Below are 57,671 nucleotides of genomic sequence, written 5' to 3'. Positions count from 1 at the left end.
CGGGCAGCGCCACCACGCCGCGCTCGCCGGGCAGCTGCTCGCCGCTGACGAGGTCGTGCACGGTGAGCTGGGCGACGGCGTGCTGGGTCCACGCGACGAGCAGCAGCGGCTGGTCCAGCTCGGGACCGTCGAGGACGGCGTAGTCCTCCAGCACGGCGTCCTCGCGCTCGCCGACGAGGTCGCGCCAGTGGTCCGGGCCCAGGCCGCCGGTCGACGCGGCGCCGGTGGGGTCGGCGACGGCGAGGCGCCCGCGGGGCGCGCCGAGGTCCGTGCCCACGTAGAGGCGGCCGTCGCGGCCGACGCCCGCGCTGGTGTGCGCGTCCAGGCCGACGGCCACCTCGCGCAGCTGCGGCACACCCGCTGCCAGACCGCCGTCGGCGGCCAGGTCGGCGAGGTAGCAGTCCGAGCGCGGGGAGGTGCCCACCGACGTCGTCACCGTCAGCCACCGGCCGTCCAGCGACGTGCCCACGCCGTAGTAGGTGGTGACGGGCTGGCCGGCGCCGAAGACCTCGACGTCGCCGCCGTCTCCGGGGTCGGCGTCGGGGTCGGAGCCGACGCGGTGCAGCCACACCCGGCGGTGGTACTTCTCCTCACCGGCCGGCAGGCCCTCGGGCGGCAGCCGGCGGACGTAGAAGAACCGCGCTGCGCCGTCGTCGGGGTCCTCGGACGCCGGCAGCCAGGAGACGGGGGTGTAGCGGACCCTGTCGATCGGACCGTCCACCACCTCGCCGGTGGCGACGTCGAGGACGCGCAGCACGCTCTCCTCGCTGCCGCCCTCGGACAGCTGGAAGGCGAGCAGGTGGCCCTCCCGCGAGGGCTGCCAGGAGTCGAGCGTGGTGCGGCCGGTGGGGTCCCAGACCAGCGGGTCGATGAGGACCCGCTCCGCGCCCCCCTCGGTGACCAGCAGCTGGGGGTGGTCGCGGCCCGGGTCGCGGCGGGCGCGGAAGCACCGGTCGCCGCGCCACACCGGCGGGCCCACCGCCCCGGCGCTGAGCAGCTGCGCGACGCGCGCAGCGACGGCGTCGCGGCCCGGCCAGGTCTGCCGCTGCGCGGCGAAGAGCGCGTCCTGCGCGGCGGACCAGGCGCGGGTGCGCTCGTCGCCCGAGTCCTCCAGCCAGCGGTAGGGGTCGGCGATTCGGTAGCGGGGAGCACCGGCCGGCAGCTCCTCGACCAGGTCGAGCCGCTCGGCGGGCGGGTACGCCACGGGGTGCGCGGGGGAGGAGGACGACGACGACACGGCTCCCGACCTTAGGCGCCGGGGCCGACGGCCGGGTCTGCTCGCGACACCGTCCTTCCGCCGGTGTCCTTCGAGCGGGCTCGGTCGCTCCGGCGCGCCCGCTCGCGCGGCGCGCCCCCGCCGGGCAGGCTGGCGACGTACTCTCCCCGACGCCAGACGACGCGCGCAGCCGCGCCCGCACCACCCCAGGAGCTCCGCGTGAGTGACAGCCCGCAGTCCGTGCTGGCCCGCAGCGAGGACGACGGGCGGGGCGGGGCCGTCACCACCTCCGGACCGGACCTGGAGGTCCGCACCTCCGTGCACCCCACCGACGCCCCCTCGATCGTCATCGACCCCTCCGAGGCGCCGTCCGCCCGGCTCATGGAGCTGGCCGCCGCGAACGGCGTGGCCACGGAGTACTGGGACTGGAAGGGCGGCCACATCACGGTCTCCCGCTCCACGATCGTCGCCGTGCTGTCCGCCATGGGCATCGCCTGCCTGACCGACGACGACGTCGAGGCCGCTCTGGCCGCGCACGAGCTGGCGCCGTGGCGCCGGGCGCTGCCGCCCGTCGTCGTCGTGAGGTCCGGCCGGGAGGCCACCGTGCCGGTGCACGTGCCGGCCGGCGCGCAGGTGCAGGTCTCGGTGGTGCTGGAGGACGGCGGGCAGCGCGAGCTGGAGCGCAGCGCCGCCGAGGGCGCCCCGGTCGCCCGCGAGGTGGACGGCGAGCGCCGCGAGGAGCTGGTCTTCGCCCTCCCCACCGACCTGCCGACGGGCTACCACGAGCTGCTCGTGACCACCGGGGGCGGCGAGGCCGCGGCAGCGGCCACCGCGTCGCTGGTGGTCACCCCCGACCACCTGGAGCTGCCCGAGGCCATCGCCGGCGGCGGTCACCGCTGGGGCTTCATGGCCCAGCTGTACTCGGTGCGCAGCCGCGCCTCGTGGGGCCTGGGTGACCTGGCCGACCTCGGGGAGCTGCTCGACTGGTCCGGGCGCGACCTGGGCGCCGACTTCCTGCTCATCAACCCGCTGCTGGCCGCCGAGCCGGTGGGCCACCAGCAGGACAGCCCCTACCTGCCCACCACCCGGCGCTTCACCAACCCGATCTACCTGCGGGTCGAGGACGTCCGGGAGTTCGCCTACCTGCCCGCCACCGACCACGCGCTGGTCGAGTGGCAGGCCGAGCCGCTCATGGCCCGCAACACCGACGCCGGCCAGCTGGACCGGGACGCGGTGTGGGCCGCCAAGCGCGCCGCGCTGAAGACCGTCTTCGACGCCGGCCGCAGCCAGGCCCGCCAGGCCGCCTTCGACGCCTTCCGCGTCCGCGAGGGGCGGGGCCTGGCCGACTACGCCCTGTGGGCGGCGATGATCGAGCACTTCGGCGAGGGCCAGCCGTGGCCGGCCGAGGCGGCACGGGTCGGGTCGCCGCTGGTGGAGCGCCTGCGCGAGGAGCTCTCCGGAGCCATCGAGTTCCACGAGTGGCTGCAGTGGCAGTGCGACGAGCAGCTCGCGCGCGCCCAGGCCACCGCCACCGAGGCCGGGATGGCGCTCGGCGTCATGCACGACCTCGCCGTGGGCGTGCACCCCTCCGGTGCCGACGCGTGGGCGCTGCGCGACGTGCTCGCCACCGGCGTCTCCGTGGGCGCCCCGCCGGACGCGTTCAACCAGCAGGGCCAGGACTGGTCACAGCCCCCGTGGCAGCCGGTGGCCCTCGCGGAGGCCGGGTACGCGCCGTGGCGCGACATGGTCCGCACGATCCTGCGCCACGCCGGCGGCGTGCGCGTGGACCACGTGCTCGGGCTGTTCCGCCTGTGGTGGGTGCCGAACGGCTCCGGCCCCGGCATGGGCACCTACGTCCGCTACGACCACGACGCGCTCGTCGGCATCCTCTGCCTGGAGGCCGCACGCTCCGGCGCCGTCGTCGTCGGGGAGGACCTGGGCCTGGTGGAGCCGTGGGTGCGCGGCTACCTCACCGAGCGCGGCGTGCTCGGCACGTCCGTGCTGTGGTTCGAGAAGGACGGCGAGGGGCGGCCCCTGCCCCCGCAGTCCTGGCGGGAGCTGTGCCTGGCCACCGTCAACACGCACGACCTGCCGCCGACCGCCGGGTACCTGGCGGGCGAGCACATCGAGCTGCGCGACCGGCTCGGCCTGCTCACCCGGTCCATCGAGGAGGAGCGCGCCGCCGACGAGGCGGACCGCGCCGCGGTGCTCGCGCAGCTGCGCGACCTCGGCCTGCTGGGGGAGCGGCCCACCGAGCGCGAGGTGGTGGAGGCGCTGCACGCGTTCCTGCTGGCCACGCCGGCCAAGCTGGTCGGGGTGGCGCTGACGGACGCCGTCGGGGACCGCCGCACGCAGAACCAGCCCGGCACGTCCGACGAGTACCCCAACTGGCGGGTGCCGCTGACGGACGGTGCCGGTGAGGTGGTGCTCGTGGAGCAGCTGCGCGAGCGCCCGCGGGTGCTGTCCCTGGCCGAGCTGGTCAGCAGCCGCGGCGACGACGACTGACGGCTGACTGCCCGCCCGGCCGCGACCCCTAGCGTGGGGGCGTGAACGGCGGGCAGCGGGTCGAGGTCAGGGCGGTCACCGAGGGCGAGCAGCTGGAGTGGGCCCGCGCCTCGCGGCGCACGTTCCTCAACCCCGGCAAGGTCACCGCCGAGCACGTCGAGCAGCGGCGGCCGGCGTGGCAGGGGCAGCGCCTGACCGGCGCCTTCGAGGGCGCGCGGGTGGTGGGCACCTACCGGTCCTGGGACTGGCCGCTGCCTGTGCCCGGTGGGCCGGGCCACCAGGTGCTCGCCGACCACGTGAGCACCGTGACGGTGGCGCCGACGCACCGCCGCCGCGGGCTGCTCACGCAGATGATCACCGCCGACCTGCGAGCGGCGCGCGAGCGCGGGGTGCCGCTGGCCTACCTCGTGGCCGGGGAGGCGCCCATCTACGGGCGCTACGGGTTCGGCCCCGCCGTCAGCGGGCAGACCCTGGAGGTGCGTGCCCCGGCGGCGCTGGCGCACCTGCCCGCCGGCGCCGAGGACGTGGGCGTCGAGCTGGTCCAGGACGCCGACCTGCGCGCCGACGCACCCGCGCTGCACGCCGCCGTGGCCGCCGGGCGCCCGGGGGCGGTGCGCCGCCCGGACCACTACTGGGACGACCTGCTGGGTCTCGCGCCCGGCCCCGACCACGACGCCAAGGCACTGCGGCCGGCGCTGCTGGCCCGCGACGCCGCCGGGGCGGCGGTGGGCGTCGCGCGGTACCGCACCCGCGAGCGGTGGGAGGGCATGCGGCACGACACCGTCCTGGAGGTGCACGACCTCTTCGCCGCCACCGGCGCCGCGCACGCCGCCCTGTGGCGGCACCTGCTCTCGGTGGACCTGGTCGACCGGGTGCGGGCCACCGAGCGTCCCGCCGACGACCCGCTGCCCCACCTCCTGCACGACCCCCGCCGGGCGATCGGCGGGGAGGGCAGCGACCAGTTCTGGGCGCGGCTGCTCGACGTGCCCGCCGCGCTCGGGGCTCGCGGCTGGCTCGGGCCGCCCGGGGCGTGCGTGCTGGAGGTCCACGACCCGCTCGGCCTGGCCGGCGGCCGGTGGCGCCTCGACCTCGAGGGCGGGCGCGTGGTGGCCGTCCCGACCGCGGCGGAGCCGGACGTCACCTGCGACGTCGGGGCGCTCTCCGCGGCCTACCTGGGGGAGACCCCGCTGGTGGCGCTGGCGGCGGCCGGGCGGGTGCGCGGCGAGGCGGCTGCCGTGGCGAGGCTCTCGGCGCAGCTGGCGTGGCAGCCCACCGCCTGGCCCACGCACACCGGCTTCTGAGCCCCCCCGGTGGCCGGGGCGGCGCGCACGACGCCCGTGATCACGGGGTGTCCGCCGTGGGGTGGGCGTGCGGCGTGTCGGAGGCGCTGCCCCAGGTGGCGGGCCTAAGGTCCGCGCCGTGCCCTTACGCCTCCTCCGCGGCTCCATCCCCGCCCGCGCGCTGCTCGCCGCCGGCTCCCTGACCTCGGTGCTGCTGCTCACCGCGTGCGGTGGCGGCTCCGCGGACGCGTCCGGCCCGCGCTCCACCGCGCCGCTGTCCACGGTCACCCCGGAGGCGTCCACGGCGGCCACCTCCGCTTCGGCCAGCGCCTCCTCGGCGTCGCCGTCGTCGTCCTCGTCCTCGGCCGCGGCGAGGGCGGTCACGGTGGTGGCGCCGCTCACCCCGGGACCCGTCAAGCACCTCCAGGGGACCAAGGGCGGCTTCACCTGGGACATCAGCGTGCCGACCTTCTCCGGTCCCTCCGCCGCCGTGGCCGAGGTGAACCGGCGCATCCAGGCCTCGGCGGGCAGCGCCATCACGGGGTCCGCCACCGAGAACGGCGACGACCCGGAGAGCAAGCACCAGCTGGCCGGTGAGGCGTCGCTGACCACCAACGACGGCCGCACCGTGCAGGTGGACATCCCCATGGCCGACTACTTCGAGGGCGCCGCCCACCCGACCGACGTGGACAACACCGTGGTGCTCGTCGCGGCCACCGGCGCGCCGGTGACGCTCGACCAGCTCTTCACCGACCAGAAGAAGGCGCTGCAGGCGTTCGCGCCGGTGGTCGTGCAGCAGGCGAAGGCCGACGGGTTCGACGTGTCCGGCTCCGACGGGCTGGCGCCGACCTCCGCCAACTGGTCGGCCTGGCAGACCGGCTCCCAGGGCATGACCTTCACCTTCCAGGACTACCAGCTGGGCCCCCACGGGATGCCGCAGTACACGGTCCCGTGGACCACGGTCACGCCCTACCTGACCCCGTACGCGAAGGCGCTGCTCGCCCCCGCCTCCTGAGGCCCCGCCCTCCCCGCCGCCCCTCTCGGCGGCGGGGAGCGGGGGGTCAGCGGTCCTTGCCGGAGCCGCTGCCGCGGCCGTGGGAGGCGCCGCCGTCGTCACCGCTGCGGAGCGCGGCGGAGGAGGACGACGACGAGGTGGGCGCTGCCCAGGGCCCGCCCGCCGTCGGCGCGGGGGCGCTGCTGGGAGCCGCGGTGGCACCGGAGCGCCCCTCGCGGCGGGCGTCGTTGCGGGCGTGGGCCGCGCCGCTGACCGCCTGGCCGTCCACACCACCGGAGCGCGCCTGGCTGCTCACCCACCCGCCCATGCCGCCGCTGGTCGGCGGGGCGACGGGCACCGACGTCGGGCTGGACGAGGGAGTCGAGCCGCCGTGGTCGCCGTCGTCCTCGGAGGGCTCAGCGGTGGTCGGCGCGTCCGAGGGGATCGACGCGGTGTCGGACGGGGCCTCGGAGGGGAGGTCCGTGCGCGCCGTGGTGGGAGCGCCGGTCGGCTCGCTGGTCGGCTCGCTGGTCGGCTCGCTGGTCGGCTCGCTGGTCGGTTCGGTGGTCGGTTCGGTGGTCGGGGTGTCTGAGGGGCCGCTGGTGCTGCCGCTGGTCGGTGGGTCCAGCGGCGTCACCGCGGAGACGGTGGCGGCGAAGCGGTCCTGCACCGGGCCCGGCAGCGCGCCGGCGGCACCCGCGCCGACCACGCTCACGACGAGCACGGCGCCGGCAGCGGCGGAGGCGCGCGCGGCGCCGGCGGCGGCCACGCGGCGGGCGGTGGCGGACAGGAGCTGGCGGGTCGCGGTCACGGGGTGCCTCCACGAGAGCACGGGTCGCACCGCGGACGGTGCGACGGGGTGTGCGCCACCGGCCCGGGCGGGCTCGGCGGCGGTGTCGTTGAGGTGACCCGTGGCCAGCAGGACGGCGAGGTCGGCGCTGGGGCGGTGCGGCTGGCGGGCCTCGGCGCGCACGTCGCGCGCGAAGGCCTCCAGCCGCGCCGCCGACAGCGCGTCACCGTCCGCGCGCAGCGCGCGGAGGTCCTCGTCGAAGGAGCGGGTGCTCGTTCCCGTGCGGTCTGCGGTCATCTCGTCTCCGTCATCGCCGCGGAGGCCCGCGGGGTCGCGCGGTCGTCTCCGCACTGAGCCGACAGGGTGAGCAGGCCCCGGTGCTGCAGGGCCTTCACGGACGCGGGCGTCTTCCCGAGCACGCGGGCGACCTCGGCCACGGAGAGGTCGCCGAGCACCCGCAGGAGGACGACGGCGCGCTGCTCGCGGGGCAGCCGCGCGCACAGGTCGTGCACGCGGGAGGTGCCGAGGGAGGCGAGGGCCTCCTCCTCGGCGTCACCCCCGGTGAGGGCCGCGGTCGCCGCGTGGTCGTGCACGTCGACGTCGGCCAGCGCGGGCCGGCGCGAGGCGCGGCGCCAGGAGTCGGCCAGGCGCCGGTGGGCGATGGTGAAGACCCACGCGCGGAAGCCGGCCTCGTCACCCACGAAGCCGCCGACGCCGGTGAGCACGCCGACGAAGACCTCGCTGGCGAGGTCGTCGGGCTCGGCGGCGCCGTGCAGGCGCAGGTACCCGGTGACGGGACCGGCGAGCTCGCGGTAGAGCGCCTCCAGCGCCCAGGGCGCTCCGGTGCGCGCCGCCTCCAGGACCTGGGGGAAGGCCGGCCCGATCACCAGGCGACCACCGTCGGGCCCCGGGGGGCCGCGAGCGGAGCGGGGTGGTGCACGCCGCAGCATCGGCGCCGCCGTCCGTCTCCTTGAGCACCCACCTCCCGTCCAGGACGCGTCCAGGTGCTGCTCGGGTGCCCTGGGTACCGTCCGCGACATGCCGCTACGCACCACCCGAGGCTCGGCAGAGGGCGGCGACGCGGGCAGGAGCGAGCGCCGGCGCAGGACCTCCCTGGGGCGCGCCGCGAGGCTGCTGGCGGGCTTCGTGGCCGCCAGCACCGGCGCCGGCGTGCTCACCGCCGGGCTCGCCGCCCCCGCTGTCATCGCCGTGGGCCAGGCCAGCAACGACACCGTCGCGGGGTTCGACGGGCTGCCGGCCTCGCTCGACCAGCCGGCCCTGAGCCAGCAGTCCCGGATCCTCTACGCCGACGGCTCGCTGATGGCCACGTTCTACTACGAGGACCGCATCGACGTGCCGCTCGCCCAGGTGGCACCGGTCATGCAGAAGGCCGTCGTCGACATCGAGGACGACCGCTTCTACGAGCACGGCGGGGTGGACCCGCGGGGCCTGGTGCGCGCCGTCGTGGACGACGCCAGGGGCGGCGACGTGCAGGGCGCCTCCACGCTCACCCAGCAGTGGATCAAGAACGTGCAGGTGGAGGAGGCGCTGGCGGCCCTGCCGCCCGACGCCTCGGCCGCTGACCGGCAGAAGGCCTTCGACGACGTCACGGTGCGCTCGGGCCTGGACGGCTACGTGCGCAAGCTGCGCGAGATGAGGCTGGCGATCGCCGCGGAGAAGGAGCTCTCCAAGGACCAGATCCTGGAGGACTACCTCAACATCGCGAACTTCGGCGGCGGCCAGTACGGCGTGGAGGCCGCCAGCGAGCACTGGTTCGGCAAGCCGGCCTCCCAGCTCGACCTGCCGCAGGCGGCTCTGCTGGCCGGCCTGGTGCAGGACCCGTCCGGGTACGACCCGGTGCAGCACCCGCAGGCCGCCCAGCAGCGGCGGGACACCGTCCTGGACCGCATGCTGCAGCTGGGCACCATCTCCCAGGCCGACCACGACGCCGCCGAGGCGCTGCCGGTCGCGCAGGAGCTCGACGTGCAGCCGACCCCCAACGGCTGCGCCCAGGCCGGGTCCGCCGCGTACTTCTGCGACGACGTCGTGACCCAGTTCCGCACCGACGACGCGTTCGGCGGCACGCAGGCGCAGCGCCTGCAGGAGCTCTACCGCGGTGGCCTGACCATCACCACCACCCTGGACCCCGCCAAGCAGAGGGCCGCGTCCGAGGAGGTGGACCGCGCCGTGCCCGCCGACAGCTCGACGGTGGCGGGCCAGCACGTCGGGGCGTCCATCGTCTCGGTGCAACCCGGCACCGGGAAGGTCGTGGCGATGGCGCAGGACCGCACGTACAGCACCTCCCCGGACGCACCCGCCACGGCCACCTCGGTCGACTTCAACACCGACAGGAGCAGCGGCGGCTCCTCCGGCTTCCAGCCCGGGTCCACCTTCAAGCCCTTCGTGCTGGCCACCTGGCTCGCCGCCGGCGGCTCCCTGTACGACACGGTGGACGGCAGCCAGCGCGCCTTCCCCGACAGCAGCTGGCAGTACGGCAGCTGCGAGCCGGCCGGCGCGCACTACACCGGCCCGCCGTGGGACCCGAAGAACGCCGGGGACGGTGAAGGCAGCTCCTCGATGACGGTGCTGCACGCCACCGCGGACTCCATCAACACCGGCTACGCCGCGATGGAGGACCAGCTGCCGCTGTGCGACGTCGCGGCCACCGCGCAGGCGCTGGGCATGCACAAGGCCCAGCCGGACAGCAGCAACCCGACCGGGACGCCGAGCACCGACCTCACCGTCACCCCGGCGATGACCCTCGGCATCGACAGCGTCTCACCGCTGACGGTCGCCGCGGCGTACGCGGGCTTCGCCGCGCAGGGCTCGTACTGCGCGCCGATGACCATCACCTCGATCACGGGCGCCGACGGCAAGGCCCTGCCGGTGCCCGGCCCGCAGTGCCACCAGGCGATCTCGCAGGACGTCGCCAACGGCGTCACGTACGCGCTGGAGCACGTGCTCACGGAGGGCACCGCGACCGGCGACGGCCTCGCGGACGGCCGGGTGGCCGCCGGCAAGACCGGCACCACCGACGGCTCCGTGGCCGCGTGGTTCACCGGCTACACGCCCCAGCTGGCGACCTCGGTGTGGATCGGGGTGCCCGGCAGCAGCACGTCGCTGAACGGCGCCCGGATCGCTGGCCGCTACTACCCGCAGATGTACGGCGGCACCCTGGCGGCGCCCCTGTGGAAGGCCTACATGGACCGGGCGCTGGCGGGCACCCCCCAGCAGGGCTTCACGGACCCGCCGCAGAGCGAGATCGGCACCCCGCCGCCGGTGTACGTGCCCGCTCCTGCACCTGCTCCTGCCTCCGGTGGCGGTGGCGGTGGCGGTCCCGCTGCCACCCCGGCTACCGGCGGCAGCCCGACCGCCCAGCCCGCCCAGCCCGGCCAGACAGCCCAGCCCGGCCAGACAGCCCAGCCCGGCCAGACCGCTCAGGGCGGTCAGAGCGGCCCGGGCGCGGCGCCCGCGCCCGGGGGCGGAGCCGCGGGCGACCAGCCCGCAGCCAGCGGCGCCGCCCAGGGCTGACCCGCCCTCACCCCCTCCGCACTCGCCGCGGAGAGTGCGGGAAGGGGAAGGACGTCAGGGCCCGCCCTCGCACGTGCGAGGACGGGCCCTGACGTCGGGTCGCGCCGATCAGCGCCGTCAGCGCTGGAGGTCGCGCTCCTGGGCGCGCAGGGCGCGGGCGACGCCGTCGCGCTGCTCGCTGACCAGGCGCTTGAGCGCCGGCAGGTCCTCCGGGGCCTGCGCGAGCCACGCGTCGGTGCGCTCGAGCAGTGCCGGCGAGGCGAGCAGCACCGGGTAGAGCCCGGTCACCACCTGCTGGGCGATCTCGTTGGTGCGCATCCGCCAGGTGCCCTCGATGGAGGCGAAGTACGGCTCGACGAACGGCTCCAGCAGCTCCGCGTCGTGCACGCGCGCGAACCCGCCGATGACGGCGGCGCGCTCGGCGTTGGCCAGGCCCGGCTCCGCCGAGGAGGCCACCAGCTGCGACCACGCCGCCTGCTTGGCGCCGGGGTCCGGGACCGCGGCCCGCGCGCCGGCGGCGGCGAGGCGTCCGGAGGCGGTGTCGTCGCGGGCGAGCTCCGCCGCGATCTCGGCCTCCCCAGCGCGCCCCTCGACGACGAGCGCGGTGAGCAGCTCCCAGCGCAGGTCGGTGTCGACCGTGAGCCCCTCCAGCGGTGCGTCGCCGGAGAGCCACCCGGCCACGGCGTCGAGCTGCTCCGGCGTCCGCGCCCAGCCCGCGGCCGCGGTGGCCAGCTGGAGCTGCGCGTCGCTGCCGGGCTCGGCGGCGCGCGCCAGGTCGAGCAGCGAGGCGGCCACACCGGCCACGACGTCGTAGCGGTGTCCCGGCGCGGTGTAGAGCCGCGCGGCGCTGGTCAGCTGCTGCAGCAGCGTGCGCAGCACCGACGACGTCGCCGGCGTCGACTCCACCGCGGCGTTGTCGAGCACGAGGTCCACGAAGTCGCGCGCGGCCATCTCCGCGTCACGGGCCATGTCCCAGGCCGCTGACCACACGAGCGTGCGCGGCAGCGCGTCCTCGATGGCCGACAGGTGCTCCACCGCGGTGGCCAGGGACGACGGGTCGAGCCGGACCTTCGCGTACGCGAGGTCGTCGTCGTTGAGGAGCAGCAGGTCAGGGGCGTCCCGCCCGGCCAGCTCGCCCAGCTGGGGAGCGATGTCGGTGCGCTCGCCGTCGAGGTCGACCTCCACCCGGCCCGTCCGGACCAGGCGCGGCGCGGCGCCAGCGGCCGGTGCGTCGCCCGCGTCGTCGTCGTCCTCAGCGGCCGTGTGGTCGCCCGAGCCCGGCACGTGGAGGTCGTAGAAGCCCACGGCCAGGCGGTGGGGGCGCTGCACCGGGTGCTCCGGCGGGGTGGTCTGCAGCACCACCAGCGAGGTGATGGAGCCGTCCTCCGCGGTGTGGACCTCCGGCCGCAGCGTGGTGACGCCGGCCTTCTCCAGCCACACGCCCGACCAGGAGGCCAGGTCGCGGCCCGAGGTCGCCTCGAGCTCGCGCAGCAGGTCGGCGAGGGTGGCGTTGGAGAAGGAGTGGGCGCGCAGGTAGCGGCGCACGCCCTCGAAGAACGCCTCGCGCCCCACGTAGGTGACCAGCTGCTTGAGCACGCTGGCGCCCTTGGCGTAGGTGATGCCGTCGAAGTTCACCTCGACCGCCTCGAGGTCGACCATGTCGGCGACGATCGGGTGGGTGGACGGGAGCTGGTCCTGCCGGTAGGCCCACGCCTTCTCCATGGAGGCGAAAGTGGTCCACGCGTCGGTCCACCGGGTGGCCTCGGCGGTGGCCAGCGTGGAGGCGTACTCCGCGAAGCTCTCGTTGAGCCACAGGTCGTCCCACCAGCGCATGGTGACGAGGTCGCCGAACCACATGTGCGCGAGCTCGTGGAGGATCGTCACCGCGCGGCGCTCCACCACCGCCTCGGTCGGCTTGGACCGGAAGACGTACCGCTCCAGGAACGTCACCGCGCCGGCGTTCTCCATGGCGCCGGCGTTGAACTCCGGCACGAAGAGCTGGTCGTACTTGGGGAACGGGTAGGGGATCTCGAACAGGCCCTCGTAGAAGGCGAAGCCCGCCCGCGTGATGTCCATGACCTCGTCGGCGTCGAGGTGCTCGGCCAGGCTCCTGCGGCAGAACACGCCCAGCGGCACGGTGCGGCCGTCGCTGCTGGTGAGCTCGCCGCGCTCGACGTGGTACGGCCCCGCGACGATCGCCGTGACGTAGCTGGACAGCACCGGCGTGGGGGCGAAGCGCCAGGTGGCGGCGCCCTCGTGGGCGGGCTCCGGCTCGGGGGTGGGGGAGACCGAGACGACCGTCCAGTGGTCGGGGGCGGTCACCGTGAAGGTGAAGACCGCCTTGAGGTCGGGCTGCTCGAACACCGCGAACACGCGGCGCGAGTCGGCCACCTCGAACTGCGAGTACAGGTAGACCTCGCCGTCCACCGGGTCGACGAAGCGGTGCAGGCCCTCACCCGTGTTCATGTAGGCGCAGTCGGCGACGACGACGACCTCGTTCTCCGCCGCGAGCCCGTGCAGCTGCACGCGCACCCCGTCGGCGACCTCGTGGGCGTCGAGCGCCTGCCCGTTCAGCACGACCTCGTGCACGTGGGGGGCCACGAGGTCCAGGAACGTCGAGGCGCCCTCGCGCGCGGTGAACCTCACCGTGGTGCGGGAGCGGAACGTCGTGGGGGCCCCGCCGCGGTCGGTCAGGTCCAGCTCGACGTCGTAGGAGCTGACCTCGACGAGCGCGGCGCGCTCGGCCGCCTCCGCCCGGGAGAGGTTCATGCCCTGCTGGTGGTCGGCCGGCTGCCCGGCCCCGTCCTCGTGGTGGCTGCTCAGCACCCGGGAGATGCTGCCACGCAGGCAGGCCGGGCAGACGAGCCGGTCCAGTGGTGTTATCGGTGGCATGACTGACGCAGCGCAGAGCGCCTCCAAGAGCCCCGTCGACTTCTGGTTCGACCCCATCTGCCCGTGGGCGTGGATGACCTCCCGCTGGATCCTCGAGGCCGCGAAGGTCCGCGACATCGACGTGACCTTCCGCGTGATGAGCCTCGCGGTGCTCAACGACGGGCGCGACCTGCCCGAGGAGTACGCCGAGATGATGAAGAAGGCGTGGGGCCCGGTGCGCGTGGTCACCGCCGCCAAGGAGCTGCACGGCCAGGAGGTCGTCGAGCCGCTCTACACCGCCATCGGCACCCGCATCCACCCCGGCGGCGAGAAGGACTTCCACGCCGCGGTGGTCGGTGGGCTCGCCGACGCGGGCCTGCCGGCGGACCTCGTCCGCTTCGCGGACAGCACCGAGTACGACGAGCAGCTCAAGGCCTCCCACCACGAGGCGATCAGCCGCGTCGGCGACGACGTCGGCACCCCGGTCATCGGCGTGGCCGGGAAGGACGGCGAGCAGGGGCCGGCCTTCTTCGGCCCCGTCATCACCCCCGCCCCGAAGGGCGAGGAGGCCGGGCGCCTCTGGGACGGCGTCACCGCGGTGGCCGCCTACCCGGGCTTCTACGAGCTGAAGCGCACCCGCACGCAGGGCCCGGTCTTCGACTGACCGACCACCCGTCCACGACCACGGGCGTCCGCCACCACCCGGGGTGGCGGACGCCCGTGATCGCGGACGGGGTGGGGCCGGTGGACGCGGCAGTGCCAGGATGAGCGCCGTGCGCGTCCACATCGCCAGCGACCACGCCGCCTTCGAGCTCAAGCAGCACCTCGTGGAGCACCTCACCGCGGAGGGCCACGAGGTCGTCGACCACGGGCCCGAGGCCTACGACGCGCTCGACGACTACCCCGACTTCTGCATCCCCTGCTCGGTGGCGGTCCGCTCTGACGTGCGCGCCGGTGTGGAGGCCCTCGGCATCGTCCTGGGCGGCTCGGGCAACGGCGAGCAGCTGGCCGCCAACCGCGTGCCCGGCATCCGCGCGGCGCTCGCGTGGAGCCTGGAGACCGCGCAGCTGGCGCGCCAGCACAACGACGCGCACATCGTCAGCGTGGGCGCGCGCATGCACTCCGTCGAGGACGCCACCGCCATCGTCGACGCGTTCCTCGCCACCCCGTTCAGCGGTGACGAGCGCCACCAGCGCCGCCTCGACCTCATGACCGCGTGGGAGACCGAGCACCTCACCGAGCGCTGATCGTCGCGAGGGGGCAGGCTCGACCCTCGTGCCTGAAGGTCACACCCTCCACCGCCTCGCCCGCTCCGTCCGCGACGCCTTCGGCGGCCGCGTCGTCGAGGCGAGCAGCCCCCAGGGCAGGTTCGCCGACGGCGCCGCCCTGCTCGACGGCCACCGGGTGGTCCGCTCCGATGCCGTGGGCAAGCACCTCCTCGTGGGGTTCTCCCCGGCCGCCGCGAGCACCCGCCGCGAGCCGCAGCGGTGGCTGCACGTGCACCTGGGCCTGTACGGCAAAGTCTTCTTCGGCACCTCCGACGCCTCCGTCGGCGAGGGCGAGCAGGACGACGACGGCGGCGGCCGCGCGCCGGCCGGGCCTCCGGCCCCCGTGGGCCAGGTCCGGCTGCGGCTGGTGACGCTGGACGCCGCCGAGGGCGCCGGCCCGCTGCGCTGGGCCGACCTGCGCGGCCCGACGGCGTGCGAGGTCATGGTCCGCCCCGAGGTCGACGAGCTGCGCCACCGGCTCGGCCCCGACCCGCTGCGTGCCGACGACGGCGCGGAGCGCTTCGTGGAGCGAGCGCGGCGCTCGCGGGTGACGATCGGCGCGCTGCTCATGCACCAGGACGTGCTGGCCGGCGCCGGGAACATCTACCGCGCCGAGGCGCTGTTCCGGGCCGGTATCGACCCGTTCGCCAGCGGGCGCGACGTCGAGCCCGAGCGCCTGGAGGGCGTCTACGCCGACCTGCGCGTGCTCATGAAGGCGGGCGTGAGGTCCGGGCGCATCGTCACCACGCGTCCGGTGGACCGCGGCAAGCGCGACGACGAGGCCGACGGCACGCCCGTGCGCCGGGGCCAGGCGGGCGCCCACTACGTCTACCGGCGCACCGGGCTGCCGTGCCGGATCTGCTCGACGCCGGTCTCCACCACCGTGGTGGAGGGCCGCAACCTCTTCTGGTGCCCCACCTGCCAGGCGCCGGGCACGCAGGTCTCGCCCTTCGACGCCTGACGTCCGCCACGAGGCTCGTGACGACCACGGGCCTCCGCGCCGCTCCTCCGTGACCTCCCAAGGCCGTCGAACCAGCACTCGGGTGCGCGAGTGCTGGTTCGGAGCCGGTAGAAGGCGCACTCGGGTGCGCGAGTGCGCTGGGGAAGGCGTGGGGGACGCGCGCGGGAGTCGGTGAACGCCGGATGGCCGGCTGGGCCCCGGCTAGGGTCGGGCCGTGCGCCTGCGCCTCCACCGCGCCGCGCGCTGGCTCGACCGGCGCCGCCGACGGGTCGTCCGCCGGCTGGGCGCTCGCTTCATGCCCCGCACCATGCCGCGCCAGGCCTGGCTGCTGCTGTGGCTGACCGCGCTCGCCGTCGTCGTCGCCGTCACCGGGGCGCTGGCGCCCCGGTGGGCGCCGACCAGCGCCATGGTGTTCGTGCTGCTCCTGGGCGGCTTCTTCCTGCGGATGCGCACGATGGTGCTGCTGTACCTCGTGGCCGCCGCCGGGGCCGCGCTGACCACGTCGGTGCCCGCGCTGGGCGGGATCGGGACGCGGCCGGGGGACCTGCTGCTGCTCGGGGCCACCGGTGTGCTCGTGGCCCTGTTCGTGCGCAGCCGGGAGCGGCTGGGCGTCCAGGGCACCCTGGGCGACGCGATGCTCGTGGACCTGCGGGACCGGCTGCGCAGCCAGGGGCGGGTGCCTGCGCTGCCGGGGCAGTGGCACGTGGAGACGGAGCTGCGGCCGGCCTTCGGCGACGCCTTCAGCGGCGACTTCGTGGTGGCCACCCGCACGCGCGGCCGGCAGGGGGACCTGCTCGAGGTGGTGCTGGTGGACGTGTCCGGCAAGGGGCAGGGCGCGGGGACGCGGGCGCTGCTGCTCTCGGGGGCGTTCGGGGGACTGCTGGGGGCGATGCCCGTCGAGGGCTTCCTGCCCGCGGCCAACGCCTACCTGCTGCGGCAGGACTGGCCGGAGGGGTTCGCCACGGCCGTGCACCTGGCGGTCGACCTGGTCTCGGGTGACTTCCGCGTGCGGTGCGCGGGGCACCCGGCGCCGGGGACGGGGGGCGCGGGCCAGCCGTGGCGCCTCCTCGACGACGAGGGTGGCCCGGCGCTGGGCCTGGTGCCCGACGTCGACTTCCCGGAGGTCACGGGCCGGCTGCTGCCGGGGCAGGCGCTGTACCTGTGCACCGACGGCATGGTGGAGGTGCCCGGAGAGGACCTGTCGGTGGGCACCGAGGCGCTGCGGGCGCTCGCCGAGGAGGCGGGCCGGTCGGGGTGGCGCGAGGGGGCGGCGGAGCGGCTGGTGGACGCCGCGGGGGTGGAGGAGTCCGACGACCGCGCCCTCGTGCTGGTGTGGCGCGACTGCTGACGGGCCTCAGGCGCTGGTGGCCGCTGACCCGTTCTGCGCGGTCTGCGCCGCCGCCCCGGGCCCGGGTTCCGGCTGGGGCTGCCAGCGCGCCAGCGCCAGCTCCGCGCCCATCGGCCGGCCCACCCAGTAGCCCTGCAGCTCGTCGCAGCCGAGGTCGCGCAGGCGGTCCGCCACAGCGCTGCTCTCGACGCCCTCGGCGATGACCTGCAGGCCCAGGCGGTGGCCCAGGTCGATGATGCTGGCCGCGATGGCCTCGTCCTCGGGACCGCCGAGCAGGTCGGTGACGAACTGCCGGTCCACCTTGAGCTGGTGCGCGGTGAGCTCGCGCAGCTGGCCCAGGCTGGTGTAGCCGGCGCCGAAGTCGTCCACGGAGATCCGGATGCCGCGGTCGGCCAGGGCGCGGACCACCTCGAGCGCCTCGCCGGCGTCGCTGGCCACGGCCGTCTCGGTGATCTCCAGCACCAGCTGCGAGGTGGGCCAGGAGCTGCGGGCGAGGGCCTCGTCGACGATGCCCAGCAGGCCGGGCTCCAGGACGGACGCCGAGACGTTGACGGCCACGGTGGTGTCGAGGCCGGCGCGGCGCCACGCGGCGGCCTGGCGCACGGCCGTGAGCACCACCCAGCGCGTCAGCGGGCGCACCAGGGTGGTGCGCTCGGCCAGCGGGAGGAACTCGGTGGGCATGAGCAGCCCGCGGGTGGGGTGGTCCCAGCGCAGCAGCGCCTCGAACGCGCGGAGCTCTCGCGTGCCGGCGTCGACGACGGGCTGGTAGAGCAGCCGCAGCTCGCCCTGGTCCATCGCCTGGCGCAGCAGCGCGAGGGTGGTGAGGCCGTCGCTGCTGTCCGGCGCCAGGTCAGGGGTGTACGGGAGCACGCCGGAGCGGGACCGCTTGGCCTCGTACATGGCCAGGTCGGCGTGCCGCAGCAGCTCTCCCACGGTGCGGCCGGCCGAGGGGGCCACGGCGGCGCCGATGCTGCTGGTGATGTCCAGGTCCACGCCGTCGGCGGTGAACCCTCCGGCGCCGAGCGCGGCGAGCAGCCGCTTGCCGTGCAGGACCGCCTGCGCGGTGGTGACGGGAGTGGTCAGCAGGACGGCGAACTCGTCACCGCCGAGGCGCGCGACCACGGCACCCGCCGGCGCGGCGCTGGACAGCCGGTGGGCGACCTGCACGAGGAGGGTGTCGCCGGCGGCGTGGCCGAGCGTGTCGTTGACGTCCTTGAAGCCGTCCAGGTCCAGCAGCAGCAGGCCGGGGCCGTGGCGGCCGTCGCCGTCGAGGTCGGGCAGCCCGGCCAGCACGCGCTCGCCGGCCTCGGCGAGCAGCACGCGGTTGCCCAGGCCGGTGAGCGGGTCCGTGCGCAGCAGAGCCGTCTGCCGGACCTGCTGCCGGCGCAGGAGGACGAGCAGCGCCACGAGCGCGGCGCAGGAGAGGGACGCGCCCGCCACGGCCCACAGCTCGCCCGCCGGCAGCCCCGTCAGCAGCCCCGTCAGCAGCCCCGGCAGGGGCGCCAGCGCAACGGTCCTCTCCACTGCCCGGCCTCCCTCCAGCGCGGCGCCCCGCATGGGCACCTCTACGGGCTTCGTCCACCACGGACCCCGTCTGGAGGCGGTGCCCGGCGGGCTCACCCGGTCGGCGGTGCCGGTGGCGGCACCTGCGGTCCGCGACGCCCCTCGTCGTCGTCGGGGGCGGTGAGGAGGGAGCGCGTGCGCGCGAGCAGGACCGCCAGCACCAGCGCCAGGAGCGCCGCCCCGCCCGCGAGCAGCACCACCGCGCCCCAGCCCCCGGCCGACCACGCCGCGCCACCGGCCGTGCCGCCCAGGGAGGAGCCGACGTAGTAGGCGAACAGGTAGGTGGACGCGGCCTGCGCCGTGGCCCGGCCGGCGGCGCCGGCGCGCGCTGCCACCCACCCGCTGGCCACGCCGTGCGCGGCGAAGAAGCCCGCGGTGAACAGGGCCATCCCCGCCACCACGGCCCACAGCGGCGGCGCGGCCGTCACGGCCAGCCCCGCGGCCATGACCACCACGGCGACCGGGACGACGACGCGCCGGCCGAGCGCGTCCGCGAGCCGGCCGCCCTGCGCCGAGCTCACCGACCCCAGCGCGTAGACGGTGAACACGAGCCCGGCGACGGCCGGCCCGAGGGAGTACGGGGGTGACTCCAGCCTGAAGCCGATGGCGTTCCAGACGGCCACGAAGGAGCCCATGAGCGCCAGCGACAGGCCGTACAGGCCCAGCAGCGCGGGGTCGCTGACGACGCCGCGGGTGCGCCGGCCCAGGGCCCGCAGCCCCGACGGGGCCGGGGCGAACCGGCGCGAGCGCGGCAGCAGCCACCACACCAGCGCTGCGCAGACCAGGCCCAGCGCGGCCACCCCGCCCTGCGCGGCCCGCCACCCGCCCAGCTCCGCCAGACCGGAGGAGAGGAGGCGGCCGAGCATGCCGCCGATGGCGTTGCCGCCCACGTAGAGCCCGGTCGCCCGGCCAGCGGCCAGCGGGTGCACCTCCTCGCGCAGGTAGGCGACGGCCACGGCGGGCAGCCCCGCCAGCGCCAGTCCCTGCACCGCCCGCACCGCCACGAGCCAGTCCCACGTGGGGGCGAGCAGCGCCAGCAGCCCCAGGGCGCTGGAGGCCACCAGGGAGGCGTGCACGAGGCGGGTGCGCCCGAGGCGCTCCGACAGCGGCCCCGCCACGAGCAGGCCGACGGCGAGGGCGGCGGTGGCGGCCGACACCGCGAGCGTGGCGCCGGCGGGGGTGACGGCGAAGTCGGCCGACAGCAGCGGCAGCAGCGGCTGCGGTGCGTAGAGCAGGGCGAAGACCGCCACCCCGGCGAGGAACAGCGCCCAGGAGGCGCGCCGGAGCCCCGCCGACCCGGGCAGGTAGCCCTCGGGGGCGGGACCGGTGACCACGACCCCACGGTAGGCAGCCCGCTGCGCGGGGGCCCCGCGACCCGTCGTGCGCGACCCGCGCCCCTCCCGCAGGATGGACGGCAACCCCATCCGAACCCCCAGCAGACGGAGGAGAACCGTGCCCACCACCGTTCACGCCCGCAGCACCGCCGGCCCCGGCCAGCCCTTCGAGGCGACCACCATCGAGCGCCGCGACCTCGGCCCGAAGGACGTCCTCATCGACATCGCCTACGCGGGCATCTGCCACTCCGACATCCACACCGGCCGCGGCGAGTGGGGCGAGACCCTCTTCCCCCTGACCCCCGGCCACGAGATCGCCGGCGTCGTCTCCGAGGTCGGCTCCGAGGTCACCAAGCACGCCGTGGGCGACCGCGTCGGCGTCGGCTGCATGGTCGACTCCTGCCGCGAGTGCTCCGAGTGCACCGCCGGCCGCGAGCAGAACTGCAAGAAGGGCAACGTCGGCACCTACAACGCCATCGGCAAGGACGGGCGCCCCACCGAGGGCGGGTACAGCGAGAAGATCGTCGTCGACGAGGACTTCGTGCTGCGCATCCCCGAGGGCATCGACCTCGACGTCGCCGCGCCGCTGCTGTGCGCCGGCATCACGCTGTACTCTCCGCTGAGCTTCTGGGGCGCGGGGCCCGGCAAGCAGGTCGGCATCGTCGGCATGGGCGGCCTGGGCCACATGGGCGTGAAGATCGCTCACGCCATGGGCGCCGAGGTGACCGTGCTGTCGCAGTCGCTCAAGAAGCAGGAGGACGGGCTGCGCCTGGGCGCCGACCACTACGTGGCCACCGGTGACGAGGGTGCGCTGGAGTCCCTCAAGGGCACCTTCGACCTCATCGTCACGACGATCTCGGCCGACGTCGACATCAAGCCCTACATCGCCGCGCTCAAGCCCGAGGGCGTGCTGTGCACCGTGGGCCTGCCGAGCAAGCCGTTCGAGGTGCCCGCCGGCGCCCTGATCATGGGCCGCAAGTCCCTCGCGGGCTCCAACATCGGCTCCATCAAGGAGACGCAGGAGATGCTCGACTTCTGCGCCGAGCACCACATCGGCGCCGAGGTCGAGGTCATCAGCGCCGACCAGGTGGACGAGGCGTGGGACCGGGTCGTGAACTCCGACGTCCGCTACCGCTTCGTCATCGACACCAAGACCCTGGCGCCCTCCGCCTGACTCCAGCCGGACCGCCAGGTGGCCGACTGCCCATGATCACGACGATCATGGGCAGTCGGCCACTGCCGTTCACTCTCAGGGGCGCAGCAGCTCCTCCTCCAGGCGCAGCACCTCGAGGTCCCGGCCGACCCCGGCCACGGCGGTGACGCGGCCCTCGCCGTCCCGGTAGCGGACCACGGCGTCGCCGTCGGCCAGGGAGCCGTCCACCTCGGCCGAGCCGCTGCCCTCGCCGCCGCTGAGGTCCGGGACCTCACCGGCCAGCCGGTACTGCTTGCTGAACTGCTTGGTCCAGAAGAACGCCGGCTCGGTCAGGCCGTCGTCGTCGCCGCGACCGAGGACGTCGAGGGCCGCCGCGGCGCCCTGCCGCTGCGCCTGCGCCCAGTGCTCCACCCGGCGCCGGCGCCCCGTGGTGGCGTCCGGCCACGCCGCCACGTCGCCCGCCGCCCACACGCCGTCCGCGGAGGTGCGCCCGCGGGCGTCGACCACCACGCCGCCCCCGGCGTCCTCGTCGGCCAGCTCCAGGTCCGCGCTGCGGGCCAGGTCCAGGCGGGGCTTCACGCCCGTGCCGACCACCAGCAGGTCCGCGCGGCCCTCCGCCGGGGCCCGCGACCCGTCCTCCAGCTCCAGCACCCCGTCGTTCCAGCGGGCGGCGCGCCCGGTGACGAAGGCGACCCCCTCGGACTCGTGGGCGGACCGGACCGCCCGGCCCACGTCCTCGCCCATCTGCCGGGCCAGCGGCACCTCGGAGGTCGACACCACGGTGACGTCCACGCCCTTCTCGCGCAGCACCGCGGCGGCCTCCAGGCCGATGAACCCGGCGCCCAGCACCACCGCGCGCCGGCCCTCGGGGGAGTCGCCGACGGTGGCGAGCAGCGCGTCGGCGTCGTCCAGGGTGCGCAGCACCCGCACGTCGTCGCGCCCGAAGCCCGGCAGGGGCGGCCGGACCGGCTCCGAGCCCGGTGCCAGCACGAGGGCGTCGTAGCCGAGCACCGTGGTGGCGTCGTCGGCGCCGCGCACCGTGAGGCGCTTCTGCGCGGTGTCGAGCACCGTCGCCTCGGTGCCCAGGCGCAGCTCCACGCCGTGCTCGGCGTACCAGTCCTCGCCCAGCAGCGGCAGCGCGTCCTTGGGCTTGGCCCCGGCCAGGTAGAACTTGCTCAGCTGGGTCCTGTCGATGGGGGCGTGCGGCTCCGCCGAGACCAGCATCAGCTCACCCTCGTAGCCCTCCCGGCGCAGCCGCTCCACGGCGGCGAACCCCGCGGCACCACCGCCGACGACGACGACGCGCTGCAGGGTCCCGCCCGCTGCGCTGGCGGCGGCGTCCGGGCCGGGCGCCGGCTCGTCGGCGGGCCCGGTGACGCGCACGACGGCGTCCTCACCGGTGCCGTCGACCTCGACCTCGTACCGGGTCAGCGGCGCGTAGGCCGGGGCCAGCAGCGCCTCGCCGGTGCGCAGGTCGAAGCACGCGTGGTGGAACGGGCAGCGCACGAGGTTCCCCGTGCGCAGGCCCTTGGCCAGCGGCGCACCGACGTGCGTGCAGGCGCCGGAGACCGCGGAGACGCGGGTCTCGCCGTCGTCGTCGGTGTACCGGGTCAGCAGCACCTGCTCGGCGTCCTCACCGGTGCCGAGGGCGCCCGCGAGCACGCCGTCGAGGGGGAGGTCGCGCAGCGGGACTCCGCGGGTGAGGTCGGGGGTCGTGTCGTCGTCAGCCACCTCGGAACATCTACCCGCTCGGAGCCGGTGCCGCCCGTCGAGGCAGGCTCAGAGCGGGTCGAGCAGGCGCCGCAGGAAGCGGCGGGTGCGCTCCTCACGCGGGTCCGCGATCACCTGCGCCGCCGGTCCGCGCTCCACCACGACGCCGCCGTCGAGGAACAGCACCTGGTCGGCGACCTGCTGGGCGAAGCGGATCTCGTGGGTGACCACCACCATCGTGGTGCCCTGCTCGGCGAGGTCCCGCATCACGGCGAGCACCTCGCCCACCAGCTCCGGGTCGAGCGCGGAGGTCGGCTCGTCGAAGAGCACCACCTGCGGGCGGATCGCGAGCGCCCGCGCGATGCCCACGCGCTGCTGCTGCCCGCCTGAGAGCTGCGACGGCAGGGCGTCCTCGCGGCCTGCGAGGCCCACCCGCTCCAGGAGGACCAGCGCCTCGGCCCGGGCCTCCTCCCGCGGGCGGCCCTGGACGACGACGGGCCCCTCGAGGAGGTTCTCCAGCGCCGTGCGGTGCGGGAAGAGGTGGTGGGCCTGGAAGACCATGCCGCTCTGGGCCCGCAGCCGCGCCTCGGCGCGCACGGCAGCGCGGCGTCCCTGCTGCGGCAGGGCGGAGAAGTCCACCGAGACGTCCCCGATGCGCACGACACCGGACTCGGGGCGCTCGAGGGCGTTGAGGCAGCGCAGCACGGTGGTCTTGCCCGACCCGGACGGACCGATGAGCACGCTCACGGTGCCGGCGGGCACGGCGAGGTCGACGCCGCGCAGCACGCGGGTCTGCCCGAAGGACTTCTGCAGGCCCGCGGCCTCCAGCAGGGGGTGCGCGCTCACTGGGTCACGTACCTGTTCAAGCGGACCTCCAGCCGGTCCTGCAGCGCCGCGAGGACCGCGCAGACCACCCAGTAGTAGACGGCGGCCAGGCCGTACAGCGTGAGGAACTGGAAGGTGGGCGCCGCGATCTGCTGCGCCACCCGGAACATCTCCGTCACCAGCACCACCGACACCAGCGAGGTGTCCTTGAGCAGCGAGATCAGCGTGTTGCTCAGCGGCGGCACCGCCAGGCGCGCGGCCTGCGGGGCCACCACGCGCCGCAGCGTGGTGCCGTAGCCCATGCCGACGGTGGCGGCCGCCTCCCACTGCCCGCGGGGCACCGAGAGGATCGCGCTGCGCACCACCTCCGCGGCGTACCCGCCCACGTTGAGGCTCAGGGCGAGGATCGCGCTCGGCCACGGCGCGATGGTCAGGCCGACCGCAGGCAGCGCGTAGAACACGATGAACAGCTGCACGAGCAGCGGCGTGCCGCGGATGGCCGAGACGTACACCCGCGCGGCGCCCGAGACCAGCGCCACGGGCGAGAGCCGCATGAGGGCGACGACGACGGCGATGGCCAGCCCGAACGCGAACGACAGCGCCGTCAGGGGGATGGTGCCCAGCACCAGCCCCTGCAGCAGCGGCCACGCCGAGCTGCGCACCAGGTCCCAGTCGACCACCGGTCTCCTCCGCGGCCTCGCCCCGACCCCGGCGTCAGCCCGAGACGTCCTCGCCGAAGTACTTCTTCGAGATCGTGGCCAGGGTGCCGTCCGCCTTGAGCTCGGCGAGCGCCTCGTCGACCTTCGGGGTCAGCGCCGAGCCCTTGGTCAGGGCGAAGGCCTGCTGACTGGTGTCCGTGGTCTTGGCGGCCACCTTCACCGAGGTGTCGCCGGTGGTCTTGAGGTAGTCCAGCACAGCGAGGTCGTCGTTGACGGTGGCGTCCACGCGGCCCTGCTTGAGCAGGGTGACGGCCTGGGTGAAGCCCTCCACGCCCTCGACGTTCGCGCCGGCGTCCTTGGCCACCTGGGCCCAGTTGCTGGTCAGAGACTGGGCGGTGGTCTTGCCCTTCAGGCCGGCCAGGGACGTGATGGAGGTGTCGTCGGCGCGGGTGATGATCGCGCCGGTGGACGTGGTGTACGGCGTGGAGAAGTCGTACAGGGCCTGGCGCTCGGGGTTGACGGTGACCTGGTTGGCGACCACGTCGTACCGGCCGGCCTGCAGCCCCGCGAAGATGGCGTCCCAGGTGACGTCGGTGAACTGCACCTGCATCCCCATCTTCTGGGCGACCGCGGTGATGACGTCGACGTCGTACCCGGTGAGCTTCCCGCCGTCCTTCTGGTCGTGGTACGTGAACGGTGCGTAGGTGCCCTCGGAGGCCACGCGCAGGACGCCGCCCGTGCCGGAGGGGGAGCCGGACGGCGCGGCGCTGGAGCTGGCGCCGCCGACGATGCTGTCGGCCGGGGACCCTCCGCCGCAGGCGGACAGGGCCAGCGCGGCGGCAGCGGCGAGCAGGACGAAGGGCGAGCGGCGGAGCACAGGTGACCTCCGGGGTCGTGGGTGGTGCGAGGACCCCGGGGGTGCCGGGGTGGGGGCGGTGCTGCGGTGCTGAGCACCGCCCCCGACTGCAACGCTGGATCAGGCGCGGATCTGCCGCCTGCTGGAGATGACGCCGGTGTCGAAGCCCGCGAGGTGCAGGCCGCCGTGGAAGCGGGCGTGCTCGATCTTGACGCAGCGGTCCATGACCACCGACAGGCCGGCGGCCTCGGCGCGGTGGGCGACCTCCTCGTGCCAGGAGCCCAGCTGCAGCCACAGCACGGACGGCGACGTGCCGCCGCCCTTCGACTCCCGCAGCTCCAGCACCTCGTCGAGCACGCTCGGCAGGTCGTCGTGGCGGCGGAACACGTCCACGACGTCGGGCACCACCGGCAGGTCGGCGAGGCTCGGGTACACCGGGCGCCCGAGGATCTCCGTGGCGCGCGGGTTGATGAAGTACACGTCGTACGGGGAGCTGGAGAGCAGGTACGTCGCCACGAAGAAGCTGGCGCGGGCCTGGTTCTCCGACGCGCCGACGATGGCGATGCTCTTCGCCTCGCGCAGCAGCGCGAGGCGCTCGGGGGCGGTCGGTCCCACCCAGGTGCGGGTGTTGTCCACGGTCAGCGTCATGCGTCAGCCCTCCTTGACGGCGGCGGTCAGGGCCTGGTCGAGGTCCCAGAGGATGTCGTCGAGGTCTTCCAGCCCGACGGAGATGCGGACCAGCTCCGGCTTCACGCCGCCGGCCTCGAGCTGCTCGGCGCTCAGCTGCTGGTGCGTGGTGGACGCGGGGTGGATGACGAGGGTGCGGGTGTCGCCCACGTTCGCCAGGTGGCTCGCGAGCTGCACCGCCTCGATGAAGCGGCGCCCGGCCTCCCGGTCACCCGCGACGCCGAAGGAGAACACCGAGCTCGGCCCCAGCGGCAGGTACTTCTTGGCCCGCTCGTGGTGCACGTGCGAGGGCAGCCCGGCCCAGTTGACCCACGCGACGCGGGGGTCGCCGTCCAGCCACTCGGCCACGCCGCGGGCGTTGCGCAGGTGCTCCTCCATGCGCGGGGCGAGCGTCTCGACGCCCTGCAGCAGCTGGAACGCCGACTGCGCGGACAGCGACGGGCCGGTGTCGCGCAGCTGCTCGGAGCGCAGCTTGGTGAGGAAGCCGTACTCGCCGAAGTTCTGCCACCAGCGGATGCCGTTGTAGCTGGGCACGGGCTCGGTCATCTGCGGGAAGCGGCCGCTGCCCCAGTCGAAGCGACCGCTCTCGACGACCACGCCGCCCAGCGTCGTCCCGTGGCCGCCGAGGAACTTGGTGGCGGAGTGGATGACGATGTCGGCGCCGTGCTCGATCGGGCGCACGAGGTACGGCGGGGTGAGCGTGGCGTCGACGACCAGCGGCACGTGCTCGGCGTGCGCGACGCGCGCCAGGCCCTCCAGGTCGGCCACCTGCCCCGAGGGGTTGGCCACGACCTCGGTGTAGACCGCCTTGGTGTTCGGGCGGATGGCGGCGGCGTAGTCGGCCGGGTCGGTGCCGGCCACGAACGTCGTGTCCACGCCGAAGCGGCGCAGCGTCACGTCGAGCAGCGTCACCGTGCCGCCGTACAGCTGCGAGCTGGCGACGACGTGGTCACCCGCCCCGGCCAGCGCGGCGAGGGTGATGAACTCCGCGCTCATGCCGCTGGCCGTGGCCACGGCGCCGATGCCGCCCTCCAGGGACGCGATGCGCTCCTCGAACGCCGCGACCGTGGGGTTGGCCAGGCGGGAGTAGATGTTCCCGTACTTCTGCAGGCTGAAGAGGTTGGCGGCGTCGGCGGTGTCCTCGAACACGAACGACGTCGACTGGTAGATCGGGACGGCGCGGGCGCCGGTCGCCGAGTCGGGGGTGCCGCCGGCGTGCAGCGAGCGGGTGCGGAAGCCCCACGTGCGCTCACCGCTGGGCCGCTCCGCGAGCGGGTCGGGGGAGACCGCTCCGGGCACGGTCTGCGGGGCGGCGTCCTCGGTGCCGACCTGGCCGGCGGTCTCCGGGTTCACGGCAGCGCCGCCGGGGGTGTCCTGGCTCATGCGTCCATCCTCTCTCTGCGTGTCAGGGGGGTCAGCGGGCTGCGGTGGTGGTCGTCCTGGCGCGGCGGGCGGCGATGCCGTCGCGGACGGCGTCGACGGCGCGCTCGTCGGACAGCGACGTCGTGTCGCCCGGCGGCCTGCCCTCGAGCAGGTCGCCGAGGATGCGCCGCATGATCTTGCCGCTGCGGGTCTTGGGCAGGTCGCGCACCACCACGACGTGCTTGGGCTTGGCCACCGGCCCGATGACGGTCGCGACCTGGGCGCGCAGCGCGGCCTCCAGCGCGGGGTGGGCGTCGTCGTCGTCGAGCACCGACCGGCGCGACGGGATGACGAAGGCGGCCACCGCCTGGCCGGTCAGCTCGTCGGCGACGCCCACCACGCCGGCCTCGGCGACGTCGGGGTGCGCCACCAGCGCCGACTCCACCTCGGTGGTCGACAGGCGGTGCCCGGAGACGTTGACGACGTCGTCCAGGCGCCCGAGCAGCCACAGGTACCGGTCGGCGTCGTAACGGGCGCCGTCACCGGCGGCGTAGTAGCCCTGCGCGGCGAACTGCCGCCAGTAGGCGTCGCGGTAGCGCTCAGGGTTCCCCCACACCGTGCGGGCCATGCCCGGCCACGGCTTCCTCACCACGAGCCAGCCGCCCTGGCCGGGCTGCACCTCGGCGCCGGTGTCGTCGACGACGGCGGCGTCCAGGCCCGGCAGCGGGCGGGTGGCCGAACCCGGCTTGAGGGTGGTCGCGCCGGGCAGCGGCGCCACGACGGTGGCGCCGGTCTCGGACTGCCACCACGTGTCGACGACGGGCGCGGTGCCGCCGCCGACGTTCTCGCGGAACCACATCCACACCTCGGGGTTGATGGGCTCCCCGACGCTGCCGAGCAGCTTCAGGCTCGACAGGTCGTGGCGGGCGGGCACGTCGTCGCCCCAGGTCATGCAGGCCCTGATGAGGGTCGGCGCGGTGTAGTACGTGGTGGCCCGGTACCTCTCGATGATCTCGAAGTGCCGGCCCGGGGCGGGGAAGTCGGGCACGCCCTCGTACATGACCTGCGTGACGCCGTTGAGCAGCGGCCCGTAGATGGCGAAGGAGTGCGCCGTCACCCACGCGAGGTCGGCGGTGCACCAGTGGACGTCGGTCTCCGGGTGGGCGTCGAAGTGCGCCCAGTGCGCGTACCGGGCGTGGGTGAGGTAGCCGCCCGTGGTGTGCAGCAGGCCCTTCGGCTTCCCGGTGGAGCCCGACGTGTAGATGATGAAGAGCGGGTGCTCGGCGGGGAACGCGACGGCCTCGTGGACGGCGTCCGCGGTGTCGACCACGTCGTGCCACCACACGTCGCGCCCCTCGGTCCAGGGGATGGGCTCCCCGGCGTAGGCCTCCTCGCCGGTGCGGCGGACCACCAGCACGTGCTCGACGTGGTCGAGCCCGGCAACGGCCTCGTCGACGGCCGCCTTCACCGGCACCGCCTTGCCGCGGCGGAACTGCCCGTCGGTGGCGACCACCACCTTCGCCGTCGTGTCCGCCACCCGGAACCGCAGGGCCTCCGCGGAGAAGCCGCCGAACACCAGCGAGTGGACGGCGCCGATGCGCGCGCACGCCAGCACCGTCACCAGCGTCTCGGGGATGACGGGCAGGTACAGCACCACGCGGTCGCCCGGCTCCACGCCGAGCGCCGTGAGCGCGTTGGCGGCCCGGCTGACCTCGGCGAGCAGGTCGGCGTAGGTGATCGTGCGGGTGTCGCCGCGCTCGCCCTCGAAGTGCGTGGCCACCCGGTCCCCGTGGCCTGCGGCCACGTGCCGGTCCAGGCAGTTGACGGCAGCGTTGAGGGTGCCGCCGTCGAACCAGCGCGCCGACGGCACGGACAGCTCCGCCAGCGGGTCGGCCGGGTCGGCTCCGTCGGCGAGCTGCGGCGGCGACCACTGCAGCACCGTGTGCCACGGCGTCTCCCACTCCAGGTGCGCGGCCTGCTCGGCCCAGAAGCCCTCCGGGTCCTCCTCGCCGCGCTGGCGCCAGGCCTCCGCGGTGGCGGCGTCGAGGTTGGCGACCTGCGCGACGGCCCCCGGCGCGCGGAACGCGCGCTCCTCGGCGAGCAGGGTGGTGAGGGTGGCGTTCGAGGGCTGCGCCGACAGGGGCGCGGCGAGGGGGCGGGACATCGGGACGGGTCCTCCGGGCGGGGGCGGGGGTCAGGGGTCAGGCTGGGGGAGTGGTCGCTGGGGCGGGGAGTGCCGGGCTCGTGCTGCTGGTGGCGGCCACCGCGCTGCACCTGGGGTTCCAGCTGGTGGTGACCGCGCTGGTCTACCCGGTGCTGCTCGCGGCCGGTCCGGAGCAGGACGACGACGGCGGGGGAGCCGCGGCCCGCTGGCGCCGGGCGCACGACCTGCACCGCCGGCGGATCACGCCCGTCGTCGGGCTCGTGTACGGGCTGCTCGGCCTCGCCGACGGGTGGGTGCTCGTCGCGGGACCGCCGGCGGGGTGGCCCGGCGCGGCGGCGCTGGTGTCGGTGGCCGCCGCCGCCGTCGTCGTCCTCGTGACGGCCACGACGGCCGGCCCGGCCCACGGGCGGCTCGCCAGCAGCGGCCGGTCCGAGGCGCTGGTGCGCCGGCTGCGCCGGGCGGACGCGGTGCGGCTGCTGTTCGCCGCGGTGGCTGCCCTGGCCGCCGCCGCGGCCGCGGTGCCGCTCGTCACGCGCTGAGCGGCGAGGGTGGCTGCTGCGCCCCGGAGCGGGCGGGCTGGTGCGCGGGTGCGCTGACGGCGCTGGACACGACGGCCTCCATCGGTCCTGGCGGTAGCACCGGTCCGCGGGGGCCCCACGGGTGGTTGCTGCGGCGTCGCTGAGCCAGGTCTCTCGGCCGCTCGGGATGGTCGAGGCGATCCTACGGCGTCTGCACCGGTGAGCAGGTCGCGGAGGTGGAGACGGCTGCGCGGGCGGGTGCTGGGGCTCGCCCGGCCACCACCGCCGCGACCGCGGCGAGGACGACGACGGCGGCGGTGTAGGCCACCACCACCGGCAGCAGCCCGAGCCGGCCGGACAGCTCCCCGGCGGCCAGCGCGGGCAGGCTGAAGGCGAGGTAGCTGACCACGTAGACGCTGGTGAGCAGGCCGCCGCGCCGGTCGGCTGCGGCGGTGGCGGCCACGGCTCGCAGAGCGCCGGCGAAGGCTGCGCCGAAGCCCGCGCCCGCCACGGCGGTCCCTGCGGCGTAGGCGGGCAGGGACGCGGTCACCAGGCCCGCGGCGCTGACCAGGCTGCCTGCGGCGAGGGCGAGCGCTCCGCCCAGCTCCAGGGCCCTGCTGCCGGCACGGGCGCCCAGGAGGGCTGCGGTCCCACCGGCCACGCTGAAGGAGGCCACCAGCGCTGCGCCCGCCAGCGGGTGCTCGACGCGGAGCACCTCTCGCGCCACCGACGGCCCCAGCGACAGCTGCAGGGCGCCCAGCGCCCAGGTGGCGACGAACACCGGGACGGCCGAGGTGAAGCGCCGCCGGGACGCGACCGGCACCGCGGCGCTGGGGCGCAGCGAGCGCAGCAGCGCGGCGCGGCGCTGAGGCCCAGGCCCGGTGCCCGAGGTCTCCGGCAGGGCGACCAGCGCCACCAGGGCGAGGGCGACCAGGGCGGCGAGGGCTCCGAAGACGATGCGAGCCGGTCCGGCGGACAGCTCCACGACGGTGCCCGACCCGAGCGCCCCCAGCCCCAGGCCGAACGTGGGGGCGGCGCTGTTCACCAGCGCTCCCCGAGCCGGTCGCCCGGGCGGCGCGAGGTCGAGCAGCGCGGCACCGGCCGTGCCGACGGCCAGGCCGGTGGCGACGCCCTGGACGGCGCGCGCCAGGAGCAGCAGCGGCACGTCGGACGCCGCGAGGAAGACCAGCAGGCTCACCAGCTCGAGGGCGGTGGCGACCAGGAGCACCGGGCGGCGGCCCACCACGTCGGAGGCCCGGCCGAAGACGAGCAGCGCGGCGAGCAGCGCGAGGGCGTAGACGGCGAACACGGCGGTGAGGGCCCCCTGGGACGCTCCCCACTGCGACGCCCAGAGCGGGTACAGCGGGGAGGGCGCCGCCGACGCCGCGAGGAAGAGCACGACCAGCCCACCGACGAGGGCGAAGGCGGGCCGTCTGCCCCAGCGCGGCCAGGCCCTCCGGTGCGGCCGGGTCCGGCTCGGGTGCGACGGGCTGTCCACGGGGACCTCCGACCTCTCGGTACGACGGGAGTCGAACAGTCGGAGCGTAGACCGAGCGGGCGGACAGTTCCACGCACGCCGGACCGAGCATGCGGCGCCGCCCTACGCTGGCGGCGTGGACGAGGTGGCGCAGGAGGCGCGCGAGCGGGCCGCGCGAGGGCCCGCCGGGGGCGACGCGGGAGCGGGTCCGGAGCGGCCCCCGGGACGCGAGCTCCCGCACCCGGACGTGGGGGAGCTCGAGGTCACCGCCGTCCTGGCCGCTCTCGCCGACCCGGCGAGGCTGGCCATCGTGCGCGCCGTCGCCGCCGCTCCGCCCGCCGGGCTGGCCTGCGAGGCGGTCGGCGGCGTGGTCCCGAAGTCCACGCGGTCCCACCAGCTCAAGGTGCTGCGCGAGGCCGGCGTGGTCCGCACCACCCCCGCGGGCCGGCACCGGATGGTCACCCTCCGCCGCGACGACCTCGAGCGGCGCTTCCCCGGCCTCCTGGGCGCCGTGCTGGCGCCGGGGCCGTCGGACCCGGGCGCGGCGGCTCCGGCCGGGTGAGGGGGCGGTGGTCCGCAGGCGTCCGCTCGGGGGAGGTGCGGCGCCCGCGACGGTGACCGCGTCCCCCGGTCGGAGTGCTCACCGGTGGACATCCCCTCCGCCGCGCGTCGATCCTCGCCGACGTGGACACCGCGACGGAGCAGCTCATCGCCTCGCTCGAGGCGCTGCTCGACGCCGCCAGCCTGGACGGGCCGACCTCGCAGGTCGTCCCGCTGGAGGACTGGGCCGCTGAGCAGGCATGATGGGCCGGTGGTGATGGACGGCGCGCGACGCGCGCGAGGTGACCTCGAGCGGGAGGTCCTCGCGGCGCTCACCGCCGCTGGTGTCCCGTCCACCCCCGCCGAGGTGCGCGAGCGCCTGGGTGCGGACCTGGCGTACACCACCGTCATGACGACGCTGGCCCGCCTGCACGACAAGGGCCTCGCGGCGCGGGAGCGCGACGGGCGGGCGCACCGCTACCGGGTGGCCGACGCCGCCGAGGTCGCCGCGGCCCGCATGCGCCAGGCGCTGGAGACGAGCGACCGGCGCGACGCCGTGCTCGCCCGCTTCGTGGGAGACCTCGCCCCGGAGGACGTGCCGGTGCTCGAGCGGCTCCTGCGCGACGCCGAGCGGCGCGGCTGAGGGGACCGGCGTGCTCTACGCGCTGCAGGCGCCCCTGGTCGCCAGCGTCCTGCTCGCGCTGGCGGCGCCCCTGGTGGCGCGCCGCTGCCCGCCGCAGGCGGCCACCCTGGTGCTGGCGGCCTGCGCCGTCGGCAGCGCGGTGACCACCTCGCTCGCGCTGGTGCTGCACCTGTTCGTCCTCGTGGCCCGGGTGCACGCGGTGGCCTCGCTGCTCGGCTACGACGCCGGCCGCTTCGCCCACCACGTCCCCGTGCCCGCTGCGGCCTCGCTGGCGGCGGTGGGCCTGCTGGCGGCGGGTCTCGTGCGGGCGCTGGTGCTGTGGCGCCGCAGGGCGCGGGCGCTGCGCGCCGCGGACGAGCTCTGCTCCCGCCTGGGCGGTGCCGTCGGCGGTGTCGTGGTGGTGGACGACGGCGCCGAGGCGTTCGCGCTGCCCAGCCGCGGCGGGCGCGTGGTGGTCTCGCGCGCGCTCATGGACGCCCTCCCGGTGCAGGAGCGCGCGGCCCTGCTGGCCCACGAGCGCGCCCACCTGCGCGACCACCACGACCTCCTGCGCGCTGCCACCGCCTGGTCGGCCGCGCTGGACCCGCTGCTCGTCGGGCTGCTGCCCGCTGTGCGGTACGCCAGCGAGCGCTGGGCGGACGAGTCCGCGGCCGCGTCCCTCGGCGGTGACCGGCCGCTGGTGGCGCGGGCCGTGGCGCGGGCCGGTCTGCTGCGCACCGCGCTCTCGGGCCGTCCGGGGTGGCGCAGCGTGGCCCTGGCCGGTGGCGAGGGCGACGTGGTGCAGCGCGTGCGGGCCCTGCTCGCCGGGCGACCCGGGAGCGGTCGTCCGCTGGCGGTCGCGGGGGCCCTGTGCCTGGCGCTGCTGCTGGCCGCGGGCGGTCACGCCGTCGAGGACACCGCCGAGGTGCTCCAGCACGTGCGCAGCGGAGGGCACGACCGCGCCGGCCTCGCCTCGGTGCACCTGCTGCACGAGGCCGGCCAGCGGGCCCTGGAGCGCCTCGTCCCCTAGCGCCGGCCACCCGATCGGCGCAGCGGGCTCGCACCCCGCGTGCGCACCCTCCCGCACCACTACTACGTTCTGAGTAGTAGACGAGCAGGGGGACCTCGTGGCACGACCGCCGGCGCCGGTGGCGCCGACCAGCGCACGCACCGCAGCCCGCGCGAGCGGGCGACCGCCCGCCGCGACGTCGGGCGGGTTCCGCCCCGACGTCGAGGGCCTGCGCGCCGTCGCGCTCGGCCTGGTCCTCCTCTTCCACGCCGGCGTGCCCGGCGCCGGCGGCGGCCGACTCGGGGTGGACGTCTTCTTCGTCATCTCCGGCTTCCTCATCACCGGTCTGCTGGTCCGCGAGGTGGAGCGCACCGGCCGGGTGCGCCTGGCCGACTTCTACGCCCGGCGCGCGCGGCGGATCCTGCCCGCGGCCGTCGTCGTCCTGCTCGTGACCCTGGCCACGACGGCGGTCCTCGCCCCGGGGATGCTCGCCACCACCGGACGCGACGGCCTGGCGGCCGCGCTCCAGGTGGCCAACTGGCGCTCGGGCCTGGCTGACCCGGTGGAGCTGCACCCCGACGCCGCCGGCAGCCCGCTCATCCACTACTGGTCGCTGGCGGTGGAGGAGCAGTTCTACCTGCTGTGGCCGCCGCTGGTGCTGCTCGCGGTGGCGGCGGCCCGCCGGCGCGGGACCTCGCTGCGCCGCTCCCTCGCCCTGGCGGCGGGCGCGGTGGCCGTGGTCTCCCTGGCCTGCTCGGTGGTGTTCACGCCCCTCGTGCCCGCACTGGCCTACCTGTCCTCGCCGACCCGCGCGTGGCAGCTGGCAGCGGGGGCCCTGCTCGCGCTGGCGGCTCCGCGCCTCGAGCAGCTCGCGGCGGGCGGCCGGCTGGACCCGGTCCGGCGCTGGGTGCCGCTGCTCGGGTGGGGGGCGCTGCTCGTGGTGCTCACGAGCGCCGTGTGGACCGGGTCGGTCACCTACCCCGGGTCGGCAGCCCTCGTGCCCACCCTGGCGACCGTGGCGCTCGTCGCCGTCGGCACGCCCGGGCTCGCCGACGCCCGGGGAGCCCGGCTCGGGGTGGGGCGCCTGCTCGCGTGGGCCCCGGTGCGGTGGGCGGGGCGCGCCTCCTACTCCTGGTACCTGTGGCACGTGCCGGTGACCTTCGCCGGGGAGCGGCTGGGCCTGTCGGGCTGGCCCGCGCTGCTCGCGCTGGAGCTCTTCGTGGCGGGTCCGCTCGCCGCCCTGACGCTGGTGGTGGTCGAGCAGCCGTTCCGCACGTCACCGCGCTTCGCCGGCGCGCGCCGCGGCCTGCTGCTGGGCGCCGTCGTCACGGTCGTCGGCGTGGGGGCCTCCCTCACCGCCGTGCTCGTCGCGTCCTGACCCTCCCGGAGGCGGGCTGGCGGCCGGAGTCGTCGCCGGAGCTCCGGCGGGGGCCGCTCGGCGCGGTGGGCTCCTCAGAGCCGCGGCGGGGTGTGCTCGCCCTTGATGACGAAGAACGAGCCGCGGATGGTGCCGGCGAGCTTCGAGCGCTGCCGGGCGAACCTGAACCGGTCGGCCAGCTCCGCCGGCACCTCCATGCCGTCGCAGAGCTTGAACCCGACGGCGCGCTTGGAGCCCTCCTCCAGGCCGTAGAGCACGTTCACGCTCAGACCGGACGCGTGGAAGACGTACGTCCAGCTGGTGCCCTCGACCACGAAGGTGGTGGCCTCCAGCGGCGGTGAGGTGATGACGAGGTCGCGCTCGGAGGCGAGCAGCGAGGCGACCCAGCCGGCGAGCTCCGCGCCCGGCTGCCCCGGCCCGGCCGGCTCGGTGGTGAAGGCGTGGCCGAACTTCGTGTGGAAGTAGCGGGCCTCGTTGGCGCGCAGGCCGGCGAGGGCCCCGGCGACGGGGGAGGACTCCAGCCCGGCGGTGGAGACGGTCGAGAAGTCGACGGGGCGGGACATGCGGGGCATCCTGCCGCCGGCAGCGGAGCGGATGACGGGAATCGAACCCGCGTAATCAGTTTGGAAGACTGAGGCTCTACCATTGAGCTACATCCGCATGACCGTCAGTCACGACCCCGGGTTCCGGGGCCGAGGCGGACGGCGCGGGCAGCAGCGTACCGGCACGGCGCGCGGTCGCGGGCGCGTAGCCTTCACACCGCCCGCTGGGCACGGGGTGTGGCGCAGCCAGGTAGCGCGTCCGCTTTGGGAGCGGAAGGCCCCCGGTTCGAATCCGGGTACCCCGACGAGCGGCGATAAGGTGGCCGGCAGTGCCCGGCGCGGTTCGGTGCTGCCCGCGCGAGCTCGCACCACCGCGTCGCCGGCGCGCACCGCCCGCTGGACCGGAACGCCTGACTGACCGACCGTCTCAAGACCTGGAGAACCCCTGCCGTGAAGAGCGACGTCGAGACCCTCAACCCGACGCGGGTCAAGCTCACCGTCGAGGTGTCCTTCGCCGAGCTGAAGCCGAGCCTCGACAAGGCGTACAAGTCGATCGGCGGCCAGGTCACGGTGCCGGGCTTCCGCCGCGGCAAGGTTCCCGCGCGCGTCATCGACCAGCGCTTCGGGCGCGGCGTCGTCATCCAGGAGGCCGTCAACGACGCGCTGCCCGGCTTCTACCAGCAGGCCGTGCAGGAGAGCTCGGTCCGCCCGCTGGGCCAGCCCGACGTGGAGATCACCGAGGTGCCGGTCGGCGAGGGCGCCGACGCCGGCGAGCTGAAGTTCACCGCCGAGGTGGACGTCCGCCCGACCATCGACCTGCCCGACTTCTCCACCATCGCCGTCTCCGTGGACGACGTCGAGGTCACCGACGCCGACGTCGACGCCAAGCTCGAGGAGCTCCGCGTCCGCTTCGGCACCCTGGTGCCCGTCGAGCGCGCCGTGCAGACCGAGGACTCCGTCACCCTCGACCTCAAGGCCGAGATCGACGGCGAGCAGATCGACTCCGCCGAGGGCATCACCTACGTCGTGGGCCGCGGCACCATGCTCGAGGGCATGGACGACGCCCTCGAGGGCGCCTCCGTGGACGAGGAGCGCTCCTTCACCACCACGCTCGCCGGTGGCGAGCACGCCGGCGAGTCCGCCGAGGTCACCGTCGTCGTGAAGTCGGTCAAGGTGCGTGAGCTGCCCGAGCTCGACGACGACTTCGCGCAGCTGGCCAGCGAGTTCGACACCGTGGACGAGCTCCGCGCCGACCTGCGCGCCAAGGCCCAGGACGAGGCCGAGTTCCGCCAGGGCGTGCAGGCGCGCGACAAGGTGCTCGAGGCGCTGCTGGAGCAGGTCGAGATCCCCGTGCCGGACGGCGTCGTCGAGGACGAGGTGCACCGCCACCTCGAGAACGAGTCCCGCCTCGAGGACGACGAGCACCGCGCCGAGGTGACCGAGGAGACCCGCCGCGTGCTGCGCACGCAGTTCCTCCTGGACGCCGTGGCCGAGGCCGAGGAGGTCACGGTGGGCCAGCAGGAGCTGGTCGAGTACATCGTCGCCCAGGCCCCCGCCTACGGCATGGACCCGAACTCCTTCGCCCAGGCGATGGACCAGGCCGGCCAGGTGCCCGCCCTGGTGCAGGAGGTCGCCCGTCGCAAGGCGCTGGCCTCGGTGCTGGAGAAGGCCACCGTCACGGACGCCTCCGGCAAGGTCGTCGACCTCGGCGACGAGGACGACGACGCCGAGGGCTCCTCCGACGAGGCCGCCGAGGGCTCGTCCGAGGGCGCTGAGGCGCCGGCCGCCGAGGAGAAGCCCAAGCGCACCCGTGCCAAGAAGCCGGCCGCTGACGCCGAGGGCTCGGCTGACGAGGCCGCCGAGGCCGCCGAGGCGCCGGCCGCGGAGGAGAAGCCGAAGCGCACCCGTGCCAAGAAGCCGGCCGCTGACGCCGAGGCCGCTGCCGAGGGCTCGTCCGAGGGCGCTGAGGCGCCGGCCGCGGAGGAGAAGCCCAAGCGCACCCGCAAGCCGAAGGCGGAGGCCGCGGAGGCCGCCGGCTCGGCGGAGGCCGCTGAGGGCGCCGAGGGCGCCGGCACCCAGAGCTGACCCGGCGCTCCGCGCACCGTGCGGAGCCGCCACCCGTCGAGCACAGGGTGGCCCTGGTCCCGTCAGACGGGACCAGGGCCACCCTGTGCTCGTCCGGGACGGGACCAGTGCCGCCCGGGACGGCCCGCGCGGCGCAGCCGGGGCGGGCGCCGGCGGCGCTCGTCGTCGTCCTGCTCAGGTCCGTCCGGTGACCGCGTGCGGCCGGCCGGCACCTGCCGGGGACGTGCGCTCGCAGCGAACAGGGGCGCAGACCGGGACTGCCCCGCCCGCGCCCGGCGCTAGGGTCGACAGCGTCGCCGACCCGTCACCGGGGGCGACCACGACGGTGGCCGGCAAGCGAACCCGGCCCAGACGGATGGAGAGCGACTCCCGTGAGCGATTCCCGGCCGCGCGGTCACGAGGCTGCCGACGTGACGGCCCGCAGCCAGCCCTCGTCCCCCATGGGGCTCGACGAGCACATCTACCAGCGCCTCCTGCGCGAGCGGATCATCTGGCTGGGCTCCGACGTCCGCGATGACAACGCCAACGCCATCTGCGCCCAGCTGATGCTGCTCGCCGCGGAGGACCCCGACCGCGACATCTGGCTGTACATCAACAGCCCCGGCGGCTCGGTGACCGCGGGCATGGCCATCTACGACACCATGCAGTACGTCAAGCCCGACGTCGCGACGGTGGCGATGGGCCTGGCCGCGTCGATGGGCCAGTTCCTGCTGGCCAGCGGCGCCAAGGGCAAGCGCTACGCCACCCCCCACGCGCGGATCATGATGCACCAGCCCTCGGGCGGCATCGGCGGCACGGCCAGCGACATCGCCATCCAGGCCGAGCTGATCCTCGACATGAAGCGCACGCTGTCCCAGCTCACCGCTGACCAGACCGGCCAGACGATCGAGCAGATCAACAAGGACAACGACCGCGACCGCTGGTTCACCGCGGCGCAGGCCAAGGAGTACGGCTTCATCGACCACGTCATCACCAGCGCCGCCGACGTCCCCGAGGGCGGCGGCACCGGTGCGGCCGCGGCCTGAGCACGCGAGCAGAGTCAGGAGCCCCGAGATGAGCAACCCCACCTTCCCGCACGGCGCGCCGTCGTCCCGCTACGTCCTCCCGCAGTTCGAGGAGCGCACGGCGTACGGCTTCAAGCGCCAGGACCCCTACACGCGCCTCTTCGAGGACCGCGTGATCTTCCTGGGCGTCCAGGTCGACGACGCGTCGGCCGACGACGTCATGGCCCAGCTCCTCGTCCTCGAGGCGCAGGACCCGGACCGCGACATCACGCTGTACATCAACAGCCCCGGTGGCTCGATGACCGCGCTGACCGCGATCTACGACACGATGCAGTACATCCGGCCCGACATCCAGACCGTCTGCCTCGGGCAGGCGGCCTCCGCGGCGGCCGTCCTGCTGGCCGCGGGCAGCCCCGGCAAGCGCCTCGCGCTGCCGAACGCCCGCGTCCTCATCCACCAGCCGGCGAGCCCGGGCGGTGACTACGGCCAGGCCTCCGACATCGAGATCCAGGCCGCCGAGGTGCTGCGCATGCGCTCCTGGCTGGAGACCACGCTGGCCAAGCACACCGGCCGCTCCACCGAGCAGGTCAAGGTCGACATCGAGCGCGACAAGATCCTCACCGCTGACCAGGCCAAGGACTACGGCCTCGTCGACCAGGTGCTCGAGAGCCGCAAGGCCTCCGCGCTGGCCTCCGCGTGAGCCTGCGGGCGGTGCCCGGCGGACACACCGCCGGGCACCGCCCGCAACTCCGCTCGTCCCGCTGACACAGCGTCGTCAGTGGTGTTCCATGGACCCATCCGCGCAGGCGCGCGGGACTACTCGAGGAGGCCCCCCACGTGGCACGGATCGGCGATGGTGCGGACCTGCTCAAGTGCTCGTTCTGCGGGAAGAGCCAGAAGCAGGTCAAGAAGCTCATCGCGGGCCCCGGGGTCTACATCTGCGACGAGTGCATCGACCTCTGCAACGAGATCATCGAGGAGGAGCTCGCCGAGGCCAGCGAGCTGGGCCTGGTCGAGCTGCCCAAGCCGCGCGAGATCTTCAGCTTCCTCGAGCAGTACATCATCGGCCAGGACGACGCCAAGCGGGCGCTGAGCGTGGCCGTCTACAACCACTACAAGCGCATCCAGGCGTCCGACCCGGCCAAGAAGGTCGAGGAGCCCGTCGACATCGCCAAGTCGAACATCCTGCTCATCGGCCCCACCGGCTGCGGCAAGACGTACCTGGCGCAGACCCTCGCCAAGATGCTGAACGTCCCGTTCGCCATCGCCGACGCCACGGCCCTCACCGAGGCGGGCTACGTCGGTGAGGACGTCGAGAACATCCTCCTCAAGCTCATCCAGGCCGCTGACTACGACGTCAAGAAGGCCGAGACGGGCATCATCTACATCGACGAGGTCGACAAGATCGCCCGCAAGAGCGAGAACCCGTCGATCACCCGCGACGTCTCCGGCGAGGGCGTGCAGCAGGCGCTGCTGAAGATCCTCGAGGGGACGACGGCGTCGGTGCCGCCGCAGGGCGGCCGCAAGCACCCGCACCAGGAGTTCATCCAGATCGACACGACGAACGTGCTGTTCATCGTGGGCGGCGCCTTCGCAGGCCTGGAGGAGATGATCCAGGGCCGCATGGGCAAGAAGGGCATCGGCTTCGGCGCCCCGCTGCACGCGGCGTCCGACCTGCCCAGCATGTTCGGCAAGGTCATGCCCGAGGACCTGCTGAAGTTCGGGCTCATCCCGGAGTTCATCGGCCGCCTTCCGGTCATCACCACGGTGCGAGAGCTCGACGCCGAGGCGCTGGTCCGGATCCTCACCGAGCCGCGCAACGCCCTGGTGAAGCAGTACCAGCGCATGTTCGAGATCGACGGCGTGGAGCTGGAGTTCTCCGACGAGGCGCTCGTCGCCGTCGCCGAGCAGGCCATCCTGCGCGGCACCGGCGCCCGCGGCCTGCGCGCGATCATGGAGGAGGTCCTCCTCCCGGTGATGTTCGACCTCCCCAGCCGCGACGACGTCGCGCGCGTGGTGGTGGACCGCGACGTCGTGCTGACGAACGTCAACCCGACCCTGGTGCCCAAGGACAAGGCCTCCGAGGCCCGCAAGCGCGAGCGCCGCGACAAGTCCGCCTGACCCACCCCCACGACGTCCGCCGCGTCGTAGCCGGGACCCCCCCGTCCGTGACGATCAAGGAAGTCGCCACCGGCGGCCGTCGCCCTCCGTGCTGATCGAGGTGGAGGGGTTCACCAGAGCCGCTTCCTGATCGTCGGTTCCCTGCTCAGGAGCTCGCCGACCGCCCGCTCGACCGCCATGTCGTACCCCAGCACGTCGCCCTTGCGGACTGGCCACACCGTCCACCCGTAGCGGTCGTGCAGGTCCTGTCGGCGGTCGTCGTCGTGGTCGCGGTCCTCCTGCTCGCTGTGGTCCTCCTCGCCGTCGTACTCGATCGCCGTGCGGACCTCTTCCCAGCCCATGTCGAGCCGGTAGGCGCCCTGGCGCTGCTCTGGCACCCAGATCTGCGGGCGGGGGCGGGGGAAGCCGGCATCGACGATGCGCAGCCGGGTCCACGACTCTCCGTACGACTCGGTGTCCGGCTCGCAGAGGTCCAGGCACCTCTTGCCGCGCGCCATCCAGCGCTGGCGGGGCGGCCACTCGTCGTAGCGGGGCAGCAGCTCCGCCGGGTTGATGAGACCGGCGTGCGCCACGGCGTCGGCCACCGCGAGACCCATGTGGGGCCTGAGGAACCGGGACGTGTCCAGCACCGTCCGCTCGATGGTGGTCACGGGGATGCCGTGGAGCAGCACGACGTCGTCATCGGGGAGCCTGTCGACGTGGGTGGCGAGACCCCGCCGGTCGGGTGCGCGCCGTCCAGGCAGGACCAGGCACTCGAGGGGCAGCGGCTGCTCGCGCTCGTGGGGTGCGCGAGGGTCGAAGCCGTGCAGCCAGGCGGCGAGGGACCGGGTGATGACGGCGTCCTCCCCGACGGCGAGGGCGACCGCCCTGGCGCGGGTGGTGCCGTGGTGCGCGGTGCGGGCGTCGAGGTAGACGCCGGTCATGGGTTGCACGACGGCGCCGACAGCCAGCGCAGCCTCCAGCTGTCGTTGCGAGAGGCCGAGCCTGTGCAGGTCTGAGCGTTGGAAGGGCGGGAGAGGCTCGTCGGGCAGCAACGGATCGATCATGCACCCACTGTCACGACTCGGGCGTGATCGCCGCTGGCGTCGTGCACAGGCGCAGTGGCGGCTGTGGACGACTTCCTTGATCGTCAGGGAAGGGGGCGCGTGGGGCTGTGGGGCCGCGGGGGCGGTCGGACTGGGTGCAACTTCCTTGATCGTCGCGGAGGGGGAGGGGGGACCGAGCGAGGCCCCGCCCGAGGGAGTCGGGCGGGGCCTCGTCGGTCGGTGCTCCTGACGAGCGCGGTCGGGCGGCGCGTGGACCGTCCGTCAGGCGGTGGGGGCGGGGGGCGCCAGCTCGACGTCGGTCACCGCGACCTCGTCCGCGCTGCCGGCGGTGATGCGCAGGTCGCGCACGCGACCCGCCGCGGCGAGGTCGGCGGAGCCGGCCTCGAGCAGCGGCACCAGCGCGGCCGGCGCCGTCACCGTGGCGGTGACGACCTCGGTGCGCATGGAGGCCTTCGCCTCGCTCTTGGCCTTCCGCACACCGGCGAGCGCCCGGCCGACCGTGGCGAGCAGCACCGGGTCGGCGCCGTCGGCAGCCTCGGACAGCGGCTCCGCGCTCGGCCAGGGCGCGGTGTGCACCGAGCCCTCCTCGTCGGCGCGCCACCAGCTCCAGACCTCCTCGGTGGCGAAGGGCAGGAACGGCGCGAACAGGCGCAGCATCGTGTCGAGGGACCGGGCCAGGGTCGCCCGCGCGGAGGCGGCGGCCTCCTCGCCCTGGGCGCCGTAGGCGCGGTCCTTGACCAGCTCGACGTAGTCGTCGCAGAACGCCCAGAAGAACGCCTCGGCCGCCTGGAGCGCCGCGGTGTGCTCGTAGCGCTCGAGCGCGTCCGTCGCCGTCCTCACCACGGAGGCCAGCCCGGCCAGCACCGACCTGTCGATCGCCTCCGTGACCGGCGCGGTCGGGTCGGTGGCGCCCATGGACAGGGCGAACTTGGAGACGTTGAGCAGCTTGAGCGCCAGGCGGCGCCCGATCTTCATCTGCCCGACCTCGAAGGCGGCGTCGGTGCCCAGGCGCGCCGAGGCCGCCCAGTAGCGGACGCCGTCGGCGCCGTGCTCCTCCAGCAGGCCCAGCGGCGTGACGACGTTGCCCTTGGACTTGCTCATCTTCTTGCGGTCCGGGTCGAGGATCCAGCCGCTGATGGCGGCGTCCGACCAGGGCAGCGACCCGTGCTCGTGGTGGGCGCGCACCACGGTGGAGAACAGCCAGGTGCGGATGATGTCCTGGCCCTGGGGGCGCAGGTCGAAGGGGAAGACCGCGGAGAACAGCTCCGGGTCGCGCTCCCACCCGCCGGCGATCTGCGGGGTCAGCGACGAGGTGGCCCAGGTGTCGAAGACGTCGGTCTCACCGACGAAGCCGCCGGCCACCCCGCGCTGCGACTCCTCGAAGCCCGGCGGCACGTCGCTGGAGGGGTCCACCGGGAGCGAGTCCTCGGACGGCACCAGCACGTCCTCGTAGGACACCTCACCGGACTCCCCGACGCGGTACCAGACCGGGATCGGCACGCCGAAGAACCGCTGGCGGGAGACCAGCCAGTCACCGGTGAGCCCGCCGACCCAGTTCTCGTAGCGCACGCGCATGAAGTCGGGGTGGAAGCCGAGCTCCTTGCCGCGGGCCAGCAGCTCGTCGCGCAGGGACTCGTACCCGGCCGCGGAGCGGCCCCCGTTGCGCAGGTACCACTGGCGCGAGGTGACGATCTCGAGGGGCTTGTCGCCCTTCTCGAAGAAGTTGGCCTTGCGCTGGGTGGGCTTCGGGTCCGCCTTCAGTGCGCCGGAGGCCTTGAGGGCGTCGACGACGGCGATGCGCGCGGAGTGCGTGGTCTTGCCGGCGAGCTCGCCGTACGCCGCAGCACCACCACCGGACAGCCACGACGGCACCTCGCGCACCAGCCGGCCGTCGCGGGCGACGACGGGGCGGGTCGGCAGGTCGAGGTCGCGCCACCACGTGACGTCGGTGAGGTCGCCGAAGGTGCAGCACATCGCGATGCCCGCGCCCTTGTCGGGCTCGGCGGCCGGGTGCGCGAGCACCGGCAGCTCGACCCCGAAGACGGGGGAGACCACGGTGGTGCCGAACAGCGCCTGGTAGCGCTCGTCGTCGGGGTGGGCGATGAGCGCCACGCACGCGGGCAGCAGCTCCGGGCGGGTGGTCTCGATGACCACCTCGCCGCTGCCGTCGGCCTTCGTGAAGGCGACCTCGTGGTAGGCGCCCGGGTAGTCGCGGGCCTCCAGCTCGGCCTGGGCGACGGCGGTCTGGAACGTCACGTCCCACAGGCCCGGGGCCTGCGCCTGGTAGGCGGCGCCGCGGGTGAGGTCGCGCAGGAACATGCGCTGCGACGCCGCGCGGGCCGGCCCGCCGATGGTGGAGTACGTCAGCGACCAGTCGACCGACAGGCCCAGGCGGCGCCACAGCGCCTCGAACTCCTTCTCGTCCTCGGCGGTCAGCTGCTCGCACAGCGCCACGAAGGTGCGCCGCGAGACCGGCACCTGGTCGGCGGCCTTGACCGAGCCCGCGTCACCGGAGTGCGGCGGGGTGAACCCCTCGCCCTCGTAGGGCAGCGACGGGTCGCAGCGCACGCCGTAGTAGTTCTGGACCCGGCGCTCGGTGGGCAGGCCGTTGTCGTCCCACCCCATCGGGTAGAAGACCGTGCGCCCGCGCATCCGCTGGAACCTGGCGACGACGTCGGTGTGCGTGTAGCTGAAGACGTGCCCCACGTGCAGCGAGCCGGACACGGTCGGCGGCGGGGTGTCGACGGCGAAGACGCCGGCAGGCGCGGCCAGGGCCTCGGCGCGGGGGAAGGCGTAGGTGCCGCGCTCGGTCCACGCGGCGTCCCACGCCTGCTCCAGGCCCTCCAGGGCCGGGCGGTCGGGGACGCCGGTCGGGCTGCCGGTCGGGGAGGTGGGGCGGTCGGTCACGGACACGCCGCCATCCTCCCAGACCAGCCGGGTCGGCCCGCCCGGCGCACCAGCGGACCAGCCCCCCTCCGCACCGGGCGGGTGGTGATCGGCTCGGTCGTGGTGGGATCGGCGCATGAGCTCCGACGCCGCCCGCACCCGCGACCCCCAGAGCCCCACCGCCGTCGTGACGGGAGCCAGCTCGGGCATCGGAGCGGCCACCGTGCGCCGCCTGCGCGCCGAGGGCTACCGCGTGCTCGCCGTCGCCCGCCGCACCGACCGCCTGACCGCCCTCGCCGGCGAGACCGGCTGCGAGACCCTCACCGCCGACCTCACCGACCCCAGCGACGTCGACGCGCTGCGCGCCGCCGTGGCGGAGCGCTTCGACGGGGACCTCACGGCGCTGGTCAACAACGCCGGGGGCGCCTTCGGCACCGAGACCGTGGAGCACGGGAAGGTCGAGGACTGGCAGCGCATGTTCGACGTCAACGTGCTCGCCACCCTGCGCACCACCCAGGCCCTGCTGCCGGCGCTGCGCGCGGGCCGCGGCGGCGACGTGCTGGTGATGAGCTCCACCGCCGCGCGCATCGCCTACGAGGGCGGCGGCGGGTACACGGCGGCCAAGCACGCCGAGTCCGTCATGGCCGAGACGCTGCGCCTGGAGCTGGCCGGTGACCCCGTCCGCGTGCTCGAGGTGGCGCCGGGGATGGTGAAGACCGACGAGTTCGCCCTCAACCGCACCGGCGGTGACCGCGCGAGGGCCGAGGCCGTCTACGCGGGCGTGCGGGAGCCGCTGGTGGCCGAGGACGTCGCCGACTGCGTGGCGTGGATGCTCACGCGGCCCCGCCACGTCAACGTGGACCTGCTCGTGGTGCGCCCGCTGGCGCAGGCCGCGCAGCACAAGGTGGTGCGCGAGCAGCGGTGACGACGGCGCGGCGCCGTCACCGGTCCAGCGCGTCCCGCCGGTCGGCGAAGGCCTCGAGCACGCGCCGTCCGGCGTCGAAGGTCAGCCGGCAGGCCTCGCCCGCGCCGTCGGCGACCACCGCGTCGGACAGCACCTCGGTGGCCACGGTGGCCGCGGGCCGGGCGGAGGAGCCCTCCAGCGCCGGGGCGAGCGCTTCGAGCCAGGCCTGCAGGTCCACCGCGCCGGTCCCGGGGAGCTGGCGGTGGTGGCGGCCCTCCTCGCGCAGGTCCGCCAGCGGCTCGGGCAGCGCGTCGCACAGCTGCACCGAGACCACGAGGCCGTCCTCGGCCACGGCCGCGACCTCCTCCAGCGAGCCGCCGGAGCGGTGCCAGTGCCAGGCGTCGAGGATCAGCCCGGAGTTCGGGGCGCCGACGTCCTCGACCAGCGCTCGCGCCGCGGCCAGGGTGCGGAGCTCGGCGTAGGGCATGAACTCCACGCCGATCCGCAGCCCGTGGCGGGCCGCGCGGGTGCAGAGCCGCTCGAAGCCGCGGCGCACCACGTCGTCGGGGACCACGTCGAAGAGGCCGACGTTGATCTGCTGGGCCCCGGTGAGGTCGGCCAGGTGCAGGAGGATGTCCTCCTCCAGGCGCGTGCCCCGCACGTCGGCCTCGGTCCACCAGTCGCGCAGGAACTCCAGCTCCACCACCTCCAGACCCGCACGGGTCAGGTAGCCGCGGATGTCGTCCTCCGCGATGCCGCTGCGGCGCGCGCTGAGGTAGTCGGCGGCGCCCAGACCGATGCCGGCGTACCCGGCCGAGGCCGCGGCACGCACGCGCTGGGCGAACCCCGTGGTCTTGAGCGTCAGCGCCGACAGGTGCAACGGCGGTATGCGGACTGGTGCGGACGGCTGGGTCTGGATCACAGGCGTACTCCGAGCGGTCGACGAGACCTGGCGGCTTCTGCTGGGGACCGTAGGGTTGGTCGCTGATCGAGGGGGACGCAGATGAGCAGGTCGGAGGCTGATGGGGTGAGCGACGGGGAGTTCGTCGCCCTGACGGCGCAAGGGGTGTCCCAGCACGTCGTCAGCCGGGTCCGCCACGTGGCGGCCGCCCTGCCGGACGCGCTGGCGGTGGACGACGGGGCGGTGCGCCTCGACTACGCCGAGCTGGAGCGCCGCGCCGCCGCGCTGTCGTCCAGGATCGCCGCCGCGGCGCCGTCCGGCGAGCCGGTCGCGGTGCTGCTGGGCCACGGGGCGCCCGCCGCCGTCGCGGTGCTGGCGGTGCTCGGCACGGGCGCGCCCGTCGTCGTCCTGGACCCCACCACCCCGGTGGCGCGGCTGCGCCACTACGTCGAGCAGTCCGGCACCACCACCGTGGTCACCGACGGCTCCCGCGCCGCGGACGCCGCCGAGCTGGCCCCGCGGGTGGTCCGCACCGACCGCGCGCTGGTCGCCCTGGCCGACGACGACGCCGGGGGCGCCGCGGCCGGCTGCGCCTGGCCGGTGCCCGAGGACCAGCTCGACAGCCGCGCACCGGCCGTCATCGTCTACACCTCCGGGTCCACCGGGCGCCCGAAGGGCGTGGTGGCGCACTCGGAGTCGGTCCTGCACGACGCCACCACCAACGGCCGCGGCTGCTACGGGCCCGGCGCGGTCATCGCGAACCTCCTGCCGATGGCGTTCAGCGCCGGCATCGGCCTGCTGCTGGCGGGCCTGGCGACCGGGTCGGCCCAGGTCCTCTTCGACCCCCGCACCCGCCCCGTCTCGGAGCTGCCCGCCTGGCTGCTCGAGACCGGCGCGACCGTGCTGGCCGCCAGCCCCGCCATCCTGCGCGGCGCGGTGGCCGCCCTCGCCCCCGGCGAGCAGCTCGGGCGCCTCACCGCGGTGACCACCGCCGGCGAGACCATCCACGCCGCCGAGATGGACCGCCTGCGCACCGCGCTGGGGCCGGGGTGCACCGTGCACAACCGCTACGGCTCCTCCGAGACCTGGCTCATCGCCGAGCACGTCATCGCCCCCGGCGAGGCCGGGCCCACCGGCGCGGTGCCCGTGGGCCGCCCCGTCGACGGGGTGTCGCTGCAGGTGGTGGGCGAGGACGGCCAGCGCCACGCCACCGGCACGGGGCGTCTCGTGGTGACCTCGCGCTGGTTGACCGACGGCTACTGGAGGGCCCCCGAGGCCACGGCCGCCGTCTTCACGGCCGGCCCCGACGGCTCCACCAGCTACCTCACCAGCGACACCGCCAGCATCGGCGCCGACGGCGTGGTGCGGCTGCTGGGGCGGGTCGACCACAGCGTGAAGATCCGCGGCCACCTCGTCGAGCCGGGTGAGGTCGACGCCGTGCTGCACGCGCTGCCGGAGGTGCGCGAGGCCGTGGTGGTGGGCGTCGTCCCCACCGACGACGACGAGGGCGGCCGCGCCCGCCTCGTGGCCTACGTGGTCCCCGAGGGGCCGGCGGTGCAGGTGCCGCAGCTGCGGCGCGCCGTGCGGTCCGCGCTGCCGGCGTTCATGGTCCCCGAGCAGGTGGTGCTCCTGGAGGCGCTGCCGCGCACCGAGCGCGGCAAGCTCGACAGGTCCGCGCTGCCCACGCCGCCTGCCGTGGTGGTGGGGGGGGTCGCGCCGCGCACGGACTGGGAGCGGGTGGTGGCCGCCTTCGTGGCGCGCGCCCTCGACCTCGACGGCGTGGGCGCCCACGACGACTTCTTCGAGCTGGGCGGTGACTCCCTGGCCGCCGAGGCGCTCCTGGCCTCGATGGCGTCCTCGCTGGACGTGCCCTCCGACGTGCTCACCACCGGCCTCATCGCCGAGAACCCGACGGTCGCCGAGCTCGCCGAGGCGCTGCGCCGGCGCCGCCGCGCCGGCCGGGACGCGGCGGTGGTGACGTTCAACGGGTCCGGCTCGCGCCGCCCGCTGTTCGTAGTGGCCGGGGCCGGTGGCGTGGCGCTGGCGTTCCGGCGCCTCGCCGAGCGCCTCGGCCAGGACCAGCCGGTGGTCGCCCTGCAGGCGCGCGGCCTGGAGGGCGGTGGACGCCCGGAGTGGTCGGTCCGCAGCCGGGCCCGCCACCACCTGGCGCAGCTGCGCCAGGTGCAGCCGCACGGCCCCTACCGCCTGGCCGGCCACTCCCTGGGCGCCCTGGTGGCGCTCGACCTCGCCCAGCAGCTGCGCGAGGCGGGGGAGCAGGTCGAGTCGCTGGTGGTCATCGACTCCTTCCCGCCCGACCCCGACCTCGCGCCGCCGGCGCTGGACGGGCCGCTGCTGCGGCGCGCCAAGGTGCTGGCCTCGATCCTGCTCACCGGCGTGGTCCAGAGCCACGGGCTCGGGCACTACGACAGGTTCCACCTGCAGGGCAAGCTGCTGCAGCGCCGCTACCGGACGCAGCCGTGGGACGGCCGCGCCCTGGTGCTGGTGGCCGCCGACGACCCCGACGCCGAGGCCCGCTCCCGCTGGGCGGACCACCTCAGCGGCCCCTGGTCGATGCACCGCACCGGCGGCGACCACACCGGGGTGCTGCAGGAGCCCCACGTCGGCCCCCTGGCCGACCTCGTCCGCGCCGAGCTCGCCGCCCTCGACGCCCTCGACGGGCGCGGAGCGGGCGCCGGGCACCGCTCGGTCGGCGCCGCCTGACGCACGGCCGGCAGCCGCCCCTCCCCGGACCGGGAGGGGCGGCTGCGGCCCGTCAGCGGGGCGCGCGGAAGGTGGCGGCGAGGTCGGCGCTGCCCTGACCGGCCTCCACCGCCGCGGCGAAGCGCCGCTGCACCGCCTCGGCCACCGCCAGCTCCACACCGGCGGCACGGGCGGCCTCGACGATGAGCCGGGTGTCCTTGGCGGCCCCCGCCAGTGGGAACGCCGCGTCGTCGAGCGCGTCCTCGAGCATGGCCGTGCCCTTGAGCTGCACGTACGGGGAGTCCATCGCGCCGCCGCGCACGGCCTCCAGCACCAGGTGCGGGTCGACGCCGAGGGCGCGGGCCAGCACCAGCGACTCCGCCACGGACTCCACGAGCGTCGCGACGAGGTTGTTGCACGCCAGCTTCAGCGCGCTGCCCGACCCGACCTCGTCCTGCTCGACCGCGCGCGCCCCCACCGCCTCGAGCACCGGGCGGGCCGCCTCGCGGGCCGCCGCCGGTCCGGACGCCAGCACCACGAGCTTCCCCTGCTCGGCCGGGCCCTTCGTCCCGAGCACCGGCGCGTCGAGCAGCTGCACGCCGCGCTGGCCCGCCCAGTCCGCGACCCGCCGGGTGCCGTCCGGCCCGATGGTGCTGGTCTGGACGACGACGACGCCGTCGCGCAGCCCCGGCTCCGCCTGCGCCAGGACGTCGAGGACGGCGTCGGCGTCCATGAGCATCACCACCACCACGTCGGCGCCGCGGACGGCGTCGGCGGGGGAGCCCGCCACGGTGGCGACGTCGGCCAGCGGCTCGGCCCGTTCGCGCGTGCGGTTCCAGACGGTCAGCGGCAGGCCGGCGGCGGCGATGTTGCGCGCCATGCCGGTGCCCATGATCCCCGTGCCCAGCAGGGCGACGGCGGGTCGGGCGGTGCTGGTGGCGCTGTTCTCAGCGCTGGTCTCGGTCACGCCCGCCACCCTCACCGCCCCGGGCTGTTCTCGCACCCCCACCCGCCACCGCCCCGACGACCACGGCCGTGCCAGCGCGGCGAGGTGGCCGGAGGCCCGAGCCGCTGCGGGGTCGTGCTGGTGCGGCGCGGGGGTCCTCGACCGTCGGGAAGGGGGAGGCGGTCAGGGGGGACGGCGGCGTAGGATCGCCAGCACAGGCACCGACCCGGCCATCACCGGTGAGCCTCCGGAAGAACAGGGCCCGCACCGGCAGGCGCGGACCCCCAGTAGAACCGGACGGGAGCAGCCCGTCAGCGCTGCGCGACGAGCGGTCGTCGTCGTCGTCCCCGGCGGGTCCGGGGAGGGCGGTGGCGGCAAGCGGGGTGGTACCGCGGGGCCCGGCCAGCACGGCGGGCGTCGTCCTCGCACCGACCTGATCTGGTGGATCGCGGAAGGTGTGACGTGACCGAGCTCGGCGAGCAGAAGAAGTCCTACCCCCTGGCCTCGGCCCTGGGCGACGGCACCGGCGTGCCGGCCTCCCCGAGCTTCCCCGACCTCGAGGCCGCGGTGCTGGCGCACTGGAAGGCCGACGACACCTTCGAGGCCTCGGTCGGCGCCCGCGAGGCCGGCGAGAAGGGGAGCAACGAGTACGTCTTCTACGACGGACCGCCCTTCGCCAACGGCCTGCCCCACTACGGCCACCTGCTCACCGGGTACGTCAAGGACGTCGTGCCCCGCTACCAGACGATGCTCGGCAAGCGCGTCGAGCGGCGCTTCGGGTGGGACTGCCACGGCCTGCCCGCCGAGGTCGAGGCCGAGCGCCAGCTGGGCATCACGCACAAGAGCCAGATCGAGGAGCTGGGCGTCGCGGCGTTCAACGACGCGTGCCGCACCTCGGTGCTGAAGTACACCGACGAGTGGCGCGACTACGTCACCCGCCAGGCCCGCTGGGTCGACTTCGACCACGACTACAAGACCCTCGACACCGACTACATGGAGTCGGTGATGTGGGCGTTCAAGACCCTGTGGGACAAGGGCCTGGTCTACGAGGGCTTCCGCGTGCTGGCGTACTGCTGGCGCTGCGAGACGCCGCTGTCCAACACCGAGACCCGCATGGACGACGTCTACCGCCAGCGGCAGGACCCGGCCGTCACCGTCGGCATGACGCTGACCAGCGGCGAGTGGGCCGGCGCGAAGGCGCTCGTCTGGACGACGACGCCGTGGACGCTGCCCTCCAACCTCGCCATGGCCGTCGGCCCGGACGTCGAGTACGCCCTCGTGGAGCCCTCCGAGGGCGCCTTCGCGGGGCAGCGCCTCGTGATGGCCGCGGCGCGCGTCGGCGCCTACGCCCGCGAGCTGGGCGAGTCGCCGGTGGTGCTCGCCACCAAGGTCGGCCGCGAGCTGCTCGGCACCACCTACACCCCGGCCTTCTCCTACTTCACCGGCCGGGAGAACGCCCACCAGGTGCTCCTGGCCGACTACGTCACCACCGACGACGGCACCGGCGTGGTGCACATCGCTCCCGCCTTCGGCGAGGACGACAAGCTCGTCACCGACGCCGCCGGCATCGAGGCGGTCGTGCCCGTGGACGGGCAGGGGAGGTTCGACGCCCGCGTCTCCGACTACGAGGGCCAGCACGTCTTCGACGCCAACACGGTGATCATCAAGGACCTCAAGGCCGCCACCCGCGGAGGGGACGAGGCCGCCAGCAGCCCGGTCACCGACGGCACGGTGCTCGTCCGCCAGGAGACCTACGACCACCCGTACCCGCACTGCTGGCGCTGCGGCAACGCGCTCATCTACCGCGCCGTGAGCAGCTGGTTCGTGGCCGTCTCCCAGTTCCGCGACCGCATGGTCGAGCTCAACCAGCAGATCGACTGGGTGCCCGGCCACGTCAAGGACGGCTCCTTCGGCAAGTGGCTCGAGGGCGCCCGCGACTGGTCCATCAGCCGCAACCGCTTCTGGGGCAGCCCGATCCCGGTGTGGACCAGCGACGACCCCACCTACCCGCGGGTCGACGTCTACGGCTCCCTGGCCGAGCTCGAGCGCGACTTCGGCGTGCAGGTCACCGACCTCCATCGGCCGTTCGTCGACGAGCTGACCCGCCCGAACCCCGACGACCCCCGTCCTGAGGGGGAGCGCTCGACCATGCGCCGCGTGCCCGAGGTGCTCGACTGCTGGTTCGAGTCCGGCTCGATGCCGTTCGCCCAGGTCCACTACCCGTTCGAGAACGCCGAGTGGTTCGAGGACCACTACCCGGGCGACTTCATCGTCGAGTACGTCGGCCAGACGCGCGGCTGGTTCTACACGCTGCACGTGCTGGCCACCGCGCTGTTCGACCGTCCGGCGTTCCGCACCGCGCTCGTGCACGGCATCGTGCTCGGCGACGACGGCCGCAAGATGTCCAAGAGCCTGCGCAACTACCCGGACGTCTCGGAGGTCTTCGCCCGCGACGGCGCCGACGCCATGCGCTGGTTCCTCATGTCCAGCCCCATCCTGCGCGGCGGCAACCTCGTCACCACCGAGGCCGGCATCCGCGACGGCGTGCGCCAGGTGCTGCTGCCGCTGTGGAGCACCTGGTACTTCCTCGCCCTCTACGCCGGCGCCTTGCGTCCCGACGGCGCTCAGGACGACGACGGCGCAGGGATCGTCGGCCGCTGGCGCACCGACTCGCCCCACGAGCTCGACAGGTACGTCCTCGCCAGCCTGCGCGACCTGGTCGGCCAGGTGCGCGGCCAGCTCGACGCCCTCGACGTCGCCGGGGCCTGCGAGAGCGTCCGCGTCTTCCTCGACCTGCTCACCAACTGGTACGTGCGGCGCTCGCGGGAGCGGTTCTGGGGCAACGGCCCGGACGCCGTCGACGCCGTCGACACCCTCCACACGGTGCTGGAGGTGCTCACCCGCGTGGTGGCGCCGCTGCTGCCGCTCACCGCGGAGGAGGTGTGGCGCGGCCTGACCGGCGGACGCAGCGTGCACCTGGCCGACTACCCCTCCGTGGAGGACCTCCCGGGCGACCCGGACCTCGTGGAGGCCATGGACGCCGTGCGCGCCGCGTGCTCGGCGGCCCTGGGCCTGCGCAAGGCCGGCGGTCTGCGCGTGCGGCAGCCGCTGCCGCGCCTCACGGTCGCCGTCCCCGGCGGTGGCTCCGAGGGGGCGCTGGCGCAGCTGGTCTCGCTCGTCGCGGACGAGGTCAACGTCAAGGACGTCGTCCTGCTCGACGCGGAGGACTCCGCCGCCGAGAGGTTCGGCGTGACGCAGAAGCTCACCGTCAACGCCCGGGCCGCCGGCCCGCGCATCGGCAAGCAGGTGCAGCAGGCCATCCAGGCCTCCCGCAGCGGCGCCTTCGAGGTCCGCACGGCACCCGACGGGACCGAGAGCGTGGTCGCCGGCGGGATCGAGCTGCTCCCCGGGGAGTACGAGCTGAGCACGGTCGTCGCCCAGGACACCGAGGGAGCGTCGGAGCGCGCCACCGCCACGCTGCCGGGCGGCGGCTTCGTCGTCCTGGAGACCGCCGTGGACGACGCGCTGGCGGCCGAGGGCTGGGCCAACGACGTCGTCAGGCTCGTCCAGGACGCCCGCAAGACCGCCGGCCTGCACGTCTCCGACAGGATCGCGCTGGTGCTCGACGTGCCGGACGAGCGGGAGGCGTGGGCCCGCGCCCACGCCGGCCGCATCGCCGAGGAGGTGCTCGCCACGAGCGTCGAGGTGAGGCCCGGCTCGGACGACGTGCTCGTCGAGGTCACCAAGGCCGCTGCCGCTGCGAGCGCGCGATGAGCCGCGTCGAGGGCGGCTCGCCGGAGCGGGCGGCGCAGCAGGCCGAGGAGCGCCGCGAGGCGGCCGCGCGGCTGCGCGCCGTGCACGCCGAGCTGCTCGCGCGCACCCCGGAGAGCGCGGTCCAGCCGCGCCTGGAGCCGGTCCGGCAGGTGCTGGAGCTGCTGGGGGACCCGCAGCGCGCCTACCCGGTCATCCACCTGACGGGCACCAACGGCAAGACGTCGACCTCGCGGTTCGCCGAGCGGCTGCTGCGCGAGATGAACCTGCGCACCGGGCGCTTCACCAGCCCGCACCTGTCCAGCGTGACCGAGCGCATCAGCATCGACGGCGAGCCGATCTCCGACGAGGCGTTCGTGGCGGTCCACGAGGACGTCGCGCCCTACCTCGCCATCGTCGACGGTCGCCTGCGCCAGGACGGGCAGGTGCCGCTGACGTACTTCGAGGCGCTCGCCGTACTGGCCTTCGCGGCGTTCGCCGACGCGCCGGTGGACGTCGCCGTGGTCGAGGTCGGGGTCGGTGGCACGTGGGACGCCACCAACGTCGCCGACGCCACCGTCGCCGTGGTCACGCCGATCTCCCTGGACCACACCGAGCTGCTGGGCGACACCGTCGAGGAGATCGCCGAGACGAAGTCCGGCATCTTCACCGAAGGCTGCGCCGTGGTGCTCGCCCAGCAGCCCGTCGAGGCCGCGCAGGTGCTGCTGCGCCGCGCCGTCGAGGTGGGCGCCACGGTGGCCCGCGAGGGCCTGGAGTTCGGGGTCACCTCGCGCGTGGTCGCCGTCGGCGGGCAGGTGCTGGAGCTGCAGGGCATCGGCGGGACGACGTACTCCGACGTGCTGCTCACGGCGTTCGGGGAGCACCAGGGGCACAACGCGGCCGTGGCGCTGGCCGCCGTGGAGGCGTTCCTCGGCGGGGAGGGCCTCGAGCCCGACGTCGTGCGCGCCGCCTACGCCGACGTCACCACGCCGGGGCGCCTGGAGGTGGTGCGCCGCTCGCCGGTGGTGCTCGTCGACGCCGCCCACAACACCGGCGGTGCGCAGTCGCTGGTGGCGGCCCTGGAGGACTCCTTCGAGTACACGCGGCTGGTGGGCGTGGTCGCGGTCCTCGAGGGCAAGGACGCGCTCGGCATGCTCGAGGTGCTCGAGCCCGTGCTCGACGAGGTGGTGATCACCCGGTCCAGCTCGCCGCGCGCCATGGAGGTCGACGACCTCGCCGACATCGCCCTGGACATCTTCGGCGGCGACCTCGGCGAGCGCGTCCACGTGGCCGAGCGGCTCGACGAGGCCCTCCAGGTGGCCGTGGACAGGTCGGAGTCCGAGGCGCCCGGCGGTCTCGGCGCCGGCGTGCTCGTCACCGGGTCGATCACGCTCGTCGGCGACGCGCGGACGCTGCTGCGGGCCCCCACCGCCCGCTGACCCCGACCCCTGCCCCTGTCCCTGTCCCGACCGGGTGCGCTCCGGCGCACTCGGAGGTCGTCCGCCGGACCCCTGGTGTCGGGAGCTGCGGGGGGTGTGCGGCGGTGGTGGCGCGGACTTCCGTGATCGTCGCGGTGGGGGAGGGGCGACGTAGGCTGGCAGGCGTGTCGCAGAGCCCCGAGCCGTCGAGCGCCCCCGCGGGCCAGGGTCCGGCGCAGCAGGGTGAGCTGACGGTGCCGCCGCCCACGATGACCGCGCGGCTCGCGTCCACCACGCTGCTGCTGGAGGCCTTCGCCGTCCTCTTCGGGACCATGGTGGCCGCCGCCTTCCTGCCGGGGCAGGGCGTCGGCCGCGGGTGGACCTGGGGCGTGGGCCTGGCGCTCGTCGTCGTCTGCGTCGTGGCGAGCGGTGCCGCGCGCAGCCCGCGCGGCGTGGCGGTCGGCACCGCCGTCCAGCTGCTCCTCGTGGTGGTCGGCGCGGGGCTGGCGCTGGTGGTGGTCGACGCGGGCGTCGCGGCCCTCGTCGTGGCGCTCGGCTTCGCGGCGCTGTGGTGGTGGCTGGTCTCCATCGGCCACCGCATCGACCGCGACCGGCGGCGCTGGGCTGCGCAGCTCGCCGAGCAGGTCGCGGCGCAGCGCCAGGCGCGACAGGGCTAGCGGCGCCAGGCGGGCAGCGAGCCGCCGAGGTCGGCGAACAGGTCCTCGTTGAGCCGGTAGCCGCGGCTGGCCTCCGCCACCACGCGGTCGCGCTCGGCCTCGTCCCACGGGGCCGCGTCCAGCAGCGAGCGGTAGTGGTCGCGGTACCGCTTCGGCGAGGGCACGCCGGGGAAGTCCCACGAGCGCAGCTCCTCCTCGGCCACCCCGTACGCGCGGGCGAGCAGCCGGCGCACCACCTGGCCGCCGGACAGGTCCCCGAGGTAGCGCAGGTAGTGGTGGGCCACCAGCCCGCCGGGCCACCCCGCCACCTCCTGGAGCCGCTGCGCGTAGCGCTCGGTGGCGGGCAGCGGCACGAGGTGGGAGCGCCACCCCTCGCCGAGCCGGGCCCGCAGGTCCTCGGAGACCGCGGGCAGCCGCCGCAGGTGCTCATCGGCGAACGGGGCGACGACGACGTCGCCGCGCATCGCGTCGACGGCGGGCTCGAGCACGGCGTAGAGGTGGTGCACCTGCAGCAGCAGCGCCGTCAGCGCCTCCGGCGCCAGGTCCCCGGCGAGCAGCTCGGCCATGAACGGCGAGCGCTCCGCGCCCGCGTGCGCCTGCGCCGTCTCCCGGCGCAGGCGCGCGGCGAAGCCCTCACCCGTCACGGGGGAGCCGCCGCGCGCCTCGTCGTCGTCCACGTCCCCATGCTCTCCCGGGGTCGCGCGCTCACCCGCCAGGGGGCCGTCGGGTCGGCCCCGACCCCGTGCGCCGCTAGGGTCCGGGCCGTGACCACTGAGCCGACCACCGACTCCGCCGCCACCGAGCGCAGCCTCGTCCTCGTCAAGCCCGACGGCGTGCGCCGCGGCCTCACCGGGGCCGTGCTGTCCCGCATCGAGGCGAAGGGGTACCGGATCGTGGCCCTGCAGCAGCGCGAGGCGACGCAGGCCGAGCTGGCCGCCCACTACGCCGAGCACGAGGGCAAGCCGTTCTACGCCCCGCTGCTGGAGTTCATGGCCTCCGGTCCGCTCGTGGCCGTGGTGGTCGAGGGGGAGCGCTGCATCGAGGGGTTCCGTTCCCTGGCCGGGACGACCGACCCGACCACCGCCGCTCCCGGCACCATCCGCGGTGACCTCGGCCGCGACTGGGGCCTGAAGGTGCAGCAGAACCTCGTGCACGGCTCGGACTCGCCGGAGTCCGCGGCCCGCGAGATCGGGATCTGGTTCCCCTCGCTCTGACGCCCGGACCTACGACGTGGTCGTCTGCGCCTGCCGGGCGTAGACGACCACGTTGTCCACGTAGTGCCCGGTGCTCTGGTCGAAGGCCCCGCCGCACGTGATGAGGCGCAGCTCCGGACCGGCCACCGGGCCGTAGACGGACTGGGTGGGGAAGGCGTCCTTGGCCACCTGCTGGACGCTGGTGACCACGAACTCGGCGGTGCTGCCGTCAGCGCGGCCCACCTCCACCAGCGCGCCCACCCCGATCCCCGCCAGGTGCGCGAAGACCCCGGGCCCGGTGCGGGAGTCCACGTGGCCCGCGATGACCGCCGGCCCGACGCCCCCCGGGGCGACGCCCTGCGCGAACCACCCCGCCCGCTGCGCGTCCGCCGGGACCTCCAGGGAGCCGTCGGGCCGGATGCCTAGGCGCACCAGGGGCGAGGAGACGCCGAGGGAGGGGATCCGCAGCGCGGTCGGCGCCGGGACGGTGGAGGGCAGGCCCGCTGACAGCGGGACGGCGGTCGGCGCCGGCACCGCCGCCGCTGCCTGCGAGGACGACGAGGACGTTGAGGACGACGACGAGGCCCGCACCGAGCCGGCCCGCGCGGCGACGGCCGCCGTCCGGTCAGCGGAGGAGGAGGTCGCGGCCGGTGCCGGGGACAGGGCGCTGACCCCCGCCGAGGCGCCCACCGCGAGCAGGCCCAGCGCCACCGCCGCCGCGCAGGCGCGGCTCGCGCGGGACGTGGTGCCCCACCGCCCGGGCAGGGCGAGCAGGCCGTCGACCACGTGGTCGAGGTGGCGCAGACCAGTCCCTGCCGCCGCACGCGAGCCGGCGGGGGGCCGTGCCGCGTGCCGACCGCGCTCGCGGCGCGGGCCG

General features: G+C 75.2%; 45 protein-coding genes, 2 tRNA genes and 1 riboswitch (1 of these 48 running past the window's edge). Of the genes, 25 read left to right on the top strand and 22 right to left on the bottom strand.

The features are described from left to right. On the bottom strand, positions 1–1,237 hold the 5' portion of the coding sequence (locus H7K62_RS12825) for a prolyl oligopeptidase family serine peptidase (RefSeq protein ID WP_186718802.1). The gene continues 1,037 nt to the left of window position 1, outside the view; the window shows 1,237 of its 2,274 coding nt (coding positions 1–1,237); the start codon lies at positions 1,235–1,237; its stop codon lies off the left edge, out of view. Between the two features lie 198 nt (positions 1,238–1,435). Here H7K62_RS12825 and malQ point away from each other — a divergent pair, with 198 nt between their 5' ends. From malQ to H7K62_RS12810, 3 genes are all read left to right on the top strand, one after another. Beyond that, positions 1,436–3,721, top strand: coding sequence for a 4-alpha-glucanotransferase (gene malQ / locus H7K62_RS12820; protein WP_222437553.1), 2,286 nt, complete (start codon positions 1,436–1,438; stop codon positions 3,719–3,721). 41 nt (positions 3,722–3,762) lie between these two features. Next, positions 3,763–5,022 (top strand): GNAT family N-acetyltransferase, encoded by a 1,260-nt coding sequence (locus H7K62_RS12815; protein WP_186718801.1) that lies wholly within the window; start codon positions 3,763–3,765, stop codon positions 5,020–5,022. A gap of 118 nt (positions 5,023–5,140) precedes the next feature. Next, entirely contained in the window at positions 5,141–6,016 is an 876-nt protein-coding gene (locus tag H7K62_RS12810) for an RsiV family protein (protein ID WP_186718800.1), read from the top strand. 46 nt (positions 6,017–6,062) lie between these two features. On the opposite strand, the gene H7K62_RS12805 is transcribed toward H7K62_RS12810, so the two are convergent. Together H7K62_RS12805 and H7K62_RS12800 are read right to left on the bottom strand one after the other, a co-directional pair. Next, positions 6,063–7,082: a hypothetical protein gene (locus H7K62_RS12805; RefSeq protein WP_186718799.1), complete on the bottom strand. Its 1,020-nt coding sequence runs from the start codon at positions 7,080–7,082 to the stop codon at positions 6,063–6,065. Further along, positions 7,079–7,672, bottom strand: a complete 594-nt coding sequence (locus H7K62_RS12800; protein WP_186718798.1) for an RNA polymerase sigma factor — start codon at positions 7,670–7,672, stop codon at positions 7,079–7,081. Before H7K62_RS12800 ends, H7K62_RS12805 begins: the two co-directional genes overlap by 4 nt. Positions 7,673–7,823: 151 nt before the next feature. Between H7K62_RS12800 and H7K62_RS12795 the strand changes: the two genes are divergently transcribed. Next, the gene (locus H7K62_RS12795; protein WP_186718796.1) at positions 7,824–10,316 is read left to right on the top strand and encodes a transglycosylase domain-containing protein; all 2,493 of its coding nucleotides are present in this window, start codon (positions 7,824–7,826) and stop codon (positions 10,314–10,316) included. Positions 10,317–10,433: 117 nt separating this feature from the next. Here the strand turns inward: H7K62_RS12795 and pepN are convergent, their stop codons facing one another. Continuing rightward, positions 10,434–13,085, bottom strand: a complete 2,652-nt coding sequence (pepN, locus tag H7K62_RS12790) for an aminopeptidase N (RefSeq protein ID WP_186719201.1) — start codon at positions 13,083–13,085, stop codon at positions 10,434–10,436. Between the two features lie 121 nt (positions 13,086–13,206). Here pepN and H7K62_RS12785 point away from each other — a divergent pair, with 121 nt between their 5' ends. The 4 genes from H7K62_RS12785 (at position 13,207) to H7K62_RS12770 (ending at position 16,764) form a co-directional block, all read left to right on the top strand. Further along, positions 13,207–13,851: a mycothiol-dependent nitroreductase Rv2466c family protein gene (locus H7K62_RS12785; protein ID WP_186718794.1), complete on the top strand. Its 645-nt coding sequence runs from the start codon at positions 13,207–13,209 to the stop codon at positions 13,849–13,851. A 100-nt stretch (positions 13,852–13,951) separates the two neighbouring features. Next, the gene (locus tag H7K62_RS12780; protein WP_186718786.1) at positions 13,952–14,434 is read left to right on the top strand and encodes a ribose-5-phosphate isomerase; all 483 of its coding nucleotides are present in this window, start codon (positions 13,952–13,954) and stop codon (positions 14,432–14,434) included. A gap of 28 nt (positions 14,435–14,462) precedes the next feature. Continuing rightward, positions 14,463–15,416 (top strand): Fpg/Nei family DNA glycosylase, encoded by a 954-nt coding sequence (locus H7K62_RS23925; protein ID WP_186718784.1) that lies wholly within the window; start codon positions 14,463–14,465, stop codon positions 15,414–15,416. 214 nt (positions 15,417–15,630) lie between these two features. Beyond that, positions 15,631–16,764: a PP2C family protein-serine/threonine phosphatase gene (locus H7K62_RS12770; RefSeq protein ID WP_186718782.1), complete on the top strand. Its 1,134-nt coding sequence runs from the start codon at positions 15,631–15,633 to the stop codon at positions 16,762–16,764. A 6-nt stretch (positions 16,765–16,770) separates the two neighbouring features. Here the strand turns inward: H7K62_RS12770 and H7K62_RS12765 are convergent, their stop codons facing one another. Next, entirely contained in the window at positions 16,771–18,288 is a 1,518-nt protein-coding gene (locus H7K62_RS12765; RefSeq protein WP_186718780.1) for a putative bifunctional diguanylate cyclase/phosphodiesterase, read from the bottom strand. A 92-nt stretch (positions 18,289–18,380) separates the two neighbouring features. Next, entirely contained in the window at positions 18,381–19,751 is a 1,371-nt protein-coding gene (locus H7K62_RS12760) for an MFS transporter (protein ID WP_186718778.1), read from the bottom strand. A gap of 28 nt (positions 19,752–19,779) precedes the next feature. On the opposite strand from H7K62_RS12760, the gene H7K62_RS12755 reads away from it, so the two are divergent. Next, entirely contained in the window at positions 19,780–20,835 is a 1,056-nt protein-coding gene (locus H7K62_RS12755; protein ID WP_370591759.1) for an NAD(P)-dependent alcohol dehydrogenase, read from the top strand. Positions 20,836–20,910: 75 nt separating this feature from the next. Here H7K62_RS12755 and H7K62_RS12750 read toward each other — a convergent pair whose 3' ends face one another. The 7 genes from H7K62_RS12750 to acs form a co-directional block, all read right to left on the bottom strand. Beyond that, complete coding sequence (locus H7K62_RS12750) at positions 20,911–22,545, bottom strand: FAD-dependent oxidoreductase (RefSeq protein ID WP_186718774.1); 1,635 nt, start codon at positions 22,543–22,545, stop codon at positions 20,911–20,913. A 48-nt stretch (positions 22,546–22,593) separates the two neighbouring features. Further along, positions 22,594–23,370 carry an amino acid ABC transporter ATP-binding protein gene (locus H7K62_RS12745; RefSeq protein WP_370591758.1) on the bottom strand — a complete coding sequence of 259 codons (777 nt, stop codon included), beginning with the start codon at positions 23,368–23,370 and terminating at the stop codon, positions 22,594–22,596. Next, positions 23,367–24,029: an amino acid ABC transporter permease gene (locus tag H7K62_RS12740; protein WP_186718772.1), complete on the bottom strand. Its 663-nt coding sequence runs from the start codon at positions 24,027–24,029 to the stop codon at positions 23,367–23,369. The genes H7K62_RS12745 and H7K62_RS12740 overlap by 4 nt, the downstream gene beginning before the upstream one ends. Before the next feature lie 34 nt (positions 24,030–24,063). Then, complete coding sequence (locus H7K62_RS12735) at positions 24,064–24,885, bottom strand: amino acid ABC transporter substrate-binding protein (RefSeq protein WP_186718764.1); 822 nt, start codon at positions 24,883–24,885, stop codon at positions 24,064–24,066. 99 nt (positions 24,886–24,984) lie between these two features. Next, entirely contained in the window at positions 24,985–25,512 is a 528-nt protein-coding gene (locus H7K62_RS12730) for a CoA-binding protein (protein ID WP_186718762.1), read from the bottom strand. A 3-nt stretch (positions 25,513–25,515) separates the two neighbouring features. Then, positions 25,516–26,934 (bottom strand): O-acetylhomoserine aminocarboxypropyltransferase/cysteine synthase family protein, encoded by a 1,419-nt coding sequence (locus H7K62_RS12725; protein WP_186718760.1) that lies wholly within the window; start codon positions 26,932–26,934, stop codon positions 25,516–25,518. 31 nt (positions 26,935–26,965) lie between these two features. Further along, entirely contained in the window at positions 26,966–29,077 is a 2,112-nt protein-coding gene (gene acs / locus H7K62_RS12720; RefSeq protein WP_186718758.1) for an acetate--CoA ligase, read from the bottom strand. A gap of 50 nt (positions 29,078–29,127) precedes the next feature. Between acs and H7K62_RS12715 the strand changes: the two genes are divergently transcribed. Beyond that, positions 29,128–29,616 (top strand): hypothetical protein, encoded by a 489-nt coding sequence (locus H7K62_RS12715; RefSeq protein WP_370591757.1) that lies wholly within the window; start codon positions 29,128–29,130, stop codon positions 29,614–29,616. Positions 29,617–29,691: 75 nt separating this feature from the next. After that, a riboswitch (SAM riboswitch) is annotated at positions 29,692–29,789 on the bottom strand. A gap of 8 nt (positions 29,790–29,797) precedes the next feature. On the opposite strand, the gene H7K62_RS12710 is transcribed toward H7K62_RS12715, so the two are convergent. Continuing rightward, positions 29,798–31,093, bottom strand: a complete 1,296-nt coding sequence (locus H7K62_RS12710) for an MFS transporter (RefSeq protein ID WP_186718756.1) — start codon at positions 31,091–31,093, stop codon at positions 29,798–29,800. A gap of 115 nt (positions 31,094–31,208) precedes the next feature. Between H7K62_RS12710 and H7K62_RS12705 the strand changes: the two genes are divergently transcribed. From H7K62_RS12705 to H7K62_RS12690, 4 genes are all read left to right on the top strand, one after another. Further along, positions 31,209–31,634 (top strand): ArsR/SmtB family transcription factor, encoded by a 426-nt coding sequence (locus tag H7K62_RS12705; protein ID WP_222437550.1) that lies wholly within the window; start codon positions 31,209–31,211, stop codon positions 31,632–31,634. Positions 31,635–31,889: 255 nt separating this feature from the next. Beyond that, positions 31,890–32,255, top strand: a complete 366-nt coding sequence (locus H7K62_RS12700) for a BlaI/MecI/CopY family transcriptional regulator (protein WP_186718755.1) — start codon at positions 31,890–31,892, stop codon at positions 32,253–32,255. 10 nt (positions 32,256–32,265) lie between these two features. Beyond that, positions 32,266–33,264, top strand: coding sequence for a M48 family metalloprotease (locus tag H7K62_RS23920; RefSeq protein WP_186718753.1), 999 nt, complete (start codon positions 32,266–32,268; stop codon positions 33,262–33,264). 97 nt (positions 33,265–33,361) lie between these two features. Then, positions 33,362–34,621, top strand: coding sequence for an acyltransferase family protein (locus H7K62_RS12690; RefSeq protein ID WP_186718751.1), 1,260 nt, complete (start codon positions 33,362–33,364; stop codon positions 34,619–34,621). A 74-nt stretch (positions 34,622–34,695) separates the two neighbouring features. Here H7K62_RS12690 and H7K62_RS12685 read toward each other — a convergent pair whose 3' ends face one another. Then, positions 34,696–35,184, bottom strand: coding sequence for a phage tail protein (locus tag H7K62_RS12685; RefSeq protein ID WP_186718749.1), 489 nt, complete (start codon positions 35,182–35,184; stop codon positions 34,696–34,698). Positions 35,185–35,210: 26 nt separating this feature from the next. After that, positions 35,211–35,281, bottom strand: a tRNA-Gly gene (locus H7K62_RS12680). Between the two features lie 113 nt (positions 35,282–35,394). Between H7K62_RS12680 and H7K62_RS12675 the strand changes: the two genes are divergently transcribed. From H7K62_RS12675 to clpX, 5 genes are all read left to right on the top strand, one after another. Next, positions 35,395–35,468, top strand: a tRNA-Pro gene (locus H7K62_RS12675). A gap of 145 nt (positions 35,469–35,613) precedes the next feature. Next, entirely contained in the window at positions 35,614–37,248 is a 1,635-nt protein-coding gene (tig, locus tag H7K62_RS12670) for a trigger factor (RefSeq protein WP_186718747.1), read from the top strand. Between the two features lie 440 nt (positions 37,249–37,688). Then, positions 37,689–38,273, top strand: coding sequence for an ATP-dependent Clp protease proteolytic subunit (locus tag H7K62_RS12665; protein WP_186719193.1), 585 nt, complete (start codon positions 37,689–37,691; stop codon positions 38,271–38,273). Between the two features lie 28 nt (positions 38,274–38,301). Then, positions 38,302–38,952 (top strand): ATP-dependent Clp protease proteolytic subunit, encoded by a 651-nt coding sequence (locus tag H7K62_RS12660; RefSeq protein WP_186718745.1) that lies wholly within the window; start codon positions 38,302–38,304, stop codon positions 38,950–38,952. A gap of 137 nt (positions 38,953–39,089) precedes the next feature. Beyond that, the gene (clpX, locus tag H7K62_RS12655) at positions 39,090–40,373 is read left to right on the top strand and encodes an ATP-dependent Clp protease ATP-binding subunit ClpX (protein ID WP_186718743.1); all 1,284 of its coding nucleotides are present in this window, start codon (positions 39,090–39,092) and stop codon (positions 40,371–40,373) included. A 110-nt stretch (positions 40,374–40,483) separates the two neighbouring features. Here clpX and H7K62_RS12650 read toward each other — a convergent pair whose 3' ends face one another. Together H7K62_RS12650 and valS are read right to left on the bottom strand one after the other, a co-directional pair. Continuing rightward, positions 40,484–41,296, bottom strand: a complete 813-nt coding sequence (locus H7K62_RS12650; protein WP_186718741.1) for a hypothetical protein — start codon at positions 41,294–41,296, stop codon at positions 40,484–40,486. A 384-nt stretch (positions 41,297–41,680) separates the two neighbouring features. Then, positions 41,681–44,326, bottom strand: a complete 2,646-nt coding sequence (gene valS / locus H7K62_RS12645; protein ID WP_370591773.1) for a valine--tRNA ligase — start codon at positions 44,324–44,326, stop codon at positions 41,681–41,683. 115 nt (positions 44,327–44,441) lie between these two features. Between valS and H7K62_RS12640 the strand changes: the two genes are divergently transcribed. Beyond that, on the top strand, positions 44,442–45,230 hold the full coding sequence (locus H7K62_RS12640) for an SDR family oxidoreductase (protein WP_186718737.1): 789 nt from the start codon (positions 44,442–44,444) through the stop codon (positions 45,228–45,230). Positions 45,231–45,246: 16 nt separating this feature from the next. Here the strand turns inward: H7K62_RS12640 and H7K62_RS12635 are convergent, their stop codons facing one another. Next, the gene (locus tag H7K62_RS12635) at positions 45,247–46,089 is read right to left on the bottom strand and encodes a sugar phosphate isomerase/epimerase family protein (RefSeq protein WP_186718735.1); all 843 of its coding nucleotides are present in this window, start codon (positions 46,087–46,089) and stop codon (positions 45,247–45,249) included. 147 nt (positions 46,090–46,236) lie between these two features. Between H7K62_RS12635 and H7K62_RS12630 the strand changes: the two genes are divergently transcribed. Next, on the top strand, positions 46,237–48,831 hold the full coding sequence (locus tag H7K62_RS12630) for an AMP-binding protein (RefSeq protein WP_186718734.1): 2,595 nt from the start codon (positions 46,237–46,239) through the stop codon (positions 48,829–48,831). 52 nt (positions 48,832–48,883) lie between these two features. On the opposite strand, the gene H7K62_RS12625 is transcribed toward H7K62_RS12630, so the two are convergent. After that, positions 48,884–49,777 carry an NAD(P)-dependent oxidoreductase gene (locus H7K62_RS12625; protein ID WP_186718733.1) on the bottom strand — a complete coding sequence of 298 codons (894 nt, stop codon included), beginning with the start codon at positions 49,775–49,777 and terminating at the stop codon, positions 48,884–48,886. 441 nt (positions 49,778–50,218) lie between these two features. Between H7K62_RS12625 and ileS the strand changes: the two genes are divergently transcribed. The 3 genes from ileS to H7K62_RS12610 all read left to right on the top strand — a co-directional run bounded on the left by ileS (position 50,219) and on the right by H7K62_RS12610 (position 55,601). Beyond that, positions 50,219–53,530: an isoleucine--tRNA ligase gene (gene ileS / locus H7K62_RS12620; RefSeq protein WP_186718732.1), complete on the top strand. Its 3,312-nt coding sequence runs from the start codon at positions 50,219–50,221 to the stop codon at positions 53,528–53,530. Then, positions 53,527–54,945: a bifunctional folylpolyglutamate synthase/dihydrofolate synthase gene (locus tag H7K62_RS12615; RefSeq protein ID WP_186718731.1), complete on the top strand. Its 1,419-nt coding sequence runs from the start codon at positions 53,527–53,529 to the stop codon at positions 54,943–54,945. Before ileS ends, H7K62_RS12615 begins: the two co-directional genes overlap by 4 nt. 164 nt (positions 54,946–55,109) lie before the next feature. Then, positions 55,110–55,601, top strand: coding sequence for a DUF4233 domain-containing protein (locus tag H7K62_RS12610; protein ID WP_186718730.1), 492 nt, complete (start codon positions 55,110–55,112; stop codon positions 55,599–55,601). Here the strand turns inward: H7K62_RS12610 and H7K62_RS12605 are convergent. After that, complete coding sequence (locus H7K62_RS12605) at positions 55,598–56,278, bottom strand: biliverdin-producing heme oxygenase (protein ID WP_222437549.1); 681 nt, start codon at positions 56,276–56,278, stop codon at positions 55,598–55,600. The two genes, H7K62_RS12610 and H7K62_RS12605, sit on opposite strands and share 4 nt — an antisense overlap. A gap of 87 nt (positions 56,279–56,365) precedes the next feature. Here H7K62_RS12605 and ndk point away from each other — a divergent pair, with 87 nt between their 5' ends. Continuing rightward, positions 56,366–56,815: a nucleoside-diphosphate kinase gene (gene ndk / locus H7K62_RS12600; protein WP_370591756.1), complete on the top strand. Its 450-nt coding sequence runs from the start codon at positions 56,366–56,368 to the stop codon at positions 56,813–56,815. A gap of 9 nt (positions 56,816–56,824) precedes the next feature. Here ndk and H7K62_RS12595 read toward each other — a convergent pair. Further along, on the bottom strand, positions 56,825–57,671 hold an 847-nt coding region (locus tag H7K62_RS12595; RefSeq protein WP_222437548.1), incomplete at its 5' end, for a class F sortase.

The organism is Quadrisphaera sp. RL12-1S (assembly GCF_014270065.1).
In the GTDB taxonomy this organism is placed as follows: Bacteria; Actinomycetota; Actinomycetes; order Actinomycetales; family Quadrisphaeraceae; genus Quadrisphaera.
The sequence above is the reverse complement of the archived record's forward strand: the minus strand, read 5'-3'. Positions and strand labels throughout refer to the sequence as shown.

Bases quoted from the DNA above. Each gene is read 5' to 3' on its own strand.
- H7K62_RS12805 (WP_186718799.1), bottom strand. From the start codon at position 7,082: ATGACCGCAGACCGCACGGGAACGAGCACCCGCTCCTTCGACGAGGAC.
- H7K62_RS12795 (WP_186718796.1), top strand. From the start codon at position 7,824: ATGCCGCTACGCACCACCCGAGGCTCGGCAGAGGGCGGCGACGCGGGC.
- pepN (WP_186719201.1), bottom strand. From the start codon at position 13,085: ATGAACCTCTCCCGGGCGGAGGCGGCCGAGCGCGCCGCGCTCGTCGAG.
- H7K62_RS12785 (WP_186718794.1), top strand. From the start codon at position 13,207: ATGACTGACGCAGCGCAGAGCGCCTCCAAGAGCCCCGTCGACTTCTGG.
- H7K62_RS12780 (WP_186718786.1), top strand. From the start codon at position 13,952: ATGAGCGCCGTGCGCGTCCACATCGCCAGCGACCACGCCGCCTTCGAG.
- H7K62_RS12760 (WP_186718778.1), bottom strand. From the start codon at position 19,751: ATGGGGTTGCCGTCCATCCTGCGGGAGGGGCGCGGGTCGCGCACGACG.
- H7K62_RS12730 (WP_186718762.1), bottom strand. From the start codon at position 25,512: ATGACGCTGACCGTGGACAACACCCGCACCTGGGTGGGACCGACCGCC.
- H7K62_RS12725 (WP_186718760.1), bottom strand. From the start codon at position 26,934: ATGAGCCAGGACACCCCCGGCGGCGCTGCCGTGAACCCGGAGACCGCC.
- acs (WP_186718758.1), bottom strand. From the start codon at position 29,077: ATGTCCCGCCCCCTCGCCGCGCCCCTGTCGGCGCAGCCCTCGAACGCC.
- H7K62_RS12700 (WP_186718755.1), top strand. From the start codon at position 31,890: ATGGACGGCGCGCGACGCGCGCGAGGTGACCTCGAGCGGGAGGTCCTC.
- H7K62_RS12685 (WP_186718749.1), bottom strand. From the start codon at position 35,184: ATGTCCCGCCCCGTCGACTTCTCGACCGTCTCCACCGCCGGGCTGGAG.
- H7K62_RS12665 (WP_186719193.1), top strand. From the start codon at position 37,689: ATGGGGCTCGACGAGCACATCTACCAGCGCCTCCTGCGCGAGCGGATC.
- H7K62_RS12660 (WP_186718745.1), top strand. From the start codon at position 38,302: ATGAGCAACCCCACCTTCCCGCACGGCGCGCCGTCGTCCCGCTACGTC.
- H7K62_RS12650 (WP_186718741.1), bottom strand. From the start codon at position 41,296: ATGACCGGCGTCTACCTCGACGCCCGCACCGCGCACCACGGCACCACC.
- H7K62_RS12640 (WP_186718737.1), top strand. From the start codon at position 44,442: ATGAGCTCCGACGCCGCCCGCACCCGCGACCCCCAGAGCCCCACCGCC.
- H7K62_RS12615 (WP_186718731.1), top strand. From the start codon at position 53,527: ATGAGCCGCGTCGAGGGCGGCTCGCCGGAGCGGGCGGCGCAGCAGGCC.